This is a genomic window from Kordiimonas sp. (assembly GCF_048260245.1).
Classification (GTDB): domain Bacteria; phylum Pseudomonadota; class Alphaproteobacteria; order Sphingomonadales; family Kordiimonadaceae; genus Kordiimonas.
Genome location: NZ_JBLXGZ010000031.1, coordinates 1 through 47,110, shown reverse-complemented (window position 1 = coordinate 47,110; position 47,110 = coordinate 1). Strand labels below are relative to the sequence as shown.

General features: G+C 56.2%; 41 protein-coding genes and 1 tRNA gene. 17 read left to right on the top strand and 25 right to left on the bottom strand.

The genetic code is table 11. The features are described from left to right. The 6 genes from ACN0VM_RS14215 to ACN0VM_RS14190 form a co-directional block, all read left to right on the top strand. A partial coding sequence (locus ACN0VM_RS14215) for a histidine phosphotransferase family protein (RefSeq protein ID WP_417451555.1) occupies positions 1 to 299 on the top strand: 299 nt, incomplete at its 5' end. Positions 300 to 435: 136 nt separating this feature from the next. Next, complete coding sequence (locus tag ACN0VM_RS14210) at positions 436 to 3,513, top strand: chemotaxis protein CheW (RefSeq protein ID WP_417451554.1); 3,078 nt, start codon at positions 436 to 438, stop codon at positions 3,511 to 3,513. Next, positions 3,510 to 3,995, top strand: a complete 486-nt coding sequence (locus ACN0VM_RS14205) for a chemotaxis protein CheW (RefSeq protein ID WP_417451553.1) — start codon at positions 3,510 to 3,512, stop codon at positions 3,993 to 3,995. The genes ACN0VM_RS14210 and ACN0VM_RS14205 overlap by 4 nt, the downstream gene beginning before the upstream one ends. Positions 3,996 to 4,074: 79 nt before the next feature. After that, positions 4,075 to 4,440 carry a response regulator gene (locus ACN0VM_RS14200; protein WP_417451552.1) on the top strand — a complete coding sequence of 122 codons (366 nt, stop codon included), beginning with the start codon at positions 4,075 to 4,077 and terminating at the stop codon, positions 4,438 to 4,440. 46 nt (positions 4,441 to 4,486) lie between these two features. After that, a complete protein-coding gene (locus tag ACN0VM_RS14195; RefSeq protein WP_417451557.1) occupies positions 4,487 to 5,743 on the top strand; it encodes a protein-glutamate methylesterase/protein-glutamine glutaminase in 1,257 nt (418 codons plus the stop codon). Continuing rightward, the gene (locus tag ACN0VM_RS14190; RefSeq protein WP_417451551.1) at positions 5,740 to 6,582 is read left to right on the top strand and encodes a CheR family methyltransferase; all 843 of its coding nucleotides are present in this window, start codon (positions 5,740 to 5,742) and stop codon (positions 6,580 to 6,582) included. The genes ACN0VM_RS14195 and ACN0VM_RS14190 overlap by 4 nt, the downstream gene beginning before the upstream one ends. Positions 6,583 to 6,639: 57 nt before the next feature. On the opposite strand, the gene ACN0VM_RS14185 is transcribed toward ACN0VM_RS14190, so the two are convergent. Together ACN0VM_RS14185 and ctrA are read right to left on the bottom strand one after the other, a co-directional pair. Then, positions 6,640 to 7,026, bottom strand: coding sequence for a GFA family protein (locus tag ACN0VM_RS14185; RefSeq protein ID WP_417451556.1), 387 nt, complete (start codon positions 7,024 to 7,026; stop codon positions 6,640 to 6,642). A gap of 77 nt (positions 7,027 to 7,103) precedes the next feature. Next, the gene (gene ctrA / locus ACN0VM_RS14180; RefSeq protein WP_417451550.1) at positions 7,104 to 7,805 is read right to left on the bottom strand and encodes a response regulator transcription factor CtrA; all 702 of its coding nucleotides are present in this window, start codon (positions 7,803 to 7,805) and stop codon (positions 7,104 to 7,106) included. A gap of 323 nt (positions 7,806 to 8,128) precedes the next feature. On the opposite strand from ctrA, the gene fliI reads away from it, so the two are divergent. The 3 genes from fliI to ACN0VM_RS14165 all read left to right on the top strand — a co-directional run bounded on the left by fliI (position 8,129) and on the right by ACN0VM_RS14165 (position 11,398). Then, complete coding sequence (gene fliI / locus ACN0VM_RS14175) at positions 8,129 to 9,478, top strand: flagellar protein export ATPase FliI (RefSeq protein WP_417451549.1); 1,350 nt, start codon at positions 8,129 to 8,131, stop codon at positions 9,476 to 9,478. Continuing rightward, positions 9,475 to 9,924 carry a flagellar export protein FliJ gene (locus ACN0VM_RS14170; protein WP_417451548.1) on the top strand — a complete coding sequence of 150 codons (450 nt, stop codon included), beginning with the start codon at positions 9,475 to 9,477 and terminating at the stop codon, positions 9,922 to 9,924. Before fliI ends, ACN0VM_RS14170 begins: the two co-directional genes overlap by 4 nt. Positions 9,925 to 10,024: 100 nt before the next feature. Beyond that, entirely contained in the window at positions 10,025 to 11,398 is a 1,374-nt protein-coding gene (locus tag ACN0VM_RS14165) for an aminotransferase (RefSeq protein ID WP_417451547.1), read from the top strand. Here ACN0VM_RS14165 and ACN0VM_RS14160 read toward each other — a convergent pair. The 15 genes from ACN0VM_RS14160 to ACN0VM_RS14090 form a co-directional block, all read right to left on the bottom strand. Continuing rightward, positions 11,395 to 12,327 carry a DMT family transporter gene (locus ACN0VM_RS14160; protein WP_417451546.1) on the bottom strand — a complete coding sequence of 311 codons (933 nt, stop codon included), beginning with the start codon at positions 12,325 to 12,327 and terminating at the stop codon, positions 11,395 to 11,397. The two genes, ACN0VM_RS14165 and ACN0VM_RS14160, sit on opposite strands and share 4 nt — an antisense overlap. 84 nt (positions 12,328 to 12,411) lie before the next feature. Next, positions 12,412 to 14,697: a hypothetical protein gene (locus ACN0VM_RS14155; RefSeq protein ID WP_417451545.1), complete on the bottom strand. Its 2,286-nt coding sequence runs from the start codon at positions 14,695 to 14,697 to the stop codon at positions 12,412 to 12,414. A 39-nt stretch (positions 14,698 to 14,736) separates the two neighbouring features. After that, positions 14,737 to 15,525 carry a MinD/ParA family protein gene (locus ACN0VM_RS14150; protein WP_417451544.1) on the bottom strand — a complete coding sequence of 263 codons (789 nt, stop codon included), beginning with the start codon at positions 15,523 to 15,525 and terminating at the stop codon, positions 14,737 to 14,739. After that, a complete protein-coding gene (locus ACN0VM_RS14145) occupies positions 15,522 to 16,541 on the bottom strand; it encodes an AAA family ATPase (RefSeq protein WP_417451543.1) in 1,020 nt (339 codons plus the stop codon). Before ACN0VM_RS14145 ends, ACN0VM_RS14150 begins: the two co-directional genes overlap by 4 nt. Before the next feature lie 71 nt (positions 16,542 to 16,612). After that, a complete protein-coding gene (gene flhA, locus ACN0VM_RS14140; RefSeq protein WP_417451542.1) occupies positions 16,613 to 18,757 on the bottom strand; it encodes a flagellar biosynthesis protein FlhA in 2,145 nt (714 codons plus the stop codon). A gap of 40 nt (positions 18,758 to 18,797) precedes the next feature. Next, the gene (locus ACN0VM_RS14135; RefSeq protein WP_417451541.1) at positions 18,798 to 20,186 is read right to left on the bottom strand and encodes a sigma-54-dependent transcriptional regulator; all 1,389 of its coding nucleotides are present in this window, start codon (positions 20,184 to 20,186) and stop codon (positions 18,798 to 18,800) included. Positions 20,187 to 20,240: 54 nt separating this feature from the next. Then, entirely contained in the window at positions 20,241 to 21,005 is a 765-nt protein-coding gene (locus ACN0VM_RS14130) for a motility protein A (protein ID WP_417451540.1), read from the bottom strand. A 30-nt stretch (positions 21,006 to 21,035) separates the two neighbouring features. Then, positions 21,036 to 21,398, bottom strand: coding sequence for a flagellar motor switch protein FliN (fliN, locus tag ACN0VM_RS14125; RefSeq protein WP_417451539.1), 363 nt, complete (start codon positions 21,396 to 21,398; stop codon positions 21,036 to 21,038). Positions 21,399 to 21,411: 13 nt separating this feature from the next. Continuing rightward, positions 21,412 to 22,092 (bottom strand): hypothetical protein, encoded by a 681-nt coding sequence (locus tag ACN0VM_RS14120; RefSeq protein ID WP_417451538.1) that lies wholly within the window; start codon positions 22,090 to 22,092, stop codon positions 21,412 to 21,414. Between the two features lie 16 nt (positions 22,093 to 22,108). Further along, the gene (gene fliG, locus ACN0VM_RS14115) at positions 22,109 to 23,098 is read right to left on the bottom strand and encodes a flagellar motor switch protein FliG (protein WP_417451537.1); all 990 of its coding nucleotides are present in this window, start codon (positions 23,096 to 23,098) and stop codon (positions 22,109 to 22,111) included. 72 nt (positions 23,099 to 23,170) lie between these two features. After that, a complete protein-coding gene (gene fliF, locus ACN0VM_RS14110; protein WP_417451536.1) occupies positions 23,171 to 24,898 on the bottom strand; it encodes a flagellar basal-body MS-ring/collar protein FliF in 1,728 nt (575 codons plus the stop codon). Positions 24,899 to 25,100: 202 nt separating this feature from the next. Further along, positions 25,101 to 25,382, bottom strand: coding sequence for a DUF1153 domain-containing protein (locus ACN0VM_RS14105; protein ID WP_417451535.1), 282 nt, complete (start codon positions 25,380 to 25,382; stop codon positions 25,101 to 25,103). A 178-nt stretch (positions 25,383 to 25,560) separates the two neighbouring features. Further along, the gene (locus ACN0VM_RS14100) at positions 25,561 to 26,976 is read right to left on the bottom strand and encodes a flagellar hook protein FlgE (RefSeq protein WP_417451534.1); all 1,416 of its coding nucleotides are present in this window, start codon (positions 26,974 to 26,976) and stop codon (positions 25,561 to 25,563) included. Positions 26,977 to 27,097: 121 nt separating this feature from the next. Continuing rightward, positions 27,098 to 27,778, bottom strand: coding sequence for a flagellar hook assembly protein FlgD (locus tag ACN0VM_RS14095; RefSeq protein ID WP_417451532.1), 681 nt, complete (start codon positions 27,776 to 27,778; stop codon positions 27,098 to 27,100). 27 nt (positions 27,779 to 27,805) lie between these two features. Then, entirely contained in the window at positions 27,806 to 29,614 is a 1,809-nt protein-coding gene (locus ACN0VM_RS14090; RefSeq protein ID WP_417451531.1) for a flagellar hook-length control protein FliK, read from the bottom strand. Between the two features lie 279 nt (positions 29,615 to 29,893). Here ACN0VM_RS14090 and mnmA point away from each other — a divergent pair, with 279 nt between their 5' ends. Beyond that, a complete protein-coding gene (gene mnmA / locus ACN0VM_RS14085; RefSeq protein WP_417451530.1) occupies positions 29,894 to 31,066 on the top strand; it encodes a tRNA 2-thiouridine(34) synthase MnmA in 1,173 nt (390 codons plus the stop codon). A gap of 109 nt (positions 31,067 to 31,175) precedes the next feature. Here the strand turns inward: mnmA and ACN0VM_RS14080 are convergent, their stop codons facing one another. The 3 genes from ACN0VM_RS14080 to ACN0VM_RS14070 form a co-directional block, all read right to left on the bottom strand. Next, positions 31,176 to 31,358: a DUF1328 domain-containing protein gene (locus ACN0VM_RS14080; protein WP_417451529.1), complete on the bottom strand. Its 183-nt coding sequence runs from the start codon at positions 31,356 to 31,358 to the stop codon at positions 31,176 to 31,178. Between the two features lie 103 nt (positions 31,359 to 31,461). Continuing rightward, the gene (locus ACN0VM_RS14075) at positions 31,462 to 32,661 is read right to left on the bottom strand and encodes an alkane 1-monooxygenase (RefSeq protein ID WP_417451528.1); all 1,200 of its coding nucleotides are present in this window, start codon (positions 32,659 to 32,661) and stop codon (positions 31,462 to 31,464) included. Between the two features lie 72 nt (positions 32,662 to 32,733). Then, positions 32,734 to 33,678: a hypothetical protein gene (locus ACN0VM_RS14070; RefSeq protein ID WP_417451527.1), complete on the bottom strand. Its 945-nt coding sequence runs from the start codon at positions 33,676 to 33,678 to the stop codon at positions 32,734 to 32,736. A gap of 168 nt (positions 33,679 to 33,846) precedes the next feature. Here ACN0VM_RS14070 and ACN0VM_RS14065 point away from each other — a divergent pair, with 168 nt between their 5' ends. Next, positions 33,847 to 34,443 (top strand): TetR/AcrR family transcriptional regulator, encoded by a 597-nt coding sequence (locus ACN0VM_RS14065; RefSeq protein ID WP_417451526.1) that lies wholly within the window; start codon positions 33,847 to 33,849, stop codon positions 34,441 to 34,443. Positions 34,444 to 34,458: 15 nt separating this feature from the next. Here ACN0VM_RS14065 and ACN0VM_RS14060 read toward each other — a convergent pair whose 3' ends face one another. Then, on the bottom strand, positions 34,459 to 34,929 hold the full coding sequence (locus ACN0VM_RS14060) for an OsmC family protein (protein ID WP_417451525.1): 471 nt from the start codon (positions 34,927 to 34,929) through the stop codon (positions 34,459 to 34,461). Positions 34,930 to 35,187: 258 nt separating this feature from the next. Here ACN0VM_RS14060 and ACN0VM_RS14055 point away from each other — a divergent pair. The 3 genes from ACN0VM_RS14055 to ACN0VM_RS14045 all read left to right on the top strand — a co-directional run bounded on the left by ACN0VM_RS14055 (position 35,188) and on the right by ACN0VM_RS14045 (position 41,295). Continuing rightward, positions 35,188 to 35,264: transfer RNA gene (locus tag ACN0VM_RS14055), tRNA-Met, on the top strand. Between the two features lie 291 nt (positions 35,265 to 35,555). Beyond that, positions 35,556 to 38,666 (top strand): hypothetical protein, encoded by a 3,111-nt coding sequence (locus ACN0VM_RS14050; protein WP_417451524.1) that lies wholly within the window; start codon positions 35,556 to 35,558, stop codon positions 38,664 to 38,666. A 517-nt stretch (positions 38,667 to 39,183) separates the two neighbouring features. Continuing rightward, complete coding sequence (locus ACN0VM_RS14045; RefSeq protein ID WP_417451523.1) at positions 39,184 to 41,295, top strand: ATP-binding protein; 2,112 nt, start codon at positions 39,184 to 39,186, stop codon at positions 41,293 to 41,295. Between the two features lie 120 nt (positions 41,296 to 41,415). On the opposite strand, the gene ACN0VM_RS14040 is transcribed toward ACN0VM_RS14045, so the two are convergent. Beyond that, a complete protein-coding gene (locus ACN0VM_RS14040) occupies positions 41,416 to 41,715 on the bottom strand; it encodes a putative quinol monooxygenase (RefSeq protein ID WP_417451522.1) in 300 nt (99 codons plus the stop codon). A 308-nt stretch (positions 41,716 to 42,023) separates the two neighbouring features. Between ACN0VM_RS14040 and ACN0VM_RS14035 the strand changes: the two genes are divergently transcribed. Further along, the gene (locus ACN0VM_RS14035) at positions 42,024 to 43,280 is read left to right on the top strand and encodes an MFS transporter (protein ID WP_417451521.1); all 1,257 of its coding nucleotides are present in this window, start codon (positions 42,024 to 42,026) and stop codon (positions 43,278 to 43,280) included. Here ACN0VM_RS14035 and ACN0VM_RS14030 read toward each other — a convergent pair whose 3' ends face one another. Further along, positions 43,281 to 43,979, bottom strand: coding sequence for a transporter substrate-binding domain-containing protein (locus ACN0VM_RS14030; protein ID WP_417451520.1), 699 nt, complete (start codon positions 43,977 to 43,979; stop codon positions 43,281 to 43,283). A 4-nt stretch (positions 43,980 to 43,983) separates the two neighbouring features. Beyond that, the gene (locus ACN0VM_RS14025) at positions 43,984 to 44,904 is read right to left on the bottom strand and encodes a LysR family transcriptional regulator (RefSeq protein ID WP_417451519.1); all 921 of its coding nucleotides are present in this window, start codon (positions 44,902 to 44,904) and stop codon (positions 43,984 to 43,986) included. A 189-nt stretch (positions 44,905 to 45,093) separates the two neighbouring features. Here ACN0VM_RS14025 and ACN0VM_RS14020 point away from each other — a divergent pair, with 189 nt between their 5' ends. Together ACN0VM_RS14020 and trhA are read left to right on the top strand one after the other, a co-directional pair. Beyond that, positions 45,094 to 45,534, top strand: coding sequence for a tetratricopeptide repeat protein (locus ACN0VM_RS14020; protein ID WP_417451518.1), 441 nt, complete (start codon positions 45,094 to 45,096; stop codon positions 45,532 to 45,534). A gap of 158 nt (positions 45,535 to 45,692) precedes the next feature. Beyond that, the gene (gene trhA, locus ACN0VM_RS14015) at positions 45,693 to 46,379 is read left to right on the top strand and encodes a PAQR family membrane homeostasis protein TrhA (protein ID WP_417451517.1); all 687 of its coding nucleotides are present in this window, start codon (positions 45,693 to 45,695) and stop codon (positions 46,377 to 46,379) included. 44 nt (positions 46,380 to 46,423) lie between these two features. Here trhA and ACN0VM_RS14010 read toward each other — a convergent pair whose 3' ends face one another. Continuing rightward, positions 46,424 to 47,014, bottom strand: a complete 591-nt coding sequence (locus tag ACN0VM_RS14010; protein ID WP_417451516.1) for a transglutaminase-like cysteine peptidase — start codon at positions 47,012 to 47,014, stop codon at positions 46,424 to 46,426. Positions 47,015 to 47,110: the final 96 nt, after the last annotated feature.

The window sequence follows — 47,110 nt, the reverse complement described above, 5'->3', positions numbered from 1 at the left end:
TTGTGCTTCTGGTGATGGAATCGATGATCCGTGGTGGTGACATAACCGTCACTATGACGGAGGATGATGGCATGAGTGTGATCACTGTGCGCGGCACGGGCAACCGTGTCATACTGCAGTCAGAGGTCAGGGCCGCGCTGGCGGGGGAATTGTCCGAGGAGGATCTGGAGCCCCGTGCGGCGCCAGCCTATCTCGCTTGGGCGGTTGCGACTGAAGCGGGCGGTAGTACCGCGGTGACTGAAACCGATGAGAAAAACGTCGAACTGACAGCGAAGCTACCTGTACAGAATAGCCAATAACGAAAACGAAGCAGAGTTTGACCGGATAGTTTTACATGTTTTTAACTCTTTTTGGTCAAGGTGCAAGTTGAGAACCGGAAGGTGCCGGGGCCGACCCCGCCCAAGCCGCCACCCTATCCGCAGGGAAGACTGACATATGGATGATCTGTTAAACGAATTTCTGACCGAAACTGGCGAAAGCATCGACGTTGTCGATGTCGAGTTGGTGAAGCTGGAGCAAGACCCCAACAACAAGGAAGTGCTGGATAATATTTTCCGCCTTGTGCACACCATCAAAGGCACATGTGGTTTCCTTGGCTTGCCACGGCTTGAATCGGTTGCCCACGCGTCTGAAAACGTACTGGGTAAATTCCGAGACGGTGAGCTTCAGGTTTCCGAGCACGCGGTGACGGTTATCCTTGAGAGCCTTGACCGGATCAAGGAGATCCTTGCGGGCCTTGAGGCGACGGAGGAAGAGCCCGACGGAGACGACAGTGACCTGATTGCCCGGCTGGATGCCATCGCGGAAGGGGCCGAAGCTGCGCCGGACCCTGAGCCCGACACCGTGGAAGGCGAGATTGTCGACCCGACCCTTGGGCGGACCCTCAAGGCCGGTGAAGTCTCACTCGAAGAGCTTGAAGCCGCATTTGCCAACGCGCCCGGTCCTGAAGAAATGGCGGAAGAGCCTGCGCCGTCGCCCGCCGCAGCAGCGGCGTCAAACGCCACGTTGTTTGACCGTGTGGGCGGTGAGGATACACTTGCTGTCGCATCTCATCTGATTGCGCAGCGTCTTGGCACGGATGGTGAGCTCTCAAAATATTTCACCGGTACGGCTGATGAACGCCGCAAGGGCCAGTTTATGGGCCTGATGATGGCGATTTTCAAAGACGACATCGACGCCGCCGACAATGTTGCGCGGCAGATCGTCACTGCTTCGGGCTTTACCGACCAGCATTTCGACAAGCTGATCAAGCTTATAAAAGAAGTGCTGATGGAATGTCAGGTGGACGGCGATACGGCAGATGAAGCGGTGATGAGTTTTGAACTCGTCCGTGAAGGGGTTGTGAGCGCGGCCAAGACGCTGGCGACCGCCCAAACCAATAAAGCAGGTACGGAATCCGGCGCCGGCGCCAGTGCACAGGCTGCGTCACCCGCCGCAGAAAGCAAGCGGACCAGCCAGTCTATCCGCGTCAGTGTTGACCTTCTCGAAGACCTGATGAACATGGTGTCCGAGCTGGTGTTGACACGAAACCAGTTGCTGCAGATCACCCGTAATATGGACAATTCCGAGTTGGGCGTGCCGCTGCAGCGCCTGAGCCAGTGTACAACCGAGCTGCAGGAAAATGTGATGAAAACGCGTATGCAGCCGATTGGCAACGCATGGGCGAAACTGCCGCGGATTGTACGCGACCTGACGGTCGAGCTGGACAAGAAAATCGAGCTGGACATGCGCGGTGCAGATACCGAGCTTGACCGCCAGGTGCTTGAGTTGATCAAGGACCCGCTGACGCACATGGTCCGGAACTCGGCCGATCACGGGATCGAGACCCCGGCCGAACGCATGGCTGTCGGCAAGCCGGAGGGCGGCACGATTGTGTTGAATGCCTACCATGAAGGCGGCCATATCATCATCGAAATCAAGGATGACGGGCGCGGTATTTCCGTTTCCAAGCTCAGCAGCAAGATCCTTGAGAAGAAACTGGCGACCGAGGCTGAACTGGCCGATATGTCGGATGGTCAGATTCAAAAGTTCATTTTCCATCCCGGTTTTTCAACCGCCGAGAAAGTCACGAGTGTCTCGGGCCGCGGGGTCGGGATGGACGTCGTGCGCTCGAACATCGAAAAAATCGGTGGCACCATCGACATGGTGTCGATCGAAGGCAAGGGCTCTACCTTCCAGATCAAGATTCCGCTGACTCTGGCCATCGTCGCGGGCCTGATCGTCAAGGCGCAGGAAGAACGTTACGCCATCCCGCAGATCAGCGTGCTTGAACTGGTGCGGGCCTCTGAGAACTCCGAACATAAGATTGAAACCATCAAGGATACACCAGTATTGCGCTTGAGAAATCGCTTGCTGCCGCTGGTATATCTCAATGAAGTGCTGGGTTTCATGACCCGCGACGAGATCGACGCGCGCGAGAATGTAGACGATTTTATCGTGGTTGCGCAGGTTGGGGCCTTCACGTTTGGTATTGTGGTGGACCAGGTATTCGACACCGAGGAAATCGTGGTCAAGCCGGTGGCGCCAATCCTCAAGGATCTCGATATTTATTCCGGTAACACCATTCTGGGCGATGGAAGCGTGATCATGATTCTTGACCCTAATGGAATCGCGGCCAAGACAAATTCCGGTATGGGTGACCATGAGCGCGAGGAAGAAGACGCCCGCGAGCAGGTCCGTCGTACCGCAGCCGACGAAAAAGAGAGCATGCTCCTGTTCCGCGCCGGAGGCAAAAATCCGAAAGCTGTACCGCTAGCGCTTGTCGCGCGGCTTGAGGAAGTTGAGATCGACACCATTGAGATCTCTGACGGCCGTCATATGGTGCAGTATCGTGGCGCGCTGATGCCTCTGATCAAGGCGCATCCCGATATGACCCTGCGTACGGAAGGGCGGCAGCCAGTTCTGGTCTTTACTGACCGGGAGTACACCATGGGGCTGGCCGTTGATGACATTCTCGATATCGTCGATGAGGAGTTGAACATCAAACTGGCGTCCGACAAAAAGGGCGTCGTCGGCTCGGCGATTATCAGCGGAAAGGCGTCCGAAGTTATCGACGTATCCTATTACCTGAACCTTGCATTTGCAGACTGGATGAAGTCGCGCAATATGTCGGAAGATACAGCGTCGGCCAAGGGCTCAACAGTGCTGTTGATCGACGACAGCGACTTTTTCCGCAGCATGCTAAAGCCGGTTCTGCGTGTGGCAGGCTATGAGGTGAAAGCTGTCTCCAGTGCCGCTGCGGCCCTGAAGCTGATGGAAGACGGGTATATGTACGACCTCGTCATTTCTGACATTGAGATGCCCGACATGAACGGCTTTGATTTTGCCGCCACCATTCGCGATGGCAGCAAATGGAAAGACTTGCCGCTGATTGCATTGTCGGCGCTGGCGTCCGAGCGCGACGTAAGCCGAGGTCATGCCGCCGGGTTTGACGACTATATCGCCAAATTCGACAGGGAAACCCTGCTCCGCAGCCTTGCCCAACAGCTTAAAATTAAGGGAGATGCGGCATGAACGACGTTATTGTCCGCGATGATCTGAGCCTTGTAAGAACCGGGACGCAGGATTTTGTTACCGTTGTCCTTGAAGGACAAACACTTGGCATCCCTGTTCTGGCTGTGCATGACGTGCTCAATCCCCAGCAGATTACCAGAATTCCACTGGCCCCTGCATGGGTGTCCGGTGTGTTGAACTTGCGTGGCAAGATTGTCACGGCCATTGACCTGCGACAGCGGCTGGGGCTGCCCCCGCTTGAGGGCGACAAGCAGAGCATGTCGGTCGTAGTTGAACACAACGACGAACCCTATAGCCTGCAAATCGATAGTGTTGGCGAGGTTTTGTCTCTTGATGATGCTGATTTCGAACGAAACCCCGTCACGCTCGACCAACGCTGGCGTGAAGTAAGCCGCGGAATTTACCGGTTGGAAAATAAATTGCTGCCTATTTTGGACGTGGATCGTCTTCTAGCCTTTGAAAGCAACGGTAAAGCTGCGTAGACTGGTTAGCGAACAACAGGTTTATGAATCAATACAATAGGCTTTCACCTCTCTGGTGGAGTTTGGGAGACATCAGCAAATGAAGTTATGTCTTGTCGTTGACGACTCAAAAGTGATCCGCAAGGTCGCAAGACGTATCCTTGAAGAACTCAATTTCGACATTGAGGAAGCGGTCGATGGTCAGGACGCCCTCGACGCATGCGAGCGTAATATGCCGGATGTGGTGCTTCTGGACTGGAATATGCCGATTATGGACGGGCTTGAATTTCTCAAGGCCATTCGAGCGCGTGAGGGGGTTCACCAGCCGATTGTCGTTTTCTGCACGACAGAAAATGATATGTCGCACATCCGCACGGCTATCGAGGCAGGTGCCAACGAATATATTATGAAGCCATTTGATCGCGAGATCATTGAGGCAAAGTTCACCCAGGTCGGGTTGATGTAATTATAGGGATACCCGCGTGAACACTGCGGTTTCGAAAACAACAGCAATGTCAGTCAAGGGCGGCCCTTACCGTGTAATGGTGGTGGATGATAGCGCCATTATCCGCGGGTTTTTATGTCGTTACTTATCTGAAGATGCTGATATCGAGGTCGTCACCACGGCCAACAACGGGGCGGTCGCACTTCGGCAACTGCAGGCACACAATATAGAAGTTGTTGTGCTCGATATTGAAATGCCGGAGATGGACGGCCTGACAGCATTACCGCGTATGATCGAATTGATTCCCGATCTGCAGGTGGTGATGGCGTCTACGCTTACCCGTAAAAATGCTGAGGTCAGTTTGCGGGCGATGCAGATGGGCGCTGTGGACTATGTTCCCAAGCCCGAAACTGCACGCTCTGTGAACGCCAGTATCGATTTTCGCCGCGAACTTGTAGACAAGGTGAAGGCTTGGGCCTCCCGCCGGCGCAAGAAGCGCGGCGAAGATCTGCCCACGGGTGCTAATGATCCCGGCGCGCCAGGTGGTGGCTCGACAGCCGCGGGCTTGGCGGCGCGTACAGTCACGGTGCAGCGGCCAGGTGCCGCGGCAGGGGCCTCAGCCGGGTTTGTGACTGCGCGGCGGCCAGCGCCACCGGTAGCGGTAACACCGACCCGGCGAGCCGAAGCGCCTGCACCGCTGGCGGACGGCAATGCTATCAAATTGCGCACCGGTTCTTTCCGGCGGCCTAAAATTCTGGCTATCGGGTCTTCCACTGGTGGCCCGCAAGCATTGATGAAGTTTTTCAAGGGGTTCAAACAGGCGCCGCAGGTGCCGGTTCTGATAACCCAGCACATGCCGGCAACCTTCACTGCAATTCTGGCAGAACATCTTGGCCAATCTACAGGGTGGAAAACGCAGGAAGCGCGGGACGGTCAACTGCTGATGCCGGGCGAGATGTATGTGGCTCCTGGTGGTCGGCACATGGAAGTGGATATGGTGGACGGAAAAGCGCAAGTGCGCTTGACCGATGAACCACCGGAAAATTTCTGCCGACCGGCCGTGGACCCGCTTTTTCGTAGTCTGGCAAAGGCATACGGTGAGAATGTGCTGGCAATTATCCTGACCGGCATGGGGCATGACGGGCTTAAGGGCGCAAGAGAACTGACACGAACGGGGGGCACACTGCTGGCACAGGATGAAGCCAGTAGCGTAGTATGGGGTATGCCGGGCGCGGTTGCAACCGCCGGGCTTTGCACGGAGGTACTTCCTGTTGATAAACTGGGTGAAGCAGCTGCAGTGCGGCTACAAGGAGGAATCAGATGAAAACTGAAGATTTTGAATTCCTCGCATTAATGTTGAAAGAGCGCTCTGGCCTGATGCTGACGCCCGATAAGGTTTATCTGCTTGAAAGCAGGCTGACCCCATTGGCCCGCAAGCGTGGTCTCGACACCTTGGAGGCGTTAGTTCAGAAGCTGCGCCTGAGCCGGGACGAAGGCCTTATTCGCGACGTTACTGAAGCGATGACCACGAACGAAAGCTTCTTTTTCCGCGACAACACGCCGTTTGACCTGTTCAAGAATCATGTGTTGCCAGCGATGGAAAAGAATCGCGCCACCACCAAGCGGCTGCGCATCTGGTGCGCGGCGGCATCCACGGGGCAGGAGCCCTATTCGCTGGCAATCCTGCTACGCGAAAACTGGATGAAGTGGCAAAACTGGAATATCGAGATTATCGGCACCGACATCTGCACCCAAGTGCTGGAGAAGGCGAAAGCCGGTACCTATAGCCAGTTTGAAGTTCAGCGCGGCCTGCCGATCCAGATGCTGATCAAATATTTCAAACAGGAAGGCGACATGTGGCGCCTGAGCGATGATATCCGCAAAATGGTGACATTCCGCCCTTTCAACCTGCTAAGCAATTTTATCGGCATGGGCACGGTTGATGTAATCTACTGCCGTAATGTGTTGATCTATTTTGACCAGAATACCAAAAAGGATGTTCTTGGGCGTATGCGCAAGTGTCTGGCGAATGACGGTACGCTCTTCCTTGGTGCGGCTGAAACCGTGCTTGGCATCACTGATGCCTTCCGGCCCGTCCGGGGCCAGCGCGGCATGTATGTGCCCTCGGACGGCACGGCGGAAAAGGCCATGGGGCTGGGCTAGCCTGGAGAGACCTGCATCTAACGGGTGACTTTGGGGTCGCTTTTTGCGGAAAGCCGTTTATTCGTGCTCGGATCCGCCGTCGAGAATTTCGTAATAATCGCCCTTGTCTGCGGTGAAGATGTGCAGTTTGAGCTTGGTCCTGGTTGGGCCATCAAACGCCCCCAGTGCGATACCGATCCAGTCGTGTTTGACTTTGTCGAGTGGATCAAAGAACAATGATGAGCCACAGGTTGCACAGAAACCGCGCTGTGCCTTCTCGCTCATGCTGTACCATCTGATGTTCTCTTCTCCAGCAATCATGACAGTGTCGCGCGGTACTTCAGCGTCAGCAAGAAAGTGGCCGGTCCATTTGCGGCAGCGGCTACAGTGGCAGGCGCTGGCTTCGTGAAGGTTACTTTCGACTGTGAATGTCACAGCACCACACAGGCAACTCCCATTATGTATCAATTGGCCCTCCCATAAAAAAGGCCGCACAGCATGCGACCCTGATTACTCGTTTTTTTCGGAAAAACCCGGAGGCGCTAGCTTGCAGCTGCCTCGGTCTCTTCCACCGGGTTTCTCAGCACATAGCCACGTCCCCAGACGGTTTCGATATAGTTGTCGCCCTCTGACGCGGTGGCGAGTTTTTTCCTGAGCTTGCAGATAAACACGTCAATGATCTTGAGTTCCGGCTCGTCAATGCCGCCATAAAGATGGTTGAGGAACATTTCCTTCGTCAGCGTGCTGCCTTTCCGAAGCGACAGCAATTCAAGCATTGCATATTCCTTGCCGGTCAGATGCACCCGCTGGTTCGAAACCTCCACCGTCTTGGTGTCAAGGTTGACGGCGAGTTTGCCGGTCTTGATGATCGACTGCGAATGCCCTTTGGAGCGCCTTACAATAGCGTGGATACGCGCGACCAGTTCTTCCTTGTGGAAGGGTTTGGTCATGTAGTCGTCTGCGCCGAAACCAAGGCCTTTGACCTTGTTTTCCATTTCCGTCAGCCCGGATAAAATAAGGATTGGGGTGTTCACCTTGGCGGTGCGCAACTTCTTGAGAACGTCATAACCGTGCATGTCCGGCAGGTTCAGATCAAGAAGGATGATGTCATAGTCATACAGCTTGCCGAGGTCGAGGCCTTCTTCCCCAAGGTCGGTACTGTAGATGTTAAAACCCTCGGAAGTGAGCATCAGCTCAATGCTGCGGGTCATTGTCGGGTCGTCTTCGATTAAAAGAACACGCATATTCTATTCCCCATTCTAAGGTTGTTATGCGACAACAGCCAAAACAACTCGGCGCACTTTCTGCCGCCGAAACACGGTTGGCCTCCTGTGCGGCGACCCCTTCCGCCCAAAACGTGCTTCTATGGTTAATGTTAACGAAGGTTAACACAATATCCAAGAAAAATCATAGGGTAGGGAAAGGCGTTTGACTAAAAAGGCTGAGGCTTTTACCAATCTTTAAACCGAGATGTGCATAGTGAGCGCACGAGAGATAAGCCATTGCCCATGTGTCAGGCGCGGCGATCACGCCGGCCTTGGGGGTCTGGCCCAGATAAGAGAAAAGCGTGTTAAGTTTAATCCAGGAAGTAGATCGTATTCAGACGGAGAAACGGTTCGGCCGGGTCACGGGCGTGCGCGGGTTGCTTGTGGAACTGGCGGGAATCGGCCAACATATCTCCATCGGCTCCCGTCTGGAGATCGAAACCCGCAGCTTCAAAAAGATCCCGGTAGAGGTGGTTGGCTTTCGCCATGAAACCGCGCTTGCCATGCCGTTTGATGCGCTGGAGGGCGTGGGGGTTGGTTGCAAGGTGACGCTGACACAAAGCGAACCTGAGGTGTTCCCGAGCTCGGCGTGGCTGGGCCGTGTGGTCAATGCGCTGGGTGAGCCGATCGATGGCAAGGGACCAATCAGAAACGGCACAAGGCCCCAGCTATTGCGCTCAGGCCCGCCGCCAGCCCACAGCCGACAGCGAGTCGGCGGCAAGCTGGACCTTGGCGTGCGGGCGCTCAACACCTTTGTCAGTTGCTGCCGTGGCCAACGCATGGGTATTTTCGCGGGCTCGGGCGTTGGTAAATCGGTCCTGTTGTCAATGGTGGCGCGGCATTCTGACTCTGACGTCAGCGTCATCGGCCTCATTGGTGAGCGGGGCCGCGAGGTGCAGGAATTTATCGAGGATGATCTGGGCGAGGACGGCCTTGCGCGATCGGTTGTCGTGGTCGCAACATCTGATGAAAGCGCACTGATGCGCCGCCAGGCCGCGCATCTGACGCTGACACTGGCTGAATTTTTCCGTGACCGTGGCAAGGATGTCATGTGCCTGATGGACAGCGTGACCCGGTTTGCTATGGCACAGCGCGAGATAGGGCTTGCGGGTGGCGAACCGCCGACCAGCAAGGGCTATACGCCTACCGTCTTTACTGAGCTGCCGCGCCTTCTTGAGCGCGCAGGCCCCGGCCCCAGAGGGCAGGGCAATATCACCGGGCTGTTCACTGTGCTGGTGGAAGGCGATGACCATAACGAACCGGTTGCGGATGCCGTGCGCGGTATTCTGGACGGTCATATCGTAATGGAACGAGCGATCGCGGAGCGCGGGCGCTACCCGGCGATCAACATTCTCAAATCCATCTCGCGGACCATGCCGCGTTGTAACTCGGACGATGAGAACCTGCTGGTGCGTGAAGCCAAGCGTTATATGTCGACCTATTCCGATATGGAGGAAATGATCCGCCTTGGTGCTTACCGGCAGGGCAGTAACCCGGACGTTGACGCTGCTATCGGCTATAACGAGCCGATCGAAGAATTCCTCAGCCAGTGGAAGGATGACAAAACGCCGCTTGGCGAGGGGTACCAGCGCCTGAGGCAGATACTGGAGACTGGCCCAGCCTATCAGGCCCTGAACGGCGGTAACGGATGAGCCGGCTGGACGGCATTATCCGCCTGCGCAAGTGGGAACTGGATGAGCAGCGTCGTGTACTCGCGGTCATGCAGGCGGAACGCGACGCCATCAACGCCACGATCGAACGGCTGGAAGACGAGAAGGCCGAGCAGTCGCGTAACTCGGGCGGGCTAGAGGTTTCACCGCTGACGCTTGGCTCCTACCTTGAAGGTGTGCGCAAGAAGCAGGACATGCTGCGTGCCGACCTTGCCCGTAAGGACGAGGAGGTCGACAAACACCGTGATGTGGTGGCAGAAAGCTTCCGCGAGCTGAAAACATACGAGATCGCGCGGGCGCAGGAAAGCAAGCGCATCAAAGCCGCAGAGGACAAGGAAGAACAGGACGCGTTCGATGAACTGGGCATCCAGAACCACGCGCGTGAGGAAGCTTTGACCGACAGCAGTTACCTTAAGATGCGCCGCTGATCAGGCTTCGCGCCACGCCACAGCAAATAAGCACTTGATTGTGTTACCCCTAGCCCGTCATGTTACGGTTATGAGGGGCCGGTCAAGGGAAGGGCATACCATGGCGCAAACCACCAATGAAGACATCCTGACACAGATTCAGGACGCAGACCGCGCGCACCACCTGCATCCGTTCACCGACCCCGGCGCGCTCAGGTCAGCGCCGCCCTTTGTCATTGAGAGTGCCGAGGGCTGTTATGTTACCGGGCAGAACATCCGCCTGCTGGATGCGATGGCGGGCCTTGGCTGTGTGAACGTGGGGTATGGCCGCAAGGAAATCGCAGCGGTGGCCGCCGATGCCATGGAGCGACTGGCCTATTATCATTCGTTTGCGGCGGTCTCCAACCCCTATGCCGGGCCGCTGGCGGCCAAGATCGCTGAATATGCGCCTGCACATATGAACAAGGTGTTTTTCGCCAACTCGGGCTCTGAGGCGAATGAGACGCTGATCAAACTGGTGCGGCTTTATTGGCGCCTGAAGGGGCAGGAGAGCAAACGCATTATCATCAGCCGCGACTATGCCTACCACGGCAGCACGATCGCAACGACGCTGCTGAACGGCAACAAGGCCATGCTGGATGATTTTGGCCTCAAGGCTGGCAAGGATGTCATACACGCCATGGCGCCCTTCTGGTACCGGCTGGGGGGTGATATGAGCCGGGAGGAATTCGGCCTGCACGCCGCGCGTCACGTGGAAGCCAAAATCCTCGAAGCAGGGCCTGAGAATGTTGCGGCTTTCTGGGGTGAACCCATCCAGGGTACCCTGGGCGCCGTTGTGCCGCCGGAGACATACTGGCCGGAAGTGGAGCGTATCTGCCGCAAATATGATGTGCTGTTGGTGGCGGATGAGGTTGTTACCGGCTTTGGCCGCACCGGCAACTGGTTTGCGCAGGAAACTTTTGGCTTCAAAGCGGACATGATGGCGCTGGCCAAAGGCCTGTCATCGGCCTACCTGCCAATCTCTGCCGCAGTAATCAGCGATGAGATCGTGAGTGTGATTGAGGGGCGGGAAGCAGTGTTGCAGCATGGCTTTACCACCAGCGGCCACCCGGTCACGGCTGCGGTTGCGCTCAAGAATATCGAAATACTGGAAAGCGAGAACCTTGTTGGCCAGATAGCGGCTGACACCGGGCCTTATTTTGCCCGCGCCCTGAAGTCGCTGGAGGATCACCCGCTGGTGGGGGAGGCGCGGGTCAGTGGACTGATGGCTGGCATTGAGCTGGCGAAGGACAAGACCACGCGCGAACAGTTCCCGCTTGATGTGGCCATATGTGAGCATATTGGCCAGGCGGCGCTGATGCGCGGCCTGATTATCCGCCCTGTGGGCAATGTGCTGGTCCTGTGCCCACCTTTCATTATCAACCACGGCGAGATTGATTTTATCGCCAAAACCCTGCGCGAAGCGCTGGACGATATATACGCCCAGCTTGCTTAGGTCGGATCGGTGATCTTTCGTGGCTCTGTTGCGGCAGGGGCGGCGGGGGCGGTCAGTTTCGCTTTCCGGCGGATCATGGCCACATTACCAACGATCACCAGCGCAAGACCTGCCATGGCTTCAGGCGTCCAGATGAAACCTTCGAACAATGTGGAGATAACGAGCGCCACCACTGGCACCATCACCGCCATATAGGCTGCGCGGCCAACGCCTATCTTGCCGATCAGCCAAACATACATGGTAAACGCAATGACTGTACCGACGATGGAGAGGTACAAGAGCGACAGCACATAGGGGGCACGCGGATCAAAGGCGATGGCTTCGCCCGATGCCAGCGCAAACACAAGGTTTGTCAGCGCGCCATAGCCGAGGCTCCAGGCGTTAAACGACAGCACGGGCGCTGAGCGGGTGGAGGCAGCGCCGGCCGATACATTGCCAAGCGAGGCGATAACGGTTGCAATCAAACACAGCGCAACGCCAAGGGTGGTGTCGTCCTCAAGCGAAAGAGTGGAAATTTCCGGCATGAAAATTAACACAAGGCCAAGCATGCCGATAAGTGCCGCCCCAATTGTGCTGGGTGAGACCGGGTTGCCCAGAAAGATACGCGCATTGAGGATGTTGAGAAACGACAGCATCGAAAACGTCACGGCCACCAGCCCGGAGGTCAGATATCCTGCCCCCCAATAGGTGAATACATAGCCGGTTGAGAACAGGGTCATGCCAGTGATAGCCATCCAGATATGGTTTCTGAGCCGGATGCGAAGCCGCTCGCGCTTCAACAGGCAGATGGCGAACAGCACAAGGGATGCAATACCGAAACGGTAGACAAGCGACCATTCCTTCGGCACAACGCCTAGCTGAAGCTCGATGGCGTACCATGTGGAGCCCCATATGAGCACACAGCCGAAAAACGCCAGAAAAACGCCCATGATGATGACCTCGCTTGTCCTGTTTATGCCTATCGGAGTATCAGGCTACAAGGTGTGGTCAAGCGAATTGTCATTGTGGGGCTGTTAAGGATTGCTGCCCGCCATGATGGCCGCGACATCCAGCGGGAAGGCCGTTTGCTCCTGAATGACAAGCTGGCCGGTGAAGGCGCTGGCGGCCAGGGCATCTTCAAACAGGCGAATGGCATCATGGCGTAGCGCGGAGGGCAGGGCCGCTGCTGTCCTGAGCGTCAGGTCAAACCTCTGCCCGCAGATGATACCGTCCAGTTGTACCGGTCCAAGAATTGAAAACTGAACTTCCAGTATGAACCGTTTTATATCGTCATCGTCCCCGTCTTGCTGGCTGTCATGTCCACCATGCTCACGATCCGGATTGACATGAGCCCCTTGCCCAAACAGCATGGCGATAAGCGGCATATCGCCGGTACGGGCATCGAGCGGAAGCAAGACCTGACGCCATTCTCCCACGCCGTCTGTCGCGCGAGTCATCAGTTGCGCCACGTCCTGCTTCAGCATGTCAAGCAGGGTACGGTTATGGCGTTCCAGCGCTTTAGTGGCCTCGTCGCCAATCCAGCCCTCCGGATTGCCGCGCCCGGCAGCAGCGAGGAAAAACAGCAGGCTATTGGCCAGCTTGCCGCCACCATCTGCGGATCGGGAGGCAAGGCTGCTCATGGCTGCGGGGTCTTGTGCGGCGAGCAAGGTCATACTTTCATGCAGGGCAGGCCATGCCTGATGGCTGAGTGCTGTCATCGCAGCAGCTTCCGGCACCACGGCCGCTGTCGGAACGACGGGCGTGCCAGAGTAGGCCATGCTGGCGGGCAGGGGGGCGTTTTCCGCCACGGGCGCAGGCCTAAGTTCAAGCAGGGCACCGATGGTGGGGCGCATCGCATTCGGCAAAGTGACGGTGACCAGCCCGGCGGTCGTTTCTATGCGCAGGTCCGCGCGCGGACCGTCAGCGCCAAGAAAGGCTCGCGCAATATGCACGGCCTTGACGGTCGCCTGTTGTTTGGCCGGATCGGCTTGGGCCGGGTCAGCCACAACATTCATTATGATATTGTGGGGCGCCTGTTGGTTCGCGGGGATAAGACGGGCTTTGAATCCAGTTGCGGCAGGGGCTGCCTGTGCTGCCTGTGCTGTCTGTATTGCCCCATCCGGTGCGCTAACACGAACCAGCTCCCCTGAGAGATTGCTCGCATCAGCAAGCGGCATGACAAGGGTACCCATGCTTGTTGCCACTTTGGCAAGCGGCGCACCCGCACCGCCCAGTTGGGCAACCGATATGGGCAGGGTTTTGGCAAGCTCCGGCGCAAGGACTTGCACGGTTTGTATAGTGGCGACTTCAGCCGGGCTGACCTGACTGAGCGCGGGGTCCATCAATTGCAAGGCTCGGGCTTGGCCGTCCAGTGTAAAGGCAGGCAGGACGGGCCCGAGACCGGGACTTGTGGTTGTCGCCGTGCCGATGGCCGCCTCATTTGAGGGCATCACCGCTGTCAGGGGTGATTTGGGGATAAAATGTGCCTTGTCCGCTTGATTTGTACCGGGCATCAAGGAGGCCTGTGGCATGCTGGACTGATATCTTGCGGTGTGGGGCGCCCGGCCTTGCTGGGCTGCAATCAGCATCGCAAGGTCTGAACTGTTTGACCTAGTTCCCACCTTGTCAGGGTTATCGGCAACCTGCGCCGGCGGTGTGGCCGACAAGGGTGATGGTGGTGGGGCAAAAGGGGTGGTCTGCTGGGTAAAGGGGACATTGCTGGTGGCTGTTGGCAAAGAGGATGCCCGCGCTCCCAACAGTTTAGCCAGTGCTTCCGGGTCATCAGGCAGGCTGGAAGCGCGTGATTGGCCGCTGTAGGCTGCGCCGGGATTGGTCGTTTGTGCCTGTGCCTGTGCTGTAACCCCTTCCGGCGCGTGAATGGCAATGACCACAAGAGCGAGCCGTATTGGCGGGTCTATGAGCCGACCGTTTTTCATAAAAAGGTCAGCAGATACTTTTTTACCTGCTTCAACGATTTCAAGCTCGACGTCGTCGCCCGGCCTCAGGCCTGCATCGGGGCGCAGGGCATAGGTGGCGGTTTCCGTGACAATGATGGGGCGTCCTTCAAGATCAACCTTGTTCACCTGCTGCTTGAGACGCTCGCCAATTTCAAGATGGGCCACGCTAGCGGAAATCGAGACCGCCGGGTCTCGGCCGTGCAGGGCGTCCGACCGGTCGTTTTTTGCGCTGCCGTCGCCGTGACGTTCCCGGGCTTGCGTCTCGCTTCGGGCGGGGTCTTTGGAGACGCCGCCAGCACGGTCTGTGACACGGTTCGCCGGGTCAACAGCTTTTGGTAATGGTGTGCCGGTTATGTCGCTCATCGCGCTCCCCATAAAACCCGAGGCCGCGATGCGGGGGATTTACCGCCCGACGATCGCCGCCGTCAGCGCCTTGATGTCTTTCGCGGCTTCCGATTGCGGGTGCCGTGCAAGCAGCGGAACCTGTGACCGGATAGCGTCAACAACCTTGGCGTCATTTTTGATGATACCGACAAGTGGCGGCGAAATCTTCAAAAATCCTTCGCAGGCGCGCTTGATGGCCTCGTATGCCTTGTCGCCTTCCTTCTTGGTCGCAACATTATTGACGACGATAGACAAGTCTGCGCCGGGGTTGCGCATGGCGGTGATTTTGATAAAGGCATAGGCGTCGGTAAGCGAGGTGGGGTCGGCGGTCATGACCACCAGCACCTTGCCTTTGTGTTTGGAAAGTGTCGTCACGGACGGGTCCACCCCTGCCGCGAGGTCAAGCAGTACATGGTCATAGCGGCTTGCCAGCGCCGTCAACCCGGTACGAATTTTAACCAATGTCTCCTTGGTCAGGCTCCCGAGCGCCCCAGAGCCGGATTTACCGGGCAATACATCAAAGCCGCTGTCCTTTTGTTCCTCATACCGGCAGATAATATCACGCAGCGGCGCGTCGCCCGAGATGAAATGACCAAGGTCGCGTTGAGGCATCAGGCCAAGCTGGATATCCACATTGGCGAGACCAAGATCACCGTCAAATAGCAGCACGTCGCGGCCAGCCTGAGCCAGTGCATGTGACAAGGTGACGGAAAGCCATGTTTTGCCCACGCCACCCTTGCCGCTTGCCACCGTGATCAGGCGGCGCTCCAGCGTATCCTTGTCTCGTGTCATCGGCGCGTCGGTCATGCGTTTTTATCCATTTTATCGTCTTGCCTGCGACGGCCGGGCAAGGCTGTCAGCAGGCGGGAAATTGTCATCGGCGAAGCGGTCTCAAGGCCTTCCGCCACATAGGGGCTTCGGCTGATGGCGGCAAGCGCCAGATAACCGGGGCGCGCAGCCATAATCATGCTGGCGTAGCGCCGGGCTGCGTCAAGGCGGGTAGCAATGAACCGCTGGCAGCCCATCTTGGCGAATATGCCTGCGATCTCCTGTGCATCCAGCGCATCAAGACCGGCGGGCATTACCAGCACCGGTTCGGCGTCCACTGTCTGGATGAACTTCAGCAGTTCCTTGAGTTCGTCCATGTTAAAAGGATTGGTGCCGGGGGTGTCGATGATCGTCAATCCGCTGTGGTTCGTCTTCGACCGGATGACCGCTTCCAGTTCCTTGGGCGTATCGGCGGTTGAGACTGTCTGTTTCATAAGCTGTGCAAAATGGTCAAGCTGGTGAATGCCCGACGCTTTAACTGTGTCGGTTGAGATCAGATGCACGGCGCGTTCATGCAGCACGGCGTCAGCCGTCAGCTTGGCGGCGCATATGGTTTTCCCGGCACCGGGCGGCCCCACCAGCATCACCGGGCGGGTGGTGGCGTCGGTGATGGGGCTGAAGCGGATGGTAGCCTCAAGGGCGGTACAGAAGGCCTCGGGCAGGCTGCCGCCTTCAATAGCCCGCACGGCTTCTGCAAAATGAGATGCTGTTTCGAACGGCAGCCCGTGATGGTTGAGCACGGCGCTGACATCGCCGTTGTCAAATTCCCGTGCCTTGGGGAACGGGTGCGCGGCGTCGAGCGCCAGCGGGGTTTCCGCTGGCTGCGGTGCCTTTTTGGGCGGGGGCGGCGTGGCACCGGCCTCAAGCGCCGCAGTGACGCGCACGCCGGCCTTGCCCTCTTCTACCTGAATGATGATGGCGTCAGGGCCCAGTTCACTGCGCACCTGGTCCATCACCGCGGCCATGTTTTTCGCGTGGAAGGTTTTAAGGCGCATAAGCCGTTTCTGTCCTCGGTTTCATTTGGCAGCCCGAGGGCCGCACTTGTTCTTATTCTTGAATCTGGGTCTTATATCTGGCCCAGCGTGCGAATTTTCGCCTGCGGGTGAATTTCATTCTGGCTCATGACCACAGTCGCGGGGCGGAAACGTTCAATGATCGAGCGTACATATGGCCGCACTATGGGGCTGGTAAGCAATACCGGCTGTTCGCCGCGCTCCGCCTGCTGGTCGTATATAATGCGGACCGAATTGATAAACTCCTGCAGCCGCGATGGCGCCATGGCAAGCTGTTTCTCTTCGCCTTGCCCGACAAGGCTTTCGGCGAACGCCTGCTCCCACTCGGGCGAGAGCGTGATAAGCGGCACCAGCCCCTGCTGGTTGGAGTAGGCCGAGCATAGCTGGCGACCGAGACGGGTGCGCACATGCTCGGTAATAGAGACGATGTTCTGCGTGAAGCCGGTGGCTTCGGCGATGCCCTCCAGAATTGTGGGAAGGTCACGGATCGACACACGCTCACTCAACAGCGCTTGCAGCACACGCTGGATGCTGGATGTGGTGATCTGGCTTGGCACGATATCGGCTACCAGTTTCTGGTGGTCGCTTGGCAGATCGTCGAGAAGTTTCTGCGTCTCGGCGTAAGAGAGCAGTTCAGACATGTTGTCCTTGATCACCTCTGTGAGGTGGGTGGTGATGACCGTGGCAGCGTCCACAACGGTATAGCCGCGGAAGCTGGCTTCCTCGCGCGCGCCGGAATCCACCCAAGTGGCAGGCAGGCCAAACGCGGGTTCGGTGGTGGCTTCACCAGGTATCTGCACGGGCTGGCCTTCTGGGTCCATGACCAGCAGCATGCCGGGGCGGATGTCGCCGCGGCCAACCTCGGTTTCCTTCACACGCAACACATAAGTATTGGCCGGTAGTTGCATGTTATCCAGAATACGCACGGACGGCATGACAAAACCCATCTCGGAGGCCAGTTGCCGTCGCAGTGCCTTGATCTGATCGGTAAGGCGGAAACCGCTGTCATCATTGATGAGGGTCAGCAAACCGTAACCGAGCTCAAGCCTGAGCTGGTCGATTGCAAGCGCGGAGCTGATAGGCTCTTCGGCGGGCACCGCAGTGTGCTCTGCCTGCTTGGAGGCCTGAACTTCGGCTGCAGCGGCCTTGTCGCGCTTGTTGGCAATAGCATAAGCCATGTAGCCAAGGGTGCCGCCAAAAAGTGCAAACGGTAACAGGGGAATACCGGGCATCATGCCCATGCCAAAGAGTAGTGCCGACGTTACGCCCAGCGCACGCGGGTAGCTGCTGAGTTGGCCAAACAGGGCCTTGTCGGTCTGTCCGGTTACACCCGCCTTGGTGACCAGCATACCGGCAGCGGTCGAGACGATCAGCGCGGGAATCTGCGAGACCAGGCCATCGCCCACTGTCAGGATGGTGTACTGGTTCATGGCGTCGGAAAGCGAAATGTCATTGATCGCGACACCGATAACGATGCCACCGACGATGTTGATCAGGGTGATGAGGATACCGGCAATGGCATCCCCGCGAACAAACTTGGCCGCACCGTCCATCGAGCCGAAGAAGGTGCTTTCGTCCTCAAGCTCCTTACGGCGGATCTTGGCTTCGTTTTCGTCAATCAGGCCAGCGGACATGTCGGCGTCAATCGCCATCTGTTTACCGGGCATGGCGTCCAGACTGAAGCGGGCCGCGACTTCTGCGATACGGCCTGAGCCCTTGGTGATGACCATGAAATTCACAATTACAAGAATGGCAAAAACGATAATGCCGATAACAACCTGCCCCCCCATCAGAAAGGAACCAAAGGCCTCGATCACCTTGCCTGCGGCATCCGTGCCGGTATGCCCTTCTGAGAGGATAAGCCGGGTGGACGCCATATTGAGAGATAATCGCAGCATGGTGGCAATCAGCAGGACGGTTGGGAAACTGCTGAACTGAAGGGGTTTGCTAATGAAGATGCAGGTCATCAATACCATGACCGAAAAGGTAATGGACGCCGCAAGCATCACATCGAGCAGCCAACTGGGCATCGGCATGATCAACATCATGATGATGGTCACCATGCCCAGCGCAAAGGCGACGTCTGAACTCCGGACACCACCCAGCAGCGCGTTTAGCGCGGCACCGCCAAAGGGCCCGCCGCCACCGCCGTCTCCGCCGCCGCCTTGGGGGGCACCGCCTGACGCTGTGTCGCTCATGCTATATGCTCGTGGAGTGTCATTTTTAGCCTAAACCACCTTAAACCGGAGCGCCGGGTTGCGGAACTGAAACACCTTCAGTCTGATACTGGTTCAGTTTGTTTCTGAGGGTTCGGATTGAAATGCCAAGGATATTGGCTGCATGCGTCCTGTTGCCAAGACAATGCTTGAGTGTATCGATGATCAACTCACGTTCTACTTCGGCAACTGTTTTGCCAACGAGGGTGGCCGCGCTGTCATCTGCCATGTCCCCAGTGAAATCCGTGGCAGGTGCCCCGCCGTTACTCTCGGTAGGGGCCATAACCGGCGCCGCGCCAAAGCTGATATTACCGCTCGCATCCGGCAAGAGGATCGCCGAGGTTGAGATGTCGTCGCCCGTCGCAAGCAAAACGGCGCGGTGTATGGTGTTCTCAAGCTCCCGCACGTTGCCTTGCCAGTTGTGAGACTGCAGCATCCTGATGGCGTCGTCCGATATCGTGCGTTCCTGCACCTGATTAACTTCGGCATATTTTTTGGCGAAATAGTTCGCCAGTGCCTGAATGTCGGCTGGCCGTTCCCGAAGTGACGGAACACGGAGGTTCACAACATTGAGGCGGAAGAACAGATCCTCGCGGAAATTGCCGGCCTTGACCTCTTCCTGCAGGTTGCGGTTGGAGGTTGCGATAATACGGATATTAACGTTAACGGGTTTGGCACCGCCCACGCGGTCGATCTGGCGCTCCTGAATGGCACGCAACAGCTTGGCTTGCAGACGCACGTCCATCTCGGAAATCTCATCGAGCAGCAGAGTGCCGCCGTCCGCTTCCTCAAACTTGCCGATCCGACGCGCGACAGCACCGGTAAAGGCGCCTTTTTCGTGGCCGAACAGCTCGGATTCCAGCAGATTTTCTGGTATGGCAGCACAGTTTACCGCGACAAAGGGCTTGTTCGCGCGGCGGCTTTTCTGGTGCACAAAGCGCGCCATGACTTCCTTGCCTGTCCCGCTTTCCCCGGTGATCATGATGCTGGCTTCACTGGGCGCTACCTGTTCGGCGAGTGCGGCAACATTTTTCATGATTGGGTCGCGATATATGAAAGACTGGCTCTCTTCCGTGACGGCTTCAAGCACAGCGGCAATCAACTCTGCATCGGGGGGCAGGGGGATATATTCCTTGGCACCACCACGAATGGCCGCTGCTGCGATCTTGGGGTCCGTGCCGATGCCGCAGGCCACCACCGGGATTGAGAAGTGTTCTGCTCTCAATTTTGGTATCAGCGAGGGGATGTCCAGCGAAATTTCGACCATCAACAGGTCTGCCCCACGTGTCCTCAAGGTGCCCAACGCTGTGTCTATGTCGGGGGCGTGTGTTACTTTCGCCCCGCGTTCGATCGCGATCTGGCTGGCGGCGCCAAGTTGCCCGTTCAAGGTGCCCACAATGAGTAGTCGCATTTGTCGTCTCCGTACCATGTCGCCGCTGCCTGTGCGGCCCATGCGATTTGTCGCCTATTTGAAAAAAGTAACCCGTTTTGCAGGCGGCAAAATTGTATTCAGGAGCATTTCAAGCCTGCGCGGATTTTCCTTCCGGCGGATTGAGTTTGCCCCCATTGAATAGAGGTTGTTCACAAGTTGCTCTTCGTCGGTGCAATGCTCCGTTTTCGCCGCAAGCGGTATGAAAACCAGGTGCGCGAGCACGGCACCGTAGAATGTCGTCAAAAGGGCCACCGCCATCGCCGGGCCGATTTCGGCCGGGTTGTCGAGGTTGCCCAGCATGCGCACAAGGCCGATAAGTGTACCGATCAGGCCCATGGCCGGAGCGACATCACCTGCGCGCCGCAGAAAATCAACCGCGCGCATATGGCGTGAGGAAGCCGTACTGGCTTCGCGCCGCAGGATTTGTTCAATCTCGTCTGGCTCAGCACCGTCCACCACAAGCTGGATCGCCTGCGCGAGGAAGGGTGTATCCTTCAAACGGGGCAATAATTTCTCCAGCATCAACACGTCGTTATGTTTACGGCTTTCAACTGCAATCTTCAGAACCTTGATCGCTTCTTCGCTGGGATCACGCTGCCCATGGCGCAAAAGTTGCCAGATATTGACGGGCAGGGTGATCATTTCCTGAATCCGAAAACTGATTGCAGTGACAGCAAAGGTTCCAAGCACAACAATCAGTACGCCTTGCAAATTGACGAATGCCAGCGGTGACCCACCAAGCCAGATGGCGCCTCCAACCAGCAAAAATGCTGCCAGCATGCCGAATAATGTACTCATCGTGAGCTTGCCCCCCTCATGTTGCCGAACCTAGGCAACGCCGCCGTCAAGTTTGATGATTTCGGTCATGGTGACACCCAGGTGATCTTCCACCAACACCACTTCTCCACGCGCAACCAAGCGATTATTTACATATATATCAATTGCTTCACCAACCTTGCGGTCGAGTTCTATAACAGCGCCGGGCGCGAGCTTCAGCAACTGGCTGACCTCTAGGGTCGATTTTCCAAGCACCGCCTGAACCCTAACCGGTACGTCAAATACTGGCTCAAGTTCCTGCGAAGACCTTACCTGACCGTCCTCTTTCGGCGCCAGGTCCGGCGACTTGGCATTGCCGTCAGACAGGTTCTGCAGGCCGACGTCACCCCCGTTGTTTTCCTGGTCGTTTGCCATTGACTATTCCTCTTTATCCCTGAGCATTTTCATCGTGTGCAGCCGCGCCGTTGGTGGAAGTGTCCTTTGCTTGCGGCGCAGGCACATCCTCAGGCATGACAAAACGCTGTACGGCGCTTTCGATCTGGCTGATTGTTATGTCGTGTTTACGTTCGGTTCCGCCATCAGGCCATTCCACACGGCAGTCCTGTGGGCCAAAGGATGGTTCGCCTATCATCACGATATCGCCCGGAAAGCTTGTGGCGGCCTTCAGGTCTTCAAGTCGTTCATTGACCGCATCCACCAGTGGTTCCGCTACCCGCACGACGAGGCGAGGTTCCTTGACCATAGTGGCCATGCAGTCTTCGATCAGTGCTTCTATTTCCGCCATGGGGTGGGCACGGAGCAACGCGGGCGAGAGCTTTGACGCAATCGAATATGCGAGTTGCACCATGTCCTGCTTCAGGCTGGTTTCCAGTTGAGCGCGCTGGGAGAACAAGCCATGCGCCGCCTGTTCAATTTGTGCCAGCAGGTCCTTGGTGGCGTTTTCTATCTCACTCAGGGCCTGTTTACGCCCCTCTTCAAGGCCTTGGTTGAAAGCGTCGGTCTTTAAACGCTCCGCATCGGCGCGTACACGGTCAAGTTCTTCGTCATAGCGGCTTTTGGCGCCGCCATCGAAGGCCTGGTCAAAACGGTATTTTACGGGCTCAGCCATTTACGGTATCATGCCTTTAATAGATAAGTTCATCTTCGCCCTTATTGTCGGAGAGCAGGATTTCACCAGCTTCTGCAAGGTCTTTGGCTTTGTTGACCATGTCCATTTGTGCTTCGTCCACGTCGCGCAGTCGCACGGGGCCCATGGCCTCCATGTCTTCGCGCAGGATTTTGGCCGCACGTTCGGACATGTTGGAGAAAAAGAGGTCACGTAAGGTATCAGAGGCACCTTTCATGGCCAAAGCAAGTTTGTCTTTGTCCACATTACGCAGCAAGGTTTGTACACCGGACGGGTCGAGGTTGGCGAGATCCTCGAAGGTAAACATCAGTGCACGGATGCGTTCTGCACTGTCACGGTTGCGGTCCTCAAGGGCCGCGAGGAACCGGCTTTCCGCTGACCGGTCGAGATAATTGAAAATCTCGGCGATGGTCTCATGGCTGTCCCGGCGGCTGGTGCGCGCCAGGTTGTTCATGAATTCAACGCGCAAAGTCTGTTCCACCTTGTCGAGGATGTCTTTCTGCACCGCTTCCATCCGAAGCATGCGCATGATGACCTCCATGGAAAAATCTTCCGGCAGCACGGCAAGAACACGGGCGGCGTGCTCAGCCTTGATCTTTTGCAGAACCACGGCCACCGTTTGGGGGTATTCATTTTTCAGGTAACTTGCCAGCACCACTTCGTTCACATTGCCGAGCTTGTCCCACATGGTGCGCCCAGCCGGACCACGAATTTCATCCATGATCTGTTGCACGCGGTCGCCCGGCAGCATTTTCTTTAGAAGGCGCTCTGTACTTTCGAAGGACCCATTGAGATTGCCAACCGTGGAAACCTTGGAGGCAAATTCGACAAATAACTCCTCCACATCCACAGCGTCGATGGCGCCAAGCGTAGACATGTGCTGGGACAGTTCCTTAACTTCGTCCTGAGACAGGTTCTCCCAGATCGCGCGGCCGTGTTCCTCGCCGATAGCCAGCATGAAGGCTGCGGCCTTCTGCGATCCTTGCATTTTGGTTAAATCTGCCACAGTCCTACCTATGCTCTTGTCGTTATACACAATGCGGCTGGTGTCATAGCCACCTTAGTCGGCATAAAGCCATGTCCGAACGATCGCGACGGATTCATCCGGGTTTGACCGAATGATGTCGGCAACTTTCTTGATGGCGCTTTCCTGAATACGGCCTTCAACCTGTGCCACATCTATTTTTGCGTCGGTTCGCATGTTTTCCTTAGTGAGTGCACCACTTTCGCGCGCCAGCCGAATAGCAAGTGCAGCGTCTTCATTCCCTGCGGCGGCCAACGCCATCAGTTCTGGCGTAATGCCGCTATCATTGCCGCCTCCACCGGCGGGTGGTCCTGAAATTGCGGGCGTATCTGCGGTGCGGTCTTCTATCTGCCCTGGTGGCGGTGGTGGCGCGGCCTCCGGTATCGCTTCAATCAAGCGCATCACAAGCGGACGCACGACCAGCAGGATAATCAGGATAACCGATACGAAGACACCGCCTTCGGTCAGTATCTCAAGCAGGTCCTGTTTGTTCAGACCAAAGAGATTAAAGGCGGCTTCAGAGGCGGAGAAAGGCTCCGGGTCGATAAAGCGCATGGATGCAACGGTGACCTCGTCATCACGAGTCTCGTCATAGGGGATCGCAGTCAGAACGAGGTTTTTAAGCAGGTCTATCTCTTCGGCGCTGCGTTCCTGATAGTCGGTCGTGTTGCCTTCGCTATCAAGGGTTCGCTCGCCGTCGACAAGTACCGCGACCCGTATCTGGGTCAGTTTTCCCGGCTCCTGTATGGTCACTGTCTCGGTCTTCGAATTCTCGAAGTTAGTGGTTTCCTGGGTCTTTTTGGCGAGGCTGGAGGGTGTGTTGCCCACACCCTGCGCATCGGGCAGGTTATTGGCCATGGTGACCTGACCGCCAACCTGGTCGCTGTCCTGGCTTTCTTCCTCAACCACGTTTTGGCTTAGGATGACCTGAGCGTCCGGATCATAACTGACCTGGCTTGTTGTTGTCCGGCTGGTGTCCATGGTGACGGAAACTTCTGCCCGGACCCGGCCTTCTCCAACCCGGCGAGCCAGCAGTTGTTCGATCTTGTCACGGTAAAGGCGTTCTTTCGCCAGTCGGGCCTCTTCTATATTGGAAAATCCGCCAAACTGGTTCCGTTCTGCTGCGCCGTCCACCAGCAGGCGACCGCTGGTATCCGAAATTGTGACACGTTCCGGCGACAGGCCGGGAACCGCTGTTGCCACCAGCGCCTGAATGGCCTGAGCTTCCCGGCTGCCGAGTGTGGCGCCATTGGTGCGAATCATGATGGATGCGGTCGGTTCCGACGCTTCCCGCTGAAACGGGCGGCGTTCCGGCATCACAATATGGACACGGGCTTCAGAAACACTGCCGAGATATTTTATGGTCCGGGCGATCTCGCCCTCGACCGCGCGAACATAGTTCACGTTCAGTTCGAAACTGGTGCGGCCAAAGCCACTATCCTGATCGAAGATTTCCTTGCCGACGACACTACCGGTCAAGCCTTCACCCGCGAGGGTCAGCCGAAGGCGATCAACCTGATCGCGGGGAACACGCAGAATGCGGCCGCCAGCCTCGGTCTCGTAGGGAATTTGCTCGCTCTCGAGGCGCTGCACAATGGTTGCTGCGTTCGCGGGATCAAGGTCCGTGTATAACACTGTCATGGGCGCTGTTTGCCAACGGCCGATGATCATCGTGAAAAACATCACAACGGCAAAACCGACAACCGTGAGAAGAATCAATCGACCTGTGCCGAGATTCCTTAAAAACTGAAGAAGACCGTCCAACTCGCACCTCGGAAATTGTGCACCTGTAATAACCCCCGCCTGTGACAGCGGTAATTCCGCTCAACTTACGCTGTCACAGTAAACAGATAGTTAAATCTAGGCAAAAATTGCCTATAAATGTAAAGGAAAATATTCTGAAATATGGAGATCATGCGCGGAATGCGCAGAGTTCTGCGCATTCGGGCATCATTAAGATATTATGTCAGGGTGATGTTGGACCGCGATATTTTTGAATTCTGGTCGTGCGGAGCCCCGCCAGACCATTTCGGTTGATTGCCTGTTGCCAGGAAAGAAACTCTTCTACCGACAGTGAGTAACGCTGGCATGCCTCTTCGAGGCTTAAAAGCCCCCCCTGAACGGCGGCAACCACTTCAGCTTTGCGGCGGATCACCCAACGTTGTGTATTTGCACTGGGCAAATCCGAGAGCGTTAAGGGTTTTCCCGTCGGTCCGATGACCAGTTTTTTATTTGTTTCACGCGCCATGAACTACACACCACCTTTGTTGGCAGTGCTCACTATAGGCACGCGGCGTTTAAAAAATGCCTAATGGCTAGGGTTAACAGCGGGTTAACTTTTTTACCCCCAGAAACAGAACCGGGTGACCCAAATGGGCCACCCGGTCTGCGCAAAAGAGATATCAGCCAGCTATGGCGAACTGATACTAGAGCCTGGTCAGCTCTTCCAGGATCTGGTCTGACGTGGTGATGATCCGCGTGGAGGCGGAGAAAGCACGTTGAACCTTGATCAGTTCGGCAAATTCGCTCGCAAGATCGACGGTCGACTGCTCAAGCGAGTTGGGTGCCACTTTACCTGCGCCACTTTCTCCAGGGTGTTGGAGGTTGACTTCGCCTGACAAATCGGACGAACCAAAAGCATTGCCTTGGCGACGGCTCAGGCCATCTGCGTTCTGAAATACTGCCACCGGCAACTTGTAAACGCTGAGGGTAAGACCGTTATCAAAGAGCGCTGTAACAATACCGTCTTCACCAATCGACACGCCGTTGATGTTGCCGAATGCGGCACCGTCGACACTGAATGACAGCCGGGCAGATTCGGTTGATGACTGCACGAAGCCGTTTTTGAATCCGTCATCACCAAAGTCAAAGGAGATTGAGCCCTCTTCCACTTCCGTGCCGCCAGTGTTGTCATAGTGAATAGCAATGGATCCACCCGGGAAGGTGATGGGCGAGCCTGAATAATCCGACATGGTTGACGTCGCTGCGTCGTCTACAGTCTCCAGATCGATCGAACCGTCAGGGTTGAATGACATTTCACCGGATGCGATCAGCCCGTTCGGGTGATCGGTGGCATCCACCACCGACGGGTCATCCATATGGATTTCATAGTTCCAGGTATTTGTACCGGTTTTCACAGCCGATACGTTTACAAGGTGCGAACGCCCCTGACTGTCGAAGATGGTCACGTTGGTTTGAAAGTCGGCTTCCACAACGCCCGCTGCCATTGCGCCCAGCCCGGTCGGGTTAGAGCCGGCGTTATATGTGGTAGAGGGATCATAAATGGTGCTTGGCGTGACTTCGGTGTTGGTCGCAAGGTTGACCCGCAGTGAAACTTCGCTTGTTGCTGCACCAAAACCGTTCAGGTTGTTGATGTTGATCGGCTGCAATTCACCAAGGTCACTTTGGTTACTTGCGCTGACGGTACCGTTGGCATCAGTTGGCCAACCCATCAGGTAAAGACCTGCGGTGTTCTTGTAAAATCCTTCGTTATCCTGGCTGAAGGCTCCAGCGCGGGTATAAAGAAATTCGCCGTTTGTATCCTCGGCACTGGTGCCTTGGCGTACAACAAAGAAGCCGGCACCATCAATCGACAGGTCGGTCGCGGAGCCAGACGGCTGCAGCAGGCCCTGCTTCGATACAAGTGTATCGGAGAAGGCGCGTACGCCGCCGGGTGAATAGGACGACAGGGCCGCGGTCTCGGTCACGAGCGTTGAAAAACGTGACCGTGTTTCCTTGTACCCAATCGTGTTTACGTTTGTGATGTTATCAGCGATGACACCAACGCCTTCGGTGAAGGCTTGGAGGCCTGATACGCCTGCTGCCAGAGCAGTGAATGCCATGTTACTTCTCCTAAACTCTCTTTTGCGTTTTCACTGGCTTTGGGCTTTCTGCTCTAGCCCTTTAACCACAAGGGTTTGGGGCGGGGACGGGCGCTTCGGCCCGACTTAACTCCTGCAGCATCTAATTGTTATAGAGCTGCACGATATTGGTTTGATAAACATAGTTGCCGCCCACATTGAACAGGGCTTCCGTGTCTGTCATGTCTACCGACTGGATCTTGCCACGTACTGCTGTACCAACTTCGAGCGTGCCACCATCCTCATCAAGTGCGGTAATTTTAAGCGCATAGGTATCGGGTTCGGCAAACGTGCCGTCGCCCAGATCACCATCCCAGACAAAGTCGTGCGTACCGGCGAGGGCTTTGCCATCGGCCTCATAAACATAATGTCCCTGACTGTTGGCGATCTCTATTTTTACGGAGGCCGCTTCTACCGGCAAATTGTAACGCCAGTGGATTTCATTGCCGCCATCAGTGCTTTCGGCATCAAACTCACCATATATGCCGGGCACGAGCGCATCTTTGCCGAGATAACTAGCCATGGAAGCCTGATGGTTCATCATGGTAAGGCTTGCCAAAGTCTCAAGGTTTTTGTTGGTCTTGATCTGTTGTTCGACGCCCGAGAATTGCACAAGCTGTTCGGTGAACTGGCTACTGTCCATCGGGTCCATCGGATCCTGATTCATCAGCTGGGTGGTCAGCAGCACAAGGAAGTCGTCAAAGTTATTGGCGAGCCCGGTGGCCGAGTTGTCTGCAGCGGACTGATACTGGCTTGTGCCGGTGCCTGTTACACTGTCTACCATCTACCTGTTACCTTCCTGTCTTACCACTTATACCCGGATATCGAGGCCGGTTTCGGCATCGACATAAGGGAGGATTTCATCCAGCGGTACGTCGCCCATACCCGCGTCATCGTCGCCATGTGCGGCAGCGTGGCCACCGGCTGAGCGTGCGGCAAGTTCATCCCGCATTTTTTCCTGTTGCACAGCTTCGGCGAATGCCTTGCCCGCACTTTCTTCACCACTGCCCTGGTCAAGGCTGAATTCAATTGTTGCACCCTGTGTTTTGCCACCGCTCGCGTCGATGGCGCGTTCAAGCCCTCGGGCGTCGCGCTGCAGCAGCTCCAGGGTTTCCGGGCGCTCTGCAATGACCTGCGCATGAACACGGCCGCCATCCATGAAACGCAGTTTTACCTGCACGCGGCCAAGCTCCGCCGGGTCAAGCCGCATGGTAAACTCCTGTTCACCTGCTTTGACCGCCTTGGAGACACTCATGTTAAGCTGTTTTGCCACATGGCCCTGCAGGCCGCGTGACGCGTTACCGCCAAGCAGGCTCATGCTGGCCATGAAACCACCGTCGCCCCGCATGCCGGAAAGGCCGGTTGAGACAATGTCGGCGGCGGAACCATCCGGCAGGCCAGTGAGGCGCTCGGGTGTCATCGTCAGCAAAGGATCCCGTGCAGCATTCATTTGCGGCATGGTCTCGGGCCGGGCAGCTACCGGGTCTAAGGGCCGGGCTGTCAGGGTGTCAGGGCGGCTCGGGGCAGCTTTGCCGTCCTCACCCGTGGCAGACAGAACCTTGTCAGCTATGGTGGTAGCGGTTTTTTTCTGGGCTTGGCCAGCGTTGCTTTGCACAGCGTTATTCTGTTGCGGATTGGCGGCAACCACATAGCCGTCCGCCATGTCTTGTGCCGTCTGGTCTGCTGCTTTCTGCTGCGCGTCATTGCTTGCCGTTGTGGCTTGTTTCCCTGCGTTTGCGAGCTGTGCTGCGGTGGCAACATTTGCCATATCAGCAGCGTCGTTTGCAGCAGCGTCCGAGGCAGCGGCGTCATTCGCGCTGGCGGCAGGTGCGGCATTTACCGCTTCTGCGGTCGGCGTAACCAGACCGGCGGACAGTGTGTCGCTTGTGGCTTGTTCAGCCCCAGCCTGCGCGCTTGCCGGGGGCGGAGGTGCTGTCACGACGGGGTTTGCGACTTCATGGGCAGTAGTCTGCGCAGCAACTGTCTGTGGCGCACCAACGACACCCTGCGCCGGCTCCGGTGTATTTATAAGGGCCGCAAGTTCCTCCACAGGGAGAATATGGGCCTCGCCATTAGGGGCTGTCAGGGTTAGCGCGGGAAGCGTGCCTGTGGTTGTCATGCCTTGCAGCGTGTTCAACAGGTCCGTTTTGACACCTTCTGGCAGGGAAGCAATGTCGGCCAATGGCAACTGCGCCGTCTCAGGCGAGCCTGTGGCGTTTGCCGTTGCGGCTATATTAACCTGTATAAGGGACGCTGGCAGAAGCTTGGCAAAATCAGCCTCGGCTGCGCTTGCGTCCGTTGCAGCGGCATCCACGCTGTTTGTCGTCAACGCGCCGAGATCGCCTTGAAAGGATGCAGGTTGTTGTTCAGCCGGGATCGTGACACCAAGGGCGGCCAGAAACTCTGCCTGCGCGGGGGAGAGCTGTTCAAGCGCCCGTATACCGTCAACAGCCACTCCGCCTTTGGCATTGTCTGCCTGAAAGCCCTGCATCAGGCCGCCAAATAGTGCGGCAAAACCACTTTCATGCCCCTCCGTAGTGGGCTGAGAGCCGAAAAGGGCAGCCGCAGCTTGACTTGAAGTGGCGCCATGCGCCTGCATCATTTGACTAATCGGGTCCATTCGATCTTACCAGTCTTGTTGTCCTGTCCGTTGCTTCTGTCGCGGGACGGGATTTGTTCACCCACCAATAAGCAAAGGCCGGGCCAGTTTTGAACAAAGCTGTAAAATCTAGGAAAATAGCGGATCTGGCTAATGGGTGTGGAATTGTGGCATTATGCGGGGCTGATATTGCCGGGCAAAAAACGCTGGTGCGGAAAATAAGGCGGAAACGCTTGCACCGTTGCCTCCCAAGGCTTATATGCACGGCAGATTTTGAAATCTGGACGAAAGTAGTAGGAAATGTCTGATACACGCGACACCACAGCATATATGGGTGGGATCAACAGCCTTGGCTTTGATCGTGCGCCGGCTGATACGCGCGTGGTTGTTGCTATGTCAGGTGGCGTGGACAGCTCTGTCACGGCAGCCCTTCTCAAGGAAGAAGGGTATGACGTGGTGGGCATTACCTTGCAGCTTTATGACCACGGTGTTGCCGTTCAGAAAAAAGGCAGTTGCTGCGCCGGTCAGGACATTCACGACGCGCGCCGCGTGGCCGGGGCGCTTGGTATTCCGCATTATGTTCTGGATTATGAAAGTCGCTTCAAGAATCAGGTGATGGAAGAGTTTGCCGACAGCTATATTAAAGGCGAAACACCGATCCCCTGTGTTCGCTGCAACCAGACAGTGAAGTTCAAGGATCTGCTGCATACTGCCCGCGACTTGGGCGCGGATTGCATGGCGACCGGGCACTATGTACAGCGTGTTGTCGCCGATGACGGCAAAGCGCGCCTTGTGCGCGGCAATGACAGCGGCAAGGACCAGAGCTATTTCCTGTTTGCCACCACGCAGGAGCAGATGAATTTCCTTCGTTTTCCGCTCGGGGCTATGGACAAGACAGCTACCCGCGAATGCGCAGAGCGTTTTGGCCTGTCGGTGGCTGACAAACCCGATAGTCAGGACATTTGTTTTGTCCCGGAGGGTCGCTATGTCGATGTGATCGAGCGTCTGCGTCCCGGCGCGCTTGAACCTGGTGATATCGTGGACGTGGACGGCAATGTGCTTGGCACCCACGATGGCATCGTGAAATACACGATCGGCCAGCGTCGCGGCCTGGGTGTGGGCGGCACCACGGAACCGCTTTATGTCGTGAAGCTGAATCCTGCGGAAAAGCAGGTAATTGTTGGGCCGAAGGAAGCCTTGCTTATTCGTGCCATCGGCGTGAAGGATGTGAACTGGATTGGTGAAACGGTGCCCGAGGACGGCCTTGAAGTGATCGCGAAGATTCGGTCTACCCGTCCCGGTGTGCCAGCGACCCTGTTTCTGGACGGTGCGCGTGCGCATCTGGTGCTCAACACGCCTGAGGCCGGTGTGGCACCGGGGCAGGCGGCAGTCTTTTATGACGGTGATCGTGTGCTGGGCGGTGGCTGGATCGATCAGGCTGAAAGTGTCGACCCCCGTCTCTCGGCGGCGTGAGCCGGCGCCTTATCGGCTTACCAGAGCCGTGCAATGCCAGAGCATGTAAAAGCGGGCGCCCCAACTTTGCATTGGAGCGCCCGTTTTCTTTCACCTTACCCGCCTGTTATCAAAGTGGTGGCGGGGTGCGGCGTCCGCTGATGATATTGGCAACCAGCGCGACAATGAAAAGGATGATGAAGGCAAAGAAGAGCCACTTTGCTGCCCACGCGAGGGTGCCTGCAAGGCCACCAAAACCGAGAGCGGCGGCAATCACTGCCAGAATAAAGAATGTTAACGCCCAACCGAGCATGGTCTGTCTCCTGTCTGTTGATGATTTGAGCTTATGCGGGCTCGCATCAATTCTCAGCAGGGGGATAAGCGCTGCATTATAAAAAAATGCTCAAGACGACAAATTACTCTGCCGCTTGCATGGTGGCTGCTGGCCGGTGGAATTTTGCCATCAGGCGGGCACGTTTCGACGGCTTCATATAGGCTTTTGTCATATCAAAACCGTGTTGTTCGGCTACACGCTTGTCCATGATGGCAAACCAGATAGGCGGGTTCCATGCGGCCATAAACATGGTGAAGTAGCCCGCAGGCAACTGGGGCGACGTATCAAAATGCCGCAGGCACTGGTATGGCCGCTCGGCATGGGCGTGATGGTCCGAATGACGCTGCAGGTGATAGAGCATCACGTTTGAGACGATGTGGTTGGCGTTCCAGCTGTGGTGCGGTTGCACCCGCTCGTACCGGCCGTCATCACGCTGGCTGCGCATCAGGCCGTAATGTTCAATATAGTTGGCGCTTGAAAGCATCAGGTTCGACAGCAGCGCGCCGCCCAGGAGATAGGGCAGCACACCCCAACCAAGGATCACAACGAAGGCGCCGTACATAGCGGCGGTGATCAGTGTGTTGAGGAAGACTTCATTCTCAAACGAGAAGGCAGATTTGCCCTTGCGCCCAAGTCGGGTCTTCTCAATGCGCCAGGCACGCTTGAAGCCGCCCGGCAACTCGTGCAATACGAATTCATAGAAGCTTTCGCCCATCATGGCGGTGGCGCTGTCTTGCGGTGTGGCAACTTCAACATGGTGGCCGAGGTTATGTTCGATACGGAAATGGCCCATGCCGCACAGGCACAGCAGGAAGCGCGCGACATTTTTTGATGTCTTGTCACGGCGGTGGCCAACTTCGTGGGCGGTGTTCAGCGCGCCTGCGCCCATGAGACCGTTTGCAACAGTGACAGCCAGATAGGCACTCCAGCTCAGGTCCATCACCGCGACATACCATGCGCCAATAATCCAGACGACATAAGACGCAGGCAGGGCGGCAAAGGCTGACCAGCGGTAGAAGGGATCATCGCGCAGGAAGGGGATGGCATCGCGTGGCGGGTTGGAGGTGTCCTCCCCGAAAGCCATCTCGATCATTGGGATAAGCACATAAAAGAAGACCGGCGACAGCCACAGTGTCCATTCGTTGCCGGTGCTGGCATACAACCACCACGAAAGGAGGGGGATGGCGCTCAGGAGAACCGGTAGCGGCCAGAGATAACGTTTGCTGTCGCGCCAATTGGCGCCGCTGGCAGCTGGATCCTGAGATGTCAGATGGTCAACCATAATGCCTTCCCCGCATAGGATATATGTTAAATCAGGAGAAGCTTGTCATTTATTGATAATATTGTCAATAAATTATGGTGCCGGCGTCGTGGCTTTGGGAAGAGTGACGTCGAGGGCAGCATAATGCTGGCGGTAGCGTCGGGAAAAGTCGGCAGCGGCAGTATCTGGCAAAACAACTTTTGGCCGGCTGCGGGATTGGTCACGGTGGGCACGCAAGGCAAAATATGTCCGGCGCAGAAAACTGCGGGCGATGCTTCGCCAAGCGGGCGGAAGGGAAGCTGTAAAACTATTGCTGCGTTGCATGGCGTGTGCCGTACTGAGGCTGACTGAGCGGTTTTTCCCGTAACCCTTAGCCGAGAAGGGGGGTAAAGCGGGGATGATGTCACCGAACGCCATTTCCACGGTGGCTTGCGGTGAAGCAAGCAGTGACGCATGGTCGAAGATGGCAACGTTGCGAGCGCCGAAAGTCTCTTGTAGCAAGCCGACGCAGCGCATCCAGTTAACGGTGTCTGCATCGATGCCGGCCAGATAGCTGTCAAGCGTTGACGTTGCACCGCGCCGCAAGTCCTGCACGTAACAGGCTGCCAGAAAACCGGCGTATGCCCGGATGAAATAGCGTACTTCAACTTCATAGCCGGCGAGAAGCTCCCCAAGCCGGGGGATCATCTTGTGCGCGTGGGGGAAAAAGCTGTCGTGATTGGAGGCAACCGGGCTGCCCAGCAAGTCTTCATTTGAAATCAATAGGGTATGTATGTGCGGAGAGTGAAACAAGTGACGCAGCCGGTCTCGCGCAGCGGCCAATGGCGCTTTGTAGTTCTGGTCAACCAGCATGGCCAACATATGGCGGTGCAGGGAGTCCACATCGCCTTTATTGAATAGCCGTTTGGGCACATAAGTACCCGCGTGTTCCAGCGCATCGGCGTGATCATAGAAAAAATGCTGCAGGCTTGTGGTGCCTGTTTTCGGCGCGCCGCAGTGCAGGATGATTCGGCGTCGATTGTTTGAAGTCCCTGACATCTGTGTTCCTGCGGGCCGTTGCGCACTGTGCTCTGGTGTGCAACGTCGCAAAGTTGAATGGTGTGGTAAAGTAAAACTGCACATAGCCGATAGCCGGCACAATAAATAGCAGCTTGATCACTGCGGGTCGCAAACGGTAAGTAGAAATTCAAAAGCAAAGGGATAGCTGTGACGAAAAAAGCGAAACGCACGCGGCTTAGTCCGTCCGAACGGCGCCGCCAGCTTCTGCAAGCCGCAGTGGCGCTGTTTGCCGAAAAGGGTATTGGCGAAGCAAAGCATGCCGATATTGCAAAGCGTGCCGGTGTCTCGGTAGCCACCACCTTCGTTTATTTCCCAACGCGCGAAGCTTTGATCGAAACCGTGCTGGACGATGTTGCCGTGCAGAACCTTGCTGTTTTCGATGAGGTAGACCCTGAGGGGTTAACAGTGGCGCAATTGCTGACCGCCCTGGCGGAACATGCCACGATACGGGCGGAGGAGGACCCAGCCTACACGCAGGTCTGGCTTAACTGGAGCACCAACTTCGCGCCGGCGATCAGGCAACGCTTTTTAACCCAGCAGACGATCATTCTTGATAAGTTGACCAGCATTTTGAATAGCGCGCGGGACGGCAAACAACGCGATGACCGTGACGATGCCCGTATTCTTTTGGCCGCCTCGCAAATGCTGACCGTGATGAAACTGGACGGCGTGGACAAAGCCCGCCGCGACCGCTTTACCGAACATACCATTGATGTGGTGCTGGCCTATGCGGGCGAAAAATAAGCCGCCTGCAAGCCGTCATTTTTTCTCAATCGTGGCCTCATGCACCACCGGGCAATTAAGCGAATTGGCGATAAAGCATTTCTCGTTCGCGACATGATGCAGTGACATGGCTTTGTCGGCGTCGCTCTCTGGCGTGATGGTGATGTGCGGGCGCAGGATTATTTTGGTGAAGCGCGCGGGTGTGTCGCCGCCTTCGGTCATGATGCCCTCCGCCTTATCCTCATAGCCGGTGACAATGATGCCGTTCACCGCGCACAGGTGCAGGTACCAAAGCATGTGGCATGACGCCGTTGCCCCTACAAGAAGGTCTTCCGGGTTGTGCCGGGTGGCGTCGCCCCGGAAGGCAGGGTCAGAAGAGCCCGGTATCTTGATCTTGCCCGCCATCTCCATGTCATAATCGCGCGAATAGCTTTTATAGGTTTTGGTGCCGTCAGCACCCGCCCCGGTCCAGGTGATGCGGCTGAAATAGTGATGTTCGTTGCTCATGGACTGCTCCCTTGCGCTATCATGACATGGTGGCCCCGAGCATAAGCCCGATGTGTCCGTTTCGGCAGAGCCAATTTGATGCATGGGCAAGGGACCACGGTGCTTTTTATCGGTGCGGGTAAATCGTGGCATCATTTTGTGACAAAATCGTCTTGACTGCGCTGCGACCCTCTTTTATACCGGCGCAGCTTTCAACGGCAGTGTAGCCTGTTTTTAGTTGTACTGAGTAGTTACAAACGCGTTGAAGCTTTTTATTTTGGCCGAGTAGCTCAGCTGGTTAGAGCAGCGGAATCATAATCCGCGTGTCGGGGGTTCGAGTCCCTCCTCGGCTACCAATAAAATCAATGGCTTAGCCCCAAAAGGCTAGGCCATTTTATTTCTTCAGCCTTATACAGCATCTCATCTCAGTATATTTCCCCGATTGATTTCATCGTCGTTGGCTTTACCGTTTGTACAGTCCTTGTACAGAAAGTGGTTTATGGCGGCTATCTGGGGAGTGTTTTTACTGCGCTTAAGTATCGGTTCATCTTACAGTCATTATTCGGCAATCATAGTGGTAGTGTAGGTACTAATGAAACCTTGTCTCGGGCCGCATTTACGTATTTATTCGGGGGATACCAATTCACATGATCAGGATTTTTTTACCTCGCTTTTGGTTTGTCTTTCTAGGGTTTAGTCTTGTTCTACCGACCGCTGTATTGGCCGCCGTCGGCTGGTCCGATACGCGTAATGCCTTTCAGGACGAGGTATTGCATCAGATACCCGAACTTAAATGGATTGATGCCAACCCACAGGCCACCTCCGGCGTTTCCGGAGACAATTTGCAGGTTTGGGGCTTGAATACGATGCGGAGTTTCGCAGTGGAAGGCGATCAGGTCTATGCCTTTGCCGGTCAGGCCGGAACGCCCTCCGGTATTCCGGCCGGTCGCTTCCTGGTCGAAGGCTTCAGGGTGAGGATCTACAACACAGCCAGCGGTTTCGACCGGACCCTGAGTATCTCGTTCGCGGGCGAATGGAACCAGGAGCCCGCAGGCGGCTTTTATTATAATCAACCGGTTGTTCCTTCCTCTGCGCGGCAGGCGATAGACGCTCTCAGGCCAGACGACCGGCAGATTATAATGGAGGTAGTGGACTACGGACGTATCAGTCTTGAATCTTTCCCCGTAGCGCAGGTGCAACAATTTGCCCGCACTAAGGTGGCCGCCCGACAGCGTGAGGAGGGCTTGGCCCGCCAGCAGGAATTAGCCGAGCAACAAGCGGCGCAGACTCGGACACCCGAGGGACAGACATCCGGCAGTACTACGGAAACATACGGCGCCGACAATGGCCCCGATCAGGAGCAGTGGCAACAGATGGCCCGCGAGCGGCAGCAACGCAGGGCGATCCGGCGTCAGGCGGATGCGACGTGGGATGCGTACCAGCAGTCTCTGCGAGATATTGAAAATGCGTTCCGACGCGATCCGGAGGTCGTGCGACAGTTGGAGGAGGAGCGGGCGCAGGCCGAACGGGAGTATGAGGAAAAGCAGCGCCGCAAAGCTGAGGAGGCAGAACAGGATCGCCTTGAGCAGGAAGCCTACGAGCGTGAACAGGATGAAAAACGCCGCCTGCGCGAGATCGAGAACCGGAAAAGGTCTGCCGAGTATGCGGCCTATGAACAGCGCCGAAGCCAGGACCGTCAGGCATGGGTGGCAAGTGGTGGGCCGGGGCGTGTGCAGCAGGCGGTCGAGGTCTGGAAAGACAATGTGGCCGACTATCTGATTGGTCTGGATATGGCCAACAAGACCATGAACTTCACCCGGGAAAGCGCGGAAACGCAGTATGCCAGCCCGGAGGGGCTGTTGCGGCTTGTGGAACGTGTTCTGATTCAGCCGGACATGCCGCCCTATCTGAAGCGCCTGTACATCAAAAATATCGCCGGCTGGCGTAACAGCTGGATCACGATCCATGTTGAGAATAATTTCTACCCATCACGTCCGGCCCAGCCCGACAACCGGGCGGGCGAGGTTCCGGGGCTTGAGTATTTGACCGAACTGGCACCCTATTTCAACGCCCTGAACGGCAACGATATTCTGGTTGATACCTGGGGCGCAAAACCCGTTTATGCGAAAACGCAGCGGCTTATAAAGGTGGGCGATGAGGATATCAGGGCTGGCACAGAGTTTTACAAGGCGGCGCTCGACTTTTCCGATGGCCTGAAGTCATCTGACCGGGTTGCTGATTATCCCAGGCACGGAAAATATCTTTATGGCCTGGTCCTGACCCCGGAACATGTCGCCTATCTGGAAGATCTGGTCAACTTGAGGAAGGACCAGGTGAATGTCTCGCAAGGGGTAGCGTATGGCCACATCACGACGCTGAATATGCTGATTGCCCATGACCTGTTTTCAGGTGACGCAGCGCGCGCCTATTTCAGGATGCAGCAAGCCTTTGCCTTGCTGGGCATCGAGAGCGTGCAGGACTTGTTTGACCGCCCGCTCTATTGGTCCGGTTACGCGAGCTATATGCAGGTATTCGACGGTGAGGACCGGTTGCTTAAAAACGAACGTACCAAACGGCTGGTATATAATGCCGCCTACGTCTACAAGGCCAACGGGTATTTCAAAGAAAGCGAGGCCATCCTGACCGCGCTGATGAAGCAGTTCAGGGCGCCGGGCCGTCCGGCCTACAGGAAATGGTTCCATAGCGATTTCAATTATTTCGACCTGATGGTCAATTTGATGGACCTTTATGCTCATCAGGAACGCTGGCAGGACCTTCTGGCGCTAAGCAACCGGTTCGAGGCAGATTTCGCATCCGCTACGGCAGCGCTGAAGGGTTATAACAATCTGCTGGCTGATCCGACAATTGCAAGCTATCAGCCCGGCTTATTTGCCTCTAGGCCTCTTCTCAGCATGCTGAAGTGGGAAACTATCGCCTATCGAGCGCAGGCTGAAGTCGGCATGGGCGACCGTAAGAGTGCGCTGAGAAGCCTGAAGCCGGTCCTGAAGGCGTTGAAGAAAAATCCAGAAGGTTTGACCCGGGATCCTTATCTCAACCGGATACTCGACCCGCTTCTTCTCAACCTATCGCTTAAGGACCACAAAAAATATTATGCGGGAAAATCCCATGTCAGTGCTCCTGCGCTTTCAAGTGTGAGCCGGCCCGTTGGCGGTGTCGCGAGTGGTCAGGCATCCGCTGCGTGGGCCAAGCAGTATGCGGCGCTTCTGGCGGAATACCAGCGAGCGTATGATGACCACAAGGACCCCTTGGGCGCAGCCGACATCGCCATTGAGTTGCTGCCGACTGTGGCGGACGGCGCCTTGCTGGCAACGGCCGATGCGCAGAGTTTTCGCAAAATGTTGTTCGATACGTCCTATACCTATTTTCTGGCCGGAAAATATGTAGAGGGCGTGACTGTGGCAAAACTATATGGCCGCCTTTTCCCCACAGATGCTAACAAGGCCGAGGGTCTTGCCATGCTCAATGCGCTGATGGGGAATATATATTGGGTCAGGCTGCACCAGTATGGGCCTTGGCTTGAGCAGGGAGAGGTTAATGGTCACGGAATTGGAACAGGAAAAGAAGACCCCAAACAGATTTATTTCCTCCAATCCGGCCTCACTCAGTTTGGTCGTGACACATTCGACGGCTCGAAGGGCCGTGAACTTCTTGAACAAGCCCTTACCGACCTAGCTGATCAGGCCTTCTGGAGCCAGCCGGTGATGTATCTTGTTAACGCGGCCAACGCCAGCAGGTAGCGGAAAACGGCTGATAAGTGGCAATAGTTCGGAAAGCACTGGTTAAATGTGCGACCAGTTGCTTCCGGGCCGAATATAAATCGGGGCGGCTGCTGATGCTGCACTTAATGTGCCTCTCCCAGTATGTTTTCCGGTTGATTCCTGCTTTAAATAGCCCCACGGCTATCATCCATCGCATACTGTGGCTGGCGTCTTCTCAGACAGCGAGATTGAGGATACCGGCCAAAGTGTTTTCAAAGTTGATTTGATTTTTTTGCGCGTGCTGCTGCGCTTTCAATCATGCCTTGCTCCAGCAACATCATGACCATATCCGCTTTATGCCCACCCAATGTAGCGTGGACGTCCTTCTTCGTGTCTTGTTCATGTCTCGGGGCTTAAGGATTTTTTCACGCTTACTGATTAAGGTTAACGTCAGTGTGGCAGATATGCGCACCACTCAAATATTGCCGGGGGGCTGTTCCTTATTATTGCGGTTTCTCGGGAAATAGGCCAAAAATCATACAAGAGAGCTCAATTGATGAGGCTTTTTCTGCGTCTTACCGCCTACTTCTCCGTGTGGTGCTTGTTTGCAGCCTGCAGCGTTGTCGCGGGATTCGCCCAGCTCAGTGCTAATGACGCACCTCCGGCGCAGGACCCACCCTCTCAGGACCTTTCTTCATGGTCCTTCACAAAAAATGGCGCCTATCGACTTGAGAAGGGCTGGCTTGCCTACAGGGATGCAATTGTAGGCCCGGAGAAATTCGCCGGAGATGGTTGCTCCTTGGACGAGTCGTCCGCAGATATACCACATGAGGAGATTACGCTCCCTGACGTATGGGGGCCAGGGTGGACCTTAACCACCAAAACCGGGCATGGCCAGACCACCTATTGTACGTCCATAGTGCTCCCTGACACGATGTCCTTTTATGCGGTGCGGATAGGAACACTTCGAACAGCGTCCACCATATACATCCGGTATCTGGATTCCCGCGGCCTGCCCGCCGTGAGACGACTTTATCAGCACCAGAACTCATCGGACCAGGCTGCCCAGTTGGCGTACAATCCCGCACCACCCCTTATCACGTTGCCTTACGGGGTAAAACGTGTGTCTCTGATCGCGCAGGTCAGTAATGCGGTCCATAAACAAGGTGGCATGATCGAGGTTCCTGTCCTGGACCTGAAGTGGCGCCTTGATGCGCGCCAGAACCGGGATACGGCGGTGCCAAATGCTCTGGTTATCGTGCTGATGATGATCTCCGGCGGCACCCTTGTTGTTGGCCTCAGGCACAGAAACTCCCTTGGGCACATATTATTTTCCATACTTACATTTGTATCTGCGCTCAGGGTGCTTTTTGTGAGCGATATAATCTGGGATTATTTTCCGGGTTTTCCTCTCGAACGGAAGTATGACCTTGAATACCTGACACTTTTCCTGATTGCTCCCGCTTATTATGCCTTTATCAGTTTTCTGTTTCGCGGCACCTATTTCAAGGGAACGGATATCGTCGTTTATGGGGCCTCCGCGTTGCTTACTGCCTTTGCTATATTTGTTGCGCCCTTCATGGCACCCGGCACCATTACCCTGTTGCGGGAGCCGTTCCAGATGATGTGGGCGGTTGTTGGGGTGCAGGTGACCTATATGGTTATCGTCTCTTATTTCAGAAACAAACACCACAGCAAGGAAGCTATCATTGTTGCCACTGCAGCGCTGTTGATCATTGTGTATGAGATTTCATCCGCCTCAGGGGTGATTGAAGCCTCGCTCGAATGGTCCCAGTTCCTGATTATTATGGTTACCTTGCTGCATATGCGTGCTTTTGTGCTTAACTTTAAGCGTGTTGAACAAGAACGCGATGCATTGACGAGGGACATTCAGGAAGCGAACAAAGTCCTTGAGGGGCGTGCCGCGATGCTTGACCTCGCGCTCGTGCGGGTTGAGAGCGCGTCGCGGGCCAAAAGTGATTTTCTGGCCACAATGAGCCACGAACTCAGAACGCCGCTGAATGCTATAATCGGTTTTTCCGACCTGATGAAACGCGAGGTTTTTGGCCCCATGGGCCAGCGCCGCTATGCTGAGTATGCAAAAGATATCAACGATTCCGGAACGCATTTATTATCGCTTGTGAATGATATTCTAGACCTTTCGCGCATTGAAGCAGGGGCTGAAACCCTCAATGAAGATGAAGTTGACCTGCCGGAAGTAGCAAGCTGGGTGCTGAAATTGACAGCACCGCTGGCACAGGAACGGGGTGTGACGTGTCATCTGGAGGCATCGGAGGATTTGCCAGCCATCCTCGGGGATGAGCGCAAAATCAGGCAGGTCTTTTTCAACCTTGTGACCAACGCGATCAAATTTAACAAAAAAGGTGGCCGCGTGAATATCGGTTTATTCAGCGACGACCTTGGGCTTTATGTAGAAGTGATAGACACGGGGATCGGTATGGCGGAAAGCGATATTCCCCGGGCGCTTGAGAGATTCGGCCAGATCGACGGCGACCTCAACAGAACCCATGAGGGGGCCGGGATAGGATTGCCGCTGGCGCAGGCGATAATTCAACAGCATGACGGCACGCTTAGCATTTCGAGTATTGTCGGCGTCGGTACGACTGTTCAAGCGAAATTTCCTGCAGCTCGCATGGTCCAGGACTGACGCCCAAATGGGGGATTGTCTTTCTCCCCGGTCTCACGTTATGAGATCTTGCAACCAGCCCATTCTTCAGCGGCAGATTTTCAGCGGTAGATGTTATCAGAGGCAGGCTTTTGATGCCTTTCAGGCGCCGGTCAGGCCATGGCCGCCAACGGGTCTGGTGGTGGCAACCATTTCCATTCCCTCGATCAAGGGGCGGCCGCGCTTGATGGCCTCCTGCACACTGGGCAGGCTCAGGGACGCCTCGTGGCTTTGCTGACTGTCCCAGACCTCGGTAATCCACAGTGTGTTTTCTTCCTTTGGGTCAGCGGCCACTACATAGCTCAGGCAGCCCGGCATACCGGATATACCCTCCAGCAGAATGGCGGCCAGTTCGTTGCGGGTGCCGGTTTTGGCGGCGAATTTACCGATGAGGCCGAACATGTCTGTACTCCCTTCTGTGCCTGAATGTGCGGCACCTGCCAAGCAGGCAGCAGCGGCAGATGTCATGATAAAATGGCGGCGGTTGAGCGTCATTGGCCGAGCTAAGCTCCACAGGGTGAAAAAGTCAATCCGTGCGGCGCGATTATGCCTTTTCGTTAACACAGTTTCCCTATAACGGGTGCCTGTACCGTTACTGCTGAGGCTACTGCTTTTTGGCCCATTGTTGGTGGGCATCAGCAGCATTATCAGCTATAGCGGTACAAAACAAAATACGAGCCGGATAATCAGACAGAGATATAAAGGTTTTTATGAGCTTGCGTGCGACACTGATCGGTATTTTTGCCCTGCTTCTCGGGGCGGGGGCGCTTAACCTTGGCATGGGGCTGCAGGCATCGCTTCTGGGTGTGCGTGCGGGCCTTGAAGGTTTTCCCACACCGCTGATCGGCCTGATTATGTCCGCCTATTATGCCGGTTTTGTCGCCGGTAGCCTTTTTGCGCCCAAGATTGTAGCGCGCGTCGGACACATCCGTACCTTTTCAGCGTTTGCCTCGCTGGCATCGGCTGCCGCGCTGTGTCATGCCGTGTTTGTGGATCCCCTGAGCTGGGCCATTTTGCGCGGCCTGACGGGGGTGTGTTTCGCGGCGCTCGCGCTGGTAACCGAAAGCTGGCTCAATGAGCGCTCCAGCAACCTCAACCGGGGCACGGTACTGTCCATTTATTTTGTGGTGATTCTTGCCTCCACGGCTGTAGGGCAGGCGTTCCTGATGATGGCCCCGCCGTCGGGCTATGACCTGTTTATCTTTGTCTCGGTCATTATCTCGGTCGCACTTGTGCCCATTACGCTGACCTCCACCCCAACGCCAGCGATCTCCGAGCCCCGGCGCATGGCGCTCAGGCGGCTGTTTGGCATCTCGCCCGTGGGCGTTGCGGGCTGTTTTGGTGCGGGGCTTGTCACTGGCGCTTTCTGGGCGCTGGGCGCTGTCTATGCGCAAGGCAAAGGCTTGCCCACCGATGACATCGCCATTTTCATGACCCTCGTTGTGGGCGGCGGCGTGGTCACCCAGTGGCCGTTTGGCCGCCTGTCGGACCAGATGGACCGGCGCTATGTTATCGGCGGCATCACAGTGGCCATTGCAATCCTTGGCGCCATCGCCGGGCTTGGGCTGTTCCCTGAAGGGCAAGGGCTTTATGTGCTGGGGGTGCTGATGGGTGGTCTTGTATTGCCGCTCTATGGCCTTGTTATCGCGCACGCTAATGACTTTCTGGAACAGGAAGACTTTGTGCCTGCTAGCGCGTCATTATTGCTCCTTTATGGGGCTGGCGCGATTGTCGGGCCATTGCTTGCCACCGGTGTGATGGAATTTGTCGGTCCCGACGGCCTGTTCCTGCACCTAGCGGTGGCCGCGGCACTGTTGGCGGTCTTCACCTTCTACCGAATGACGCAGCGTGCTGCAGTGCCAAGCGAGGATAATGTGGACTTTGTCTTTGCCCAGGGGGTCAGCCCGGTCTCCTTCGAGCTTGATCCCCGCTCGGATATCGAGGAAGGCTGCGAAACCGATACCTGATCACCCGCCTGCATGGTTTTCAAGCCATTCGTTGAAGCTGTCGCGCAGATGGGGCCGGTCTTTGGAGAACAGGAAAACCTTACTGATTTTTGTATAGGGCGCCGCCGGGTTTACCGCGCAAAGTCCGGCACCAACGGACTGTTTGTACAGGGCCTCGATCCCGTCCGTGAACATGACGTCAGCGGCGCCTTCCAAAAGGGCAGTAAAGGGCGCGTGGTTATCATCCACCACGCGGAGCCCGGCGATAGTGATGTGCTTGCGGGCAAATTTTTCATTGGTGCCACCGGGATTCTCAACTACCCGCACGTGTGGCTGGTTGATCTTCTTCATGCTGTCGAAACGGGCTTCTTCGCCACACCGTACCAAGGCGACCTTGCCGTCCGTGCGGATGGTGTTCGAGACCAGCGCCACCCGTGCGCGGGCGTCAGTATGGGAAATGCCGCCAACCGCAACGGTGAAATTGCCCGCAGTCAGGTCATCCATCAGCGTGGGCCAACTGGTTCGCACAAATATCAGTTCATGTCCCTTTGCGTGGGCAAAAGCTTTGACAAGGTCGATGTCCTGTCCTTCAAACCGGTCCGTCTCCGTGTTCCACCATGTGACCGGCTGATAATCGCCCGTGGTGCCCACACGGATGCTATCGGCCAGCGCAGGGCTGGCCAGGCACAGGAAAAGGCAGGATAACACTAACCTCAACATTGGTTCAGCTCCCGGTTTCAAGGCATTTGGTGCGTTCGACCTGTTCCGTGATCCAGCGGGTAAAGTCCTTGAACTTTTGTGTTTCCGCGAATTCGTACGATGTCACCAGCCAATCGGAGGGGTCGAGCGGCCTCGCTTCGCCCAGTGGCACAAGATAGCCCATTTTGATGTCATTTTCATACAGCAAGGTGCGCCCCAGCGCGACACCAAGGCCACCAATGGCAGCCTGCAGCGCAAGGTCGGTGCGATCAAAACGGGTTGCGGGCTCAATCGGCTGTGTGAACGATGGTTCGCTGGCTTGAAAGTACGCCCAGCCAAAAGCCACGGGGTCGGCCTCTGACGTGTGGTCCATCAGAAGATCAACCGGGCGTGCCCACGGATCGTTCAGGTCTATATTGTTGGCTTCAATATAAGCAGGGCTGGCGAGCGGCTGCATGAAGGACCGGCTCAGCCTGATGGCGCGCAGGCCGGGATAGGGGCCAAGGCCGTAGCGAATGCCGACATCGGCGTCGTCTCGGGCAAAGTCGACCAAGCGGGTTTGTGCCTGCACGGAAATATCAAGCCCTGCGGCTTTGGCCATGGTCAGCATCGGCACTATCCACTTCATGGCAAGAGATGGCGGTACAGAGACGCGGATGGTGCTGCTGCGTTGTTTGGCCAATACACGTGCCATTGCGGCTTCCAGTTCCGTTATATTATTGTGCGCAGCGGCACACAGAATTTCCCCCGCCGTGGTAAAACGCAGGCTGCGGGTTGTGCGCACAAAAAGCTGGACACCGATCATGTCCTCAACGGCTCGGATACGGTGACTGACCGCTGTCTGGTGAACCCGCAGGATGTCGGCAGCCTTGGTGAAGTTTCGCGCCTCATGCATCGCAGCGAGAAAAGGCCCGGCCTGCGCCAGCTTGATTAAACGATTATTCATGAAATAATCTCATGTATTTAGCATCTTTTCATGCCTTGTTCTTCCACGTGATCGTGCAAAAATGAGCCAATACGGCAAGATTGATGTGCTCTCCCCTATGCACATAGCATGAAGAAGTCTCTTGAGACAGCGCTTCTTCAAACACTTTATCTCAGCCGTGTGATAGCGAGGATACAAGGAGTTAAGGACATGAACAGGATATTTCCCTTGGTTGCAGTCGGTCTCTTCAGTGTCGGGTTTTCTGCAGCACAGGCACAGACATTTCATCTGGCGCCGGACCGGAATCTGGTGAAAGGCAATGAGGCGTTGGCAGCAGGACAGCTTGATGAAGCGCTGGGCCACCTGCGCAAAGCTGTGCACAAGAACATCACTGAGCGTGAACGCATCACCACCTACAATTCGATTTGCGCGGTCGAAAACATTCTGGGTAACCCCGAGGCTGCAATGACGGCGTGTGATAGTGCGATCGCAGGCGATAACCGCTATTGGAAGGCCTTTGTGAACCGGGGTAACGCGCGGGCCGCGACCGGCGACGATGCTGGCGCACTGGCGGACTATTGCCGGGCTCACGACCTGAGCCCCGAACAGGTAAGCGGTACTTTCGAAGCGCGGTGTGGTAGCCAGAGTTAGCTTAACATCCGGTTTATCACCTGTGCCCAAGGGCTGACCGCTGAACCCCTCGGTCAGCCCTTTTTCTTGCGCCGTAGCGTCCCATCTCTTTTATTCATGGTTAGGGCATTGTAAGGGTTTTCTGCTATGATGTCGGAGAGAAAATCAGGAGATCCGGATTGTCCAGCGTTAAGCCTATTCGAAACTATTCGCCATCTGAAGAAGCCTGGCATGCGATCACCCATGGGGTGGCCGCCGTACTGTCTGTCGTTGGTCTTGTGTTCCTTATTTTGAAGGCCGCGCAAGTTGGCGGTGTGAGCGTCATGGTTGCTGTCGCTTTATATGGTGGTTTCATGGTCGTCATGTATGTCTGTTCCACCCTTTACCACAGCTTTTTTCGCTCGCGTTTCACGCCTCTTCTCAAGACCCTTGATCACAGTTCGATTTATTTCAAAATTGCCGGTGCCTACACACCATTTGCGCTGATCACGCTACCGGCTACGGCTGGTATCTGGGTCATGGTCGGGGCGTGGGGCGCGGCAGTTCTTGGTACGGTGCTTAAATTTCGCGGCTACCTCAGGCAATCGTCAAAAAAATTCAGCCCGGTATCGCTGTTGCTATATCTTGGTATGGGCTGGGCAGGTGTGCTGATGATCGGTGAGTTGATGGACAGGCTGCCGGCTGCCGCGATATGGTGGCTCATCGCGGGGGGCGTTTGTTATACAGTGGGGGCCTTGTTTTATGCTCTCAAGAGCATCCCTTATACCCACGCTGTCTGGCATGTGTTTGTGATGGCGGGCAGCGCATGCCACTTTGTTACCATCTATGTTTATGTGATGCAGTCGGGATTGGATGTTGCCGCATAGACCCCATGCCAACTCCCGGCTTACATGGCCTTACAGACACTTCCTTATCGCCGCCCCTGTTCTGCTGTTGCCGCCGTTGCTGCCAGAATCTGGTTCGGGCTAAAGACTTCCCACGAGTTGTCGCCGGCAATTTCACGCATACGCCAGATATAGGGAAAAGTTGTCCATGGGGCGCACTGTGGAAACCGGATATCGCAGACAATGGTCCCGTGCGTTGTCTCGACCGACAACACTGCGTGGTATTGACCGTCTTCAGTGTATGCCGTGGCGATACGAAATGCAGCGCTGTAGCCGGGAAACGCGGCACGTAGCTGATGGCGCACGGTCAGGGCAAAGTCTTCGCAGTCGCCCGGACCAATTGCGTCAAGGCGTTGCCAGAAATCGCCTCCTGACTCAGGGGTGGGAATAACGAGCGTGCGCGCCGTATAGTTGATACGGTTTAGCGTTTCTTTTAGCTGTTTGTCTGCGGGGATGGCGCAATCCCCGGGGTTGCGCTGGCAATAGTTAAGAAAGGCGTTGGGTGCAGGCGTTTTTTCGCCTTTGGGCATTGCAGAAACTAGCGATGCCTGCGGGTATGAGCCCATGCAGGCGGTAAGGGAAAGAGCTAGGGCGATACATATTATCTTCTTAATCATAGCATCAGGTCCTTCTGGTCGAGAGACGCCTGGTTTATTTGGGCGGCTTGTGACCGCTCTCTCATTTGCCTGATGAGTGTTGTCGCCGATACGTGG

Coding starts and splice junctions, on each gene's coding strand:
- ACN0VM_RS14060 (WP_417451525.1), bottom strand. CDS start 34,929: ATGAGCAACGAACATCACTATTTCAGCCGCATCACCTGGACCGGGGCG.
- ACN0VM_RS14035 (WP_417451521.1), top strand. CDS start 42,024: ATGAGCTTGCGTGCGACACTGATCGGTATTTTTGCCCTGCTTCTCGGG.
- ACN0VM_RS14040 (WP_417451522.1), bottom strand. CDS start 41,715: ATGTTCGGCCTCATCGGTAAATTCGCCGCCAAAACCGGCACCCGCAAC.
- ACN0VM_RS14170 (WP_417451548.1), top strand. CDS start 9,475: ATGAGCCGGCTGGACGGCATTATCCGCCTGCGCAAGTGGGAACTGGAT.
- ACN0VM_RS14105 (WP_417451535.1), bottom strand. CDS start 25,382: ATGGCGCGTGAAACAAATAAAAAACTGGTCATCGGACCGACGGGAAAA.
- mnmA (WP_417451530.1), top strand. CDS start 29,894: ATGTCTGATACACGCGACACCACAGCATATATGGGTGGGATCAACAGC.
- ACN0VM_RS14090 (WP_417451531.1), bottom strand. CDS start 29,614: ATGGACCCGATTAGTCAAATGATGCAGGCGCATGGCGCCACTTCAAGT.
- ACN0VM_RS14100 (WP_417451534.1), bottom strand. CDS start 26,976: ATGGCATTCACTGCTCTGGCAGCAGGCGTATCAGGCCTCCAAGCCTTC.
- ACN0VM_RS14020 (WP_417451518.1), top strand. CDS start 45,094: ATGAACAGGATATTTCCCTTGGTTGCAGTCGGTCTCTTCAGTGTCGGG.
- ACN0VM_RS14010 (WP_417451516.1), bottom strand. CDS start 47,014: ATGATTAAGAAGATAATATGTATCGCCCTAGCTCTTTCCCTTACCGCC.
- ACN0VM_RS14135 (WP_417451541.1), bottom strand. CDS start 20,186: ATGCGACTACTCATTGTGGGCACCTTGAACGGGCAACTTGGCGCCGCC.
- ACN0VM_RS14080 (WP_417451529.1), bottom strand. CDS start 31,358: ATGCTCGGTTGGGCGTTAACATTCTTTATTCTGGCAGTGATTGCCGCC.
- ACN0VM_RS14165 (WP_417451547.1), top strand. CDS start 10,025: ATGGCGCAAACCACCAATGAAGACATCCTGACACAGATTCAGGACGCA.
- fliG (WP_417451537.1), bottom strand. CDS start 23,098: ATGCAAGGATCGCAGAAGGCCGCAGCCTTCATGCTGGCTATCGGCGAG.
- ACN0VM_RS14145 (WP_417451543.1), bottom strand. CDS start 16,541: ATGCGCCTTAAAACCTTCCACGCGAAAAACATGGCCGCGGTGATGGAC.
- ACN0VM_RS14150 (WP_417451544.1), bottom strand. CDS start 15,525: ATGACCGACGCGCCGATGACACGAGACAAGGATACGCTGGAGCGCCGC.
- ACN0VM_RS14120 (WP_417451538.1), bottom strand. CDS start 22,092: ATGGCTGAGCCCGTAAAATACCGTTTTGACCAGGCCTTCGATGGCGGC.
- flhA (WP_417451542.1), bottom strand. CDS start 18,757: ATGAGCGACACAGCGTCAGGCGGTGCCCCCCAAGGCGGCGGCGGAGAC.
- ACN0VM_RS14195 (WP_417451557.1), top strand. CDS start 4,487: ATGTCAGTCAAGGGCGGCCCTTACCGTGTAATGGTGGTGGATGATAGC.
- ACN0VM_RS14205 (WP_417451553.1), top strand. CDS start 3,510: ATGAACGACGTTATTGTCCGCGATGATCTGAGCCTTGTAAGAACCGGG.
- ACN0VM_RS14155 (WP_417451545.1), bottom strand. CDS start 14,697: ATGAGCGACATAACCGGCACACCATTACCAAAAGCTGTTGACCCGGCG.
- ACN0VM_RS14200 (WP_417451552.1), top strand. CDS start 4,075: ATGAAGTTATGTCTTGTCGTTGACGACTCAAAAGTGATCCGCAAGGTC.
- ACN0VM_RS14190 (WP_417451551.1), top strand. CDS start 5,740: ATGAAAACTGAAGATTTTGAATTCCTCGCATTAATGTTGAAAGAGCGC.
- ACN0VM_RS14070 (WP_417451527.1), bottom strand. CDS start 33,678: ATGTCAGGGACTTCAAACAATCGACGCCGAATCATCCTGCACTGCGGC.
- ACN0VM_RS14075 (WP_417451528.1), bottom strand. CDS start 32,661: ATGGTTGACCATCTGACATCTCAGGATCCAGCTGCCAGCGGCGCCAAT.
- ACN0VM_RS14050 (WP_417451524.1), top strand. CDS start 35,556: ATGATCAGGATTTTTTTACCTCGCTTTTGGTTTGTCTTTCTAGGGTTT.
- ACN0VM_RS14130 (WP_417451540.1), bottom strand. CDS start 21,005: ATGAGTACATTATTCGGCATGCTGGCAGCATTTTTGCTGGTTGGAGGC.
- ctrA (WP_417451550.1), bottom strand. CDS start 7,805: ATGCGTGTTCTTTTAATCGAAGACGACCCGACAATGACCCGCAGCATT.
- ACN0VM_RS14210 (WP_417451554.1), top strand. CDS start 436: ATGGATGATCTGTTAAACGAATTTCTGACCGAAACTGGCGAAAGCATC.
- ACN0VM_RS14045 (WP_417451523.1), top strand. CDS start 39,184: ATGAGGCTTTTTCTGCGTCTTACCGCCTACTTCTCCGTGTGGTGCTTG.
- ACN0VM_RS14160 (WP_417451546.1), bottom strand. CDS start 12,327: ATGGGCGTTTTTCTGGCGTTTTTCGGCTGTGTGCTCATATGGGGCTCC.
- ACN0VM_RS14025 (WP_417451519.1), bottom strand. CDS start 44,904: ATGAATAATCGTTTAATCAAGCTGGCGCAGGCCGGGCCTTTTCTCGCT.
- fliN (WP_417451539.1), bottom strand. CDS start 21,398: ATGGCAAACGACCAGGAAAACAACGGGGGTGACGTCGGCCTGCAGAAC.
- ACN0VM_RS14030 (WP_417451520.1), bottom strand. CDS start 43,979: ATGTTGAGGTTAGTGTTATCCTGCCTTTTCCTGTGCCTGGCCAGCCCT.
- ACN0VM_RS14095 (WP_417451532.1), bottom strand. CDS start 27,778: ATGGTAGACAGTGTAACAGGCACCGGCACAAGCCAGTATCAGTCCGCT.